Annotated in this window: 64 protein-coding genes (1 of these 64 running past the window's edge); 8 read left to right on the top strand and 56 right to left on the bottom strand. The window is 63.1% G+C overall.

Annotated features, from left to right (window positions below):
• Window positions 1-251: the start of an HlyD family type I secretion periplasmic adaptor subunit gene (locus WFP78_RS14745; RefSeq protein WP_336963783.1), read on the bottom strand. It extends 1,180 nt beyond the left edge of the window; the window shows 251 of its 1,431 coding nt (coding positions 1-251); the start codon lies at window positions 249-251; its stop codon lies off the left edge, out of view.
• Window positions 248-1,261 carry a type I secretion system permease/ATPase gene (locus WFP78_RS14740; RefSeq protein WP_336963780.1) on the bottom strand — a complete coding sequence of 338 codons (1,014 nt, stop codon included), beginning with the start codon at window positions 1,259-1,261 and terminating at the stop codon, window positions 248-250. Before WFP78_RS14740 ends, WFP78_RS14745 begins: the two co-directional genes overlap by 4 nt.
• A 167-nt stretch (window positions 1,262-1,428) precedes the next feature.
• Here WFP78_RS14740 and WFP78_RS14735 point away from each other — a divergent pair, with 167 nt between their 5' ends.
• On the top strand, window positions 1,429-2,643 hold the full coding sequence (locus WFP78_RS14735; protein WP_336963777.1) for an IS256 family transposase: 1,215 nt from the start codon (window positions 1,429-1,431) through the stop codon (window positions 2,641-2,643).
• 28 nt (window positions 2,644-2,671) lie between these two features.
• Here WFP78_RS14735 and WFP78_RS14730 read toward each other — a convergent pair whose 3' ends face one another.
• The 16 genes from WFP78_RS14730 to WFP78_RS14655 all read right to left on the bottom strand — a co-directional run bounded on the left by WFP78_RS14730 (window position 2,672) and on the right by WFP78_RS14655 (window position 20,218).
• Window positions 2,672-3,511, bottom strand: coding sequence for an ABC transporter transmembrane domain-containing protein (locus WFP78_RS14730; RefSeq protein WP_336963775.1), 840 nt, complete (start codon window positions 3,509-3,511; stop codon window positions 2,672-2,674).
• An 81-nt stretch (window positions 3,512-3,592) separates the two neighbouring features.
• Complete coding sequence (locus WFP78_RS14725; protein ID WP_336963771.1) at window positions 3,593-4,213, bottom strand: heme acquisition protein HasA; 621 nt, start codon at window positions 4,211-4,213, stop codon at window positions 3,593-3,595.
• Between the two features lie 124 nt (window positions 4,214-4,337).
• A complete protein-coding gene (locus tag WFP78_RS14720) occupies window positions 4,338-7,322 on the bottom strand; it encodes a TonB-dependent receptor (protein ID WP_336963768.1) in 2,985 nt (994 codons plus the stop codon).
• A gap of 173 nt (window positions 7,323-7,495) precedes the next feature.
• On the bottom strand, window positions 7,496-8,488 hold the full coding sequence (locus tag WFP78_RS14715; RefSeq protein WP_336963766.1) for a FecR family protein: 993 nt from the start codon (window positions 8,486-8,488) through the stop codon (window positions 7,496-7,498).
• Window positions 8,489-8,591: 103 nt separating this feature from the next.
• Window positions 8,592-9,107, bottom strand: coding sequence for an RNA polymerase sigma factor (locus tag WFP78_RS14710; protein ID WP_336963763.1), 516 nt, complete (start codon window positions 9,105-9,107; stop codon window positions 8,592-8,594).
• 99 nt (window positions 9,108-9,206) lie between these two features.
• On the bottom strand, window positions 9,207-10,220 hold the full coding sequence (locus tag WFP78_RS14705; RefSeq protein ID WP_336963761.1) for a hypothetical protein: 1,014 nt from the start codon (window positions 10,218-10,220) through the stop codon (window positions 9,207-9,209).
• 111 nt (window positions 10,221-10,331) lie between these two features.
• Window positions 10,332-11,483: a hypothetical protein gene (locus WFP78_RS14700; protein WP_336963758.1), complete on the bottom strand. Its 1,152-nt coding sequence runs from the start codon at window positions 11,481-11,483 to the stop codon at window positions 10,332-10,334.
• The gene (locus tag WFP78_RS14695) at window positions 11,480-11,737 is read right to left on the bottom strand and encodes a DUF6429 family protein (protein WP_336963756.1); all 258 of its coding nucleotides are present in this window, start codon (window positions 11,735-11,737) and stop codon (window positions 11,480-11,482) included. Before WFP78_RS14695 ends, WFP78_RS14700 begins: the two co-directional genes overlap by 4 nt.
• A gap of 35 nt (window positions 11,738-11,772) precedes the next feature.
• Window positions 11,773-12,003, bottom strand: coding sequence for a DUF6771 family protein (locus WFP78_RS14690; RefSeq protein ID WP_336963753.1), 231 nt, complete (start codon window positions 12,001-12,003; stop codon window positions 11,773-11,775).
• 31 nt (window positions 12,004-12,034) lie between these two features.
• A complete protein-coding gene (locus WFP78_RS14685; RefSeq protein WP_336963751.1) occupies window positions 12,035-12,601 on the bottom strand; it encodes a hypothetical protein in 567 nt (188 codons plus the stop codon).
• A 313-nt stretch (window positions 12,602-12,914) separates the two neighbouring features.
• Window positions 12,915-13,298, bottom strand: coding sequence for a hypothetical protein (locus WFP78_RS14680; protein WP_336963748.1), 384 nt, complete (start codon window positions 13,296-13,298; stop codon window positions 12,915-12,917).
• 158 nt (window positions 13,299-13,456) lie between these two features.
• Window positions 13,457-14,020 carry a lytic transglycosylase domain-containing protein gene (locus tag WFP78_RS14675; protein ID WP_336963746.1) on the bottom strand — a complete coding sequence of 188 codons (564 nt, stop codon included), beginning with the start codon at window positions 14,018-14,020 and terminating at the stop codon, window positions 13,457-13,459.
• Window positions 14,017-14,613 carry a restriction endonuclease gene (locus tag WFP78_RS14670; protein ID WP_336963743.1) on the bottom strand — a complete coding sequence of 199 codons (597 nt, stop codon included), beginning with the start codon at window positions 14,611-14,613 and terminating at the stop codon, window positions 14,017-14,019. Before WFP78_RS14670 ends, WFP78_RS14675 begins: the two co-directional genes overlap by 4 nt.
• Window positions 14,614-14,623: 10 nt before the next feature.
• Entirely contained in the window at window positions 14,624-17,602 is a 2,979-nt protein-coding gene (mobF, locus tag WFP78_RS14665; protein WP_336963741.1) for a MobF family relaxase, read from the bottom strand.
• The gene (locus WFP78_RS14660) at window positions 17,599-19,746 is read right to left on the bottom strand and encodes a type IV secretion system DNA-binding domain-containing protein (RefSeq protein WP_336963738.1); all 2,148 of its coding nucleotides are present in this window, start codon (window positions 19,744-19,746) and stop codon (window positions 17,599-17,601) included. The genes mobF and WFP78_RS14660 overlap by 4 nt, the downstream gene beginning before the upstream one ends.
• Before the next feature lie 172 nt (window positions 19,747-19,918).
• Entirely contained in the window at window positions 19,919-20,218 is a 300-nt protein-coding gene (locus WFP78_RS14655) for a CopG family transcriptional regulator (RefSeq protein ID WP_336963736.1), read from the bottom strand.
• A 467-nt stretch (window positions 20,219-20,685) separates the two neighbouring features.
• Here WFP78_RS14655 and WFP78_RS14650 point away from each other — a divergent pair, with 467 nt between their 5' ends.
• Window positions 20,686-21,009: a hypothetical protein gene (locus tag WFP78_RS14650; RefSeq protein WP_336963733.1), complete on the top strand. Its 324-nt coding sequence runs from the start codon at window positions 20,686-20,688 to the stop codon at window positions 21,007-21,009.
• A 166-nt stretch (window positions 21,010-21,175) separates the two neighbouring features.
• On the opposite strand, the gene WFP78_RS14645 is transcribed toward WFP78_RS14650, so the two are convergent.
• The 4 genes from WFP78_RS14645 to WFP78_RS14630 form a co-directional block, all read right to left on the bottom strand.
• Window positions 21,176-22,213, bottom strand: a complete 1,038-nt coding sequence (locus WFP78_RS14645; RefSeq protein ID WP_336963730.1) for an SLOG family protein — start codon at window positions 22,211-22,213, stop codon at window positions 21,176-21,178.
• Between the two features lie 83 nt (window positions 22,214-22,296).
• Entirely contained in the window at window positions 22,297-22,764 is a 468-nt protein-coding gene (locus WFP78_RS14640; protein ID WP_336963727.1) for a DUF736 domain-containing protein, read from the bottom strand.
• 576 nt (window positions 22,765-23,340) lie between these two features.
• Complete coding sequence (locus tag WFP78_RS14635; RefSeq protein WP_336963726.1) at window positions 23,341-23,538, bottom strand: DUF5818 domain-containing protein; 198 nt, start codon at window positions 23,536-23,538, stop codon at window positions 23,341-23,343.
• Window positions 23,539-23,540: 2 nt separating this feature from the next.
• Window positions 23,541-24,044, bottom strand: a complete 504-nt coding sequence (locus WFP78_RS14630) for a hypothetical protein (protein ID WP_336963725.1) — start codon at window positions 24,042-24,044, stop codon at window positions 23,541-23,543.
• A gap of 81 nt (window positions 24,045-24,125) precedes the next feature.
• On the opposite strand from WFP78_RS14630, the gene WFP78_RS14625 reads away from it, so the two are divergent.
• Window positions 24,126-24,521 (top strand): hypothetical protein, encoded by a 396-nt coding sequence (locus WFP78_RS14625; RefSeq protein WP_336963723.1) that lies wholly within the window; start codon window positions 24,126-24,128, stop codon window positions 24,519-24,521.
• A gap of 287 nt (window positions 24,522-24,808) precedes the next feature.
• Complete coding sequence (locus tag WFP78_RS14620; RefSeq protein WP_336963721.1) at window positions 24,809-24,958, top strand: hypothetical protein; 150 nt, start codon at window positions 24,809-24,811, stop codon at window positions 24,956-24,958.
• A 73-nt stretch (window positions 24,959-25,031) separates the two neighbouring features.
• On the opposite strand, the gene WFP78_RS14615 is transcribed toward WFP78_RS14620, so the two are convergent.
• Window positions 25,032-25,454: a putative toxin-antitoxin system toxin component, PIN family gene (locus tag WFP78_RS14615; protein ID WP_336964036.1), complete on the bottom strand. Its 423-nt coding sequence runs from the start codon at window positions 25,452-25,454 to the stop codon at window positions 25,032-25,034.
• Window positions 25,444-25,695, bottom strand: coding sequence for a type II toxin-antitoxin system prevent-host-death family antitoxin (locus tag WFP78_RS14610; protein ID WP_336963718.1), 252 nt, complete (start codon window positions 25,693-25,695; stop codon window positions 25,444-25,446). Before WFP78_RS14610 ends, WFP78_RS14615 begins: the two co-directional genes overlap by 11 nt.
• 336 nt (window positions 25,696-26,031) lie before the next feature.
• Here WFP78_RS14610 and WFP78_RS14605 point away from each other — a divergent pair, with 336 nt between their 5' ends.
• Entirely contained in the window at window positions 26,032-26,334 is a 303-nt protein-coding gene (locus WFP78_RS14605; RefSeq protein WP_336963716.1) for a hypothetical protein, read from the top strand.
• Window positions 26,335-26,447: 113 nt separating this feature from the next.
• Here WFP78_RS14605 and WFP78_RS14600 read toward each other — a convergent pair whose 3' ends face one another.
• From WFP78_RS14600 to WFP78_RS14530, 15 genes are all read right to left on the bottom strand, one after another.
• Window positions 26,448-27,428 (bottom strand): hypothetical protein, encoded by a 981-nt coding sequence (locus WFP78_RS14600; protein ID WP_336963715.1) that lies wholly within the window; start codon window positions 27,426-27,428, stop codon window positions 26,448-26,450.
• A complete protein-coding gene (locus WFP78_RS14595; RefSeq protein ID WP_336963712.1) occupies window positions 27,425-28,006 on the bottom strand; it encodes a hypothetical protein in 582 nt (193 codons plus the stop codon). Before WFP78_RS14595 ends, WFP78_RS14600 begins: the two co-directional genes overlap by 4 nt.
• Before the next feature lie 49 nt (window positions 28,007-28,055).
• Complete coding sequence (locus WFP78_RS14590) at window positions 28,056-28,244, bottom strand: hypothetical protein (RefSeq protein ID WP_336963709.1); 189 nt, start codon at window positions 28,242-28,244, stop codon at window positions 28,056-28,058.
• Between the two features lie 111 nt (window positions 28,245-28,355).
• The gene (locus WFP78_RS14585) at window positions 28,356-28,721 is read right to left on the bottom strand and encodes a DUF6283 family protein (RefSeq protein WP_336963706.1); all 366 of its coding nucleotides are present in this window, start codon (window positions 28,719-28,721) and stop codon (window positions 28,356-28,358) included.
• 120 nt (window positions 28,722-28,841) lie between these two features.
• Window positions 28,842-29,906 carry a DUF1419 domain-containing protein gene (locus WFP78_RS14580; RefSeq protein ID WP_336963703.1) on the bottom strand — a complete coding sequence of 355 codons (1,065 nt, stop codon included), beginning with the start codon at window positions 29,904-29,906 and terminating at the stop codon, window positions 28,842-28,844.
• A gap of 74 nt (window positions 29,907-29,980) precedes the next feature.
• Entirely contained in the window at window positions 29,981-31,738 is a 1,758-nt protein-coding gene (locus WFP78_RS14575) for an ATP-binding protein (RefSeq protein WP_336963699.1), read from the bottom strand.
• A 115-nt stretch (window positions 31,739-31,853) separates the two neighbouring features.
• Entirely contained in the window at window positions 31,854-32,315 is a 462-nt protein-coding gene (locus WFP78_RS14570) for a hypothetical protein (protein WP_336963697.1), read from the bottom strand.
• Between the two features lie 78 nt (window positions 32,316-32,393).
• Window positions 32,394-33,086: a DUF5983 family protein gene (locus tag WFP78_RS14565; RefSeq protein ID WP_336963695.1), complete on the bottom strand. Its 693-nt coding sequence runs from the start codon at window positions 33,084-33,086 to the stop codon at window positions 32,394-32,396.
• An 18-nt stretch (window positions 33,087-33,104) separates the two neighbouring features.
• Window positions 33,105-33,302 carry a hypothetical protein gene (locus WFP78_RS14560; protein ID WP_336963692.1) on the bottom strand — a complete coding sequence of 66 codons (198 nt, stop codon included), beginning with the start codon at window positions 33,300-33,302 and terminating at the stop codon, window positions 33,105-33,107.
• Window positions 33,299-33,622 carry a hypothetical protein gene (locus WFP78_RS14555; RefSeq protein WP_336963690.1) on the bottom strand — a complete coding sequence of 108 codons (324 nt, stop codon included), beginning with the start codon at window positions 33,620-33,622 and terminating at the stop codon, window positions 33,299-33,301. Before WFP78_RS14555 ends, WFP78_RS14560 begins: the two co-directional genes overlap by 4 nt.
• Window positions 33,619-34,080, bottom strand: coding sequence for a hypothetical protein (locus WFP78_RS14550; protein ID WP_336963688.1), 462 nt, complete (start codon window positions 34,078-34,080; stop codon window positions 33,619-33,621). Before WFP78_RS14550 ends, WFP78_RS14555 begins: the two co-directional genes overlap by 4 nt.
• A gap of 76 nt (window positions 34,081-34,156) precedes the next feature.
• Window positions 34,157-34,351, bottom strand: a complete 195-nt coding sequence (locus WFP78_RS14545; RefSeq protein ID WP_336963683.1) for a hypothetical protein — start codon at window positions 34,349-34,351, stop codon at window positions 34,157-34,159.
• A gap of 103 nt (window positions 34,352-34,454) precedes the next feature.
• The gene (locus tag WFP78_RS14540) at window positions 34,455-35,162 is read right to left on the bottom strand and encodes a hypothetical protein (RefSeq protein ID WP_336963680.1); all 708 of its coding nucleotides are present in this window, start codon (window positions 35,160-35,162) and stop codon (window positions 34,455-34,457) included.
• An 80-nt stretch (window positions 35,163-35,242) separates the two neighbouring features.
• A complete protein-coding gene (locus WFP78_RS14535) occupies window positions 35,243-35,806 on the bottom strand; it encodes a hypothetical protein (protein ID WP_336963677.1) in 564 nt (187 codons plus the stop codon).
• 62 nt (window positions 35,807-35,868) lie between these two features.
• On the bottom strand, window positions 35,869-36,087 hold the full coding sequence (locus WFP78_RS14530; RefSeq protein ID WP_336963674.1) for a hypothetical protein: 219 nt from the start codon (window positions 36,085-36,087) through the stop codon (window positions 35,869-35,871).
• Between the two features lie 312 nt (window positions 36,088-36,399).
• On the opposite strand from WFP78_RS14530, the gene WFP78_RS14525 reads away from it, so the two are divergent.
• A complete protein-coding gene (locus WFP78_RS14525; RefSeq protein ID WP_336963671.1) occupies window positions 36,400-36,897 on the top strand; it encodes a Ros/MucR family transcriptional regulator in 498 nt (165 codons plus the stop codon).
• A 159-nt stretch (window positions 36,898-37,056) separates the two neighbouring features.
• Here the strand turns inward: WFP78_RS14525 and WFP78_RS14520 are convergent, their stop codons facing one another.
• The 15 genes from WFP78_RS14520 to WFP78_RS14450 form a co-directional block, all read right to left on the bottom strand.
• Window positions 37,057-37,263, bottom strand: coding sequence for a hypothetical protein (locus tag WFP78_RS14520; protein WP_336963668.1), 207 nt, complete (start codon window positions 37,261-37,263; stop codon window positions 37,057-37,059).
• Between the two features lie 102 nt (window positions 37,264-37,365).
• A complete protein-coding gene (locus WFP78_RS14515; protein WP_336963665.1) occupies window positions 37,366-37,599 on the bottom strand; it encodes a hypothetical protein in 234 nt (77 codons plus the stop codon).
• A 213-nt stretch (window positions 37,600-37,812) separates the two neighbouring features.
• Window positions 37,813-42,990, bottom strand: coding sequence for a helicase-related protein (locus WFP78_RS14510; protein WP_336963661.1), 5,178 nt, complete (start codon window positions 42,988-42,990; stop codon window positions 37,813-37,815).
• Between the two features lie 131 nt (window positions 42,991-43,121).
• Window positions 43,122-44,222 carry a hypothetical protein gene (locus WFP78_RS14505; protein WP_336963658.1) on the bottom strand — a complete coding sequence of 367 codons (1,101 nt, stop codon included), beginning with the start codon at window positions 44,220-44,222 and terminating at the stop codon, window positions 43,122-43,124.
• 156 nt (window positions 44,223-44,378) lie between these two features.
• Window positions 44,379-44,858 (bottom strand): hypothetical protein, encoded by a 480-nt coding sequence (locus WFP78_RS14500; protein ID WP_336963655.1) that lies wholly within the window; start codon window positions 44,856-44,858, stop codon window positions 44,379-44,381.
• 107 nt (window positions 44,859-44,965) lie between these two features.
• Entirely contained in the window at window positions 44,966-45,367 is a 402-nt protein-coding gene (locus tag WFP78_RS14495; protein WP_336963652.1) for a hypothetical protein, read from the bottom strand.
• 28 nt (window positions 45,368-45,395) lie between these two features.
• Window positions 45,396-46,154, bottom strand: a complete 759-nt coding sequence (locus WFP78_RS14490) for a PRTRC system ThiF family protein (RefSeq protein ID WP_336963650.1) — start codon at window positions 46,152-46,154, stop codon at window positions 45,396-45,398.
• Complete coding sequence (locus tag WFP78_RS14485) at window positions 46,144-46,803, bottom strand: PRTRC system protein A (protein WP_336963648.1); 660 nt, start codon at window positions 46,801-46,803, stop codon at window positions 46,144-46,146. The genes WFP78_RS14490 and WFP78_RS14485 overlap by 11 nt, the downstream gene beginning before the upstream one ends.
• A complete protein-coding gene (locus tag WFP78_RS14480) occupies window positions 46,800-47,630 on the bottom strand; it encodes a PRTRC system protein B (protein WP_336963645.1) in 831 nt (276 codons plus the stop codon). The genes WFP78_RS14485 and WFP78_RS14480 overlap by 4 nt, the downstream gene beginning before the upstream one ends.
• A 7-nt stretch (window positions 47,631-47,637) precedes the next feature.
• On the bottom strand, window positions 47,638-48,072 hold the full coding sequence (locus tag WFP78_RS14475; RefSeq protein WP_336963643.1) for a hypothetical protein: 435 nt from the start codon (window positions 48,070-48,072) through the stop codon (window positions 47,638-47,640).
• Between the two features lie 207 nt (window positions 48,073-48,279).
• Window positions 48,280-48,672, bottom strand: a complete 393-nt coding sequence (locus tag WFP78_RS14470; protein ID WP_336963641.1) for a hypothetical protein — start codon at window positions 48,670-48,672, stop codon at window positions 48,280-48,282.
• Window positions 48,673-48,804: 132 nt separating this feature from the next.
• A complete protein-coding gene (locus tag WFP78_RS14465) occupies window positions 48,805-49,011 on the bottom strand; it encodes a PRTRC system protein C (protein ID WP_336963639.1) in 207 nt (68 codons plus the stop codon).
• A gap of 47 nt (window positions 49,012-49,058) precedes the next feature.
• Window positions 49,059-49,493: a PRTRC system protein E gene (locus WFP78_RS14460; RefSeq protein ID WP_336963637.1), complete on the bottom strand. Its 435-nt coding sequence runs from the start codon at window positions 49,491-49,493 to the stop codon at window positions 49,059-49,061.
• Between the two features lie 36 nt (window positions 49,494-49,529).
• On the bottom strand, window positions 49,530-51,179 hold the full coding sequence (locus WFP78_RS14455) for a PRTRC system ParB family protein (protein WP_336963634.1): 1,650 nt from the start codon (window positions 51,177-51,179) through the stop codon (window positions 49,530-49,532).
• An 11-nt stretch (window positions 51,180-51,190) separates the two neighbouring features.
• On the bottom strand, window positions 51,191-52,165 hold the full coding sequence (locus WFP78_RS14450; protein ID WP_336963633.1) for a DUF7146 domain-containing protein: 975 nt from the start codon (window positions 52,163-52,165) through the stop codon (window positions 51,191-51,193).
• Window positions 52,166-52,523: 358 nt separating this feature from the next.
• Here WFP78_RS14450 and WFP78_RS14445 point away from each other — a divergent pair, with 358 nt between their 5' ends.
• Together WFP78_RS14445 and WFP78_RS14440 are read left to right on the top strand one after the other, a co-directional pair.
• Complete coding sequence (locus tag WFP78_RS14445; protein ID WP_336963631.1) at window positions 52,524-52,862, top strand: hypothetical protein; 339 nt, start codon at window positions 52,524-52,526, stop codon at window positions 52,860-52,862.
• A gap of 30 nt (window positions 52,863-52,892) precedes the next feature.
• Window positions 52,893-53,183 carry a DNA -binding domain-containing protein gene (locus tag WFP78_RS14440; protein ID WP_336963629.1) on the top strand — a complete coding sequence of 97 codons (291 nt, stop codon included), beginning with the start codon at window positions 52,893-52,895 and terminating at the stop codon, window positions 53,181-53,183.
• A 63-nt stretch (window positions 53,184-53,246) separates the two neighbouring features.
• On the opposite strand, the gene WFP78_RS14435 is transcribed toward WFP78_RS14440, so the two are convergent.
• Window positions 53,247-53,678 (bottom strand): hypothetical protein, encoded by a 432-nt coding sequence (locus WFP78_RS14435; RefSeq protein WP_336963626.1) that lies wholly within the window; start codon window positions 53,676-53,678, stop codon window positions 53,247-53,249.
• A gap of 106 nt (window positions 53,679-53,784) precedes the next feature.
• Window positions 53,785-54,264: a MarR family winged helix-turn-helix transcriptional regulator gene (locus tag WFP78_RS14430; protein WP_336963624.1), complete on the bottom strand. Its 480-nt coding sequence runs from the start codon at window positions 54,262-54,264 to the stop codon at window positions 53,785-53,787.
• Window positions 54,265-54,680 lie beyond the last annotated feature (416 nt).

Genomic DNA, 54,680 nt, shown 5'->3' with positions numbered 1-54,680 from the left:
GGCACGCCATTGTCGAGCGGCGCGAACGTCGCCCAGAGCAGGAAACCGCCAAGTCCGAGGGCCAGCAGCCACCATCCAAAGCGCGCGGGCGGGGATTTCGCCTGTTCTTCCGCCTTTTCCTCGCGGGCCAGATCGTCTTGCGTGGGTTCCGCCTCGTCCGGCAGATCCTTGCCGACGTCGCGAAGGAACTGCCGCCATTGCATCCAGGCATGGCCTTTGGTTTCGGTCTGATCGGTATCCATCATGGTCATGCCTCTGCCGGCTTGCCGTCGAAGCTGGATGCCGGCGCCGACCCGTTGGGCTTGATCGTCACGCCGCCGAACGTCCCCGGCATCGGCACGACCAGCCCCCCGGAAGAAGGCGATGCGGGCCTCGCCGGGACGGTTGCGCCGCGCATTCGTCCGAGTATCTCCGCTGTCGGGCCGAATGTCTGCATGCGGCCGTCTTTCAGGACGAGCAGATTCGTGGTCTCTTCCAGCACCTTGGGTCGGTGCGTGATGAGAATGGTGGTGACGCCGCGCTCCCTTAGGCGGCCCAATGCCACCACCAGCGCGAGCTCGCCGGCGTCATCAAGACTGGCATTGGGTTCATCGAGGACCACGAGCCGGGGATCGCCATAGAGCGCCCGCGCGAGTCCGATGCGCTGGCGCTGACCACCCGAAAGACCCTGGCCTCCCGACCCAAGCTTCGTGTCATAGCCCTGCGGCAGTTGGAGGATCATTTCCTGCGCGCCCGCAAGCGCGCCCGCGTCCGTCACCCGAGCCGGATCGGCGTCACCTTCGGCGAAACGCGAGATGTTTTCGGCAACGGTGCCCGCGAACAGTTCCACGTCCTGCGGTAGATAGCCGATATAGGGGCCAAGCCGTTCACGGTCCCAATGGGTGATGTCGGCGCCGTCGAGGCGCACCGTTCCCGCGCGCGCAACCCAAACACCGGCCAGCAGGCGGCCGAGGGTCGATTTGCCCGAGCCTGACGGGCCGATCACGCCGAGCATGTCGCCTGCTTCCAATGTAAAATCGACACCGGACAGCGTCGGCGGTACGCCCTGCCTGCCAGGCGGCAGCGCAGTAACGGCTTCAAGGCGCACCGCGCCCTGCGGCGCCGGCAGTGGCTGCCGCTCCGATCGCGCAGGATGTGCGGAGAGCAGACGCCCGAGACGCTGCCAGGACAAGCGGACATTTGCCCATTGCCGCCAGACCGAGATCAATTGATCGATCGGCGTCAATACGCGGCCCATGAGGATGGAACCGGCGATCATCATGCCAGCGCTGTTAGCGTCCGCGCTCGTGGTGTAATTTCCGGTGTAGATTGAGGCGATCGCATGGGTGGGGCATGCCCCACCCATGCGAATTCGATCTCGGTGGCCACCGGGCTCATCGGTAAGGTGGAGTTACCACACTTCACACGCCCACCGAGGAGTTGATCCCGATGACCGACGATAGATTACCGCTTGCCGAGCTGATGGCGAAGACCGGAGATGGAGATTTCCTGCGCACGATCGCCGAGAACGTATTACAGATCATCATGGAGGCCGACGTCGATGGCCTGGTCGGCGCCGGCCGGCACGAGCGCTCCGGCGATCGCACGACCTGGCGCAATGGCTACCGCGACCGCAGTCTCGACACCCGGCTCGGCACGCTCAATCTCAAGATCCCCAAACTGCGGACCGGCGCCTACTTTCCCGGCTTTCTGGAGCCAAGGAAGACCGTCGAGAAGGCGCTGGTCGCGGTGATCCAGGAAGCATGGATCGCCGGCGTCAGCACCCGGCGCGTCGATGAACTGGTGCAGGCGATGGGCATGACTGGCATCTCCAAGTCCTCGGTATCCAAGCTGTGCAAAGACATCGACGAGCGGGTCCACGCCTTCCTCAAGCGGCCGCTCGCCGGCGACTGGCCCTACCTCTGGCTCGATGCTACCTATCTCAAGGTGCGCGAGGGCGGGCGGATCGTCAGTGTCGCCGCGATAATCGCTGTGGCCGTCAACACCGAGGGCAAGCGCGAGATCGTCGGCCTGCACATCGGTCCTTCCGAAGCCGAGCCGTTCTGGTCGAGCTTCCTCAAGGACCTCGCCCGGCGCGGCCTGACCGGCGTGAAGCTGGTCATCTCCGATGCCCACGAGGGGCTCAAGGCGGCGATTACCCGCGTCATGGGCGCGACCTGGCAGCGCTGCCGCGTCCACTTCATGCGCAACGCCCTGGCCTATGTGCCCAAGGGCCAGAATACCGTCGTTGCCGCTGCCATCCGTCAGGTCTTCCTTCAACCCGACCATGCCGCTGCGACGCAGGTCTGGCGTCAGGTCGCTGATCAGTTGCGCGCCCGCTGGCCAAAGCTCGGCGCTTGCATGGACGATGCCGAGCACGACGTGCTCGCCTACATGACCTTCCCCGAGCAGCAGCACCGGGTCAAGCTCCACAGCACCAATCCGCTGGAACGCCTGAACAAGGAAGTGAAGCGCCGCGCCGATGTGGTCGGCATCTTCCCGAACGAGGACAGCATCATCCGCCTCGTCGGCGCCGTCCTGCTCGAGCAGAATGACGAATACCAGCTCCAGCACCGCTACATGCAGATCGAGGGCATGGCCGCCCTTGCCACACCAATGATCGAGGAGGCACAGCCGCTACAGATTACACCCAAGGCCGCCTGAAAATGCAGCCCTGTGGCCACACCCGATTTTACACCACATTGACGGACGCGACCCCAGCGCTCATGCGGCCGTCGATGACAAGCCATGCCCCAAGCCCCAGCACAAGCGATTGAAGCGCGAGGCGGACCGTACGCGAGATCGCGCCGATAAGCGCCGTGCGCTCGCTCGCCAGTGCCTGTCGGCGAACATAGCCCCGGTGCGGAATGCGCCAGAGACGATAGAGCCGGCCCAGCATACCCATCGCCTCGATGGAATCGCTGTTGCGAAGCTGAATTTCGACGCTTTGATTAGCTTGTACCGACAGTGACCCTGCCTGGGCCAGCGGCGCGCGGGACAAGCGCTCGTTCGCCCATGCGAGCGTGGAAAGGATAAGAATCCCCGCAAGCGCCAACACGCCGAGCCACGGGTGAAACAGGAACAGCACCAGAAGGAAGATCGGTGCCCATGGCGCATCGCAGAAGGCGAAGACGGCGTTGCCAGTGAGGAACTGGCGCAAGGCATCGAGGTCGCGCGTCGCCTGCCCCGCATTCGCCTGACCACCTGCAAGGCCACGTTCGAACGCGGCCTGATGCACGCGGCGCGCGAGGAGTTCATCCAGTCTGGAGCCGGCGTGGATGACGACGCGGCTTCGGGCATATTCGAGCGCGCCCATGAGCGAGAGCAAGCCGACGACCATCACGGTCAGCATCGCAAGCGTGAACAGGTTGCCCGAGGCTAGCGCGCGATCATAGACCTGAAGCATATAGAGTGAGGGCGCGAGCATGAGCAGGTTGGCGGCCGCACTGAACGCCGCAATGCTGCGTCCGCTGCCGCGTAACATCATGAGCGCGGCACGGATTTCGTCTTCCGGTTTGTCGGGCTGCTGCATTGCTATGGTCCGCTTTAGGAAAATGCAGGTCGGGGCGGCGGCCGAAGCCGCCACCCCTTCCCGGTCGCGCCTGATGGGGGATCAGGCGGCGAGCAGCAGTTCGCTCTCGCTGAACGCCGAGAGGCCCACAACGTCGGCGACGCTGTCGAAAGGAACATCGACGTCAAGGCCGTTTTCTTCGAGGGCATTGATCAGGCCGCCCTGCGAAACGGTGCCAATGCTGTCGCTCGCACCTGTCACCGACCCATTCATCAGCCCCCAGATGACGTCATGGACGTCATTGGCGCGACCTTCGGCCAACGTGCCGACGATCGGCGTGTCGAAGGTGTAAGTGATCGCCGGCGAGGTGATGTTGCCGCCGGAGTCACTTCCGGCACCGATCGTGATGCTGTCGATCGACCCGTAGAGGATGTGAGTTTCGGCGGCAGGGGCTCCGGCAGCGCCGAAGTGATAGGTGAGGTTGCCCGTCACCTGCACCGAGCTGTTCTGCCCGCTGATGGAGTAGACAAAGGTGTCTCCGCTCAGGCCGGAAGGGCTCCCATTGGTGTAGAAGAGGCCGGTCGTGGTCGGGTGACTGCCAGACAGACCGTTGTCCTGCCAGGCGTAGAGGATTTCACGGTTGGTGTTGTCAACCGTGGTCTGGACGAACGTGTCGTCCAGCGGGAAGTTGTCTTCGTCATAGAAAGAGATAGTAACAGTCATGTTTCTTCTCCTGCTTTCGCATCAAACGCCGGATCTACAATGTCCGGCCATGGAACGTTGGATCTGGTCCAACGTACATACGGGATCGCCCCGCACGTCTCGTGAGATGGCACATCCATTGCCATCAGAACTTCATCTGGATGCCCCCTGTAATGGTTCGTCCTGGCGCCCAGACCTGCGCGATGGAGTCACCACGCCCGTCGATGTAACGGCGGTCCGTCAGGTTCTCGATTGAAGCGAAGAAGCGGAAGCGGTCGTTCAGCGTATAGCTGCCGTACCAGTCAAAAGTAGTGTAACTGAACCATATCCTGCGATCCGCAAGGCCAGGATAGTCACAGCCAATACTACAGTTGAAAAAGTCATCTGATAGAAGTGACCCGTTACCACTATAGGTTAGCCGAATCCCGGTATCAATTTTGCGATCAAGCGGCCGGACGCCGATATTTGCCGTAACCTTATCAATGATATCTCCGTTGACGCTGTTCATGATGACATCGGTCTCAGCGAGCACTCGGCTCTCGGCATATTCTCGCCAGGTTGAAAAGCCGGCATCTAGCGCCTGCTGAAGCTCCGGCCAGATCGAACCGTCTTCCATGGGCTGTTCATAACGCGTGGTGCCCGCGCCGACCGGGTAGAGATCACGCGAGAAGCGGTTCCTCTTGCCGGTATAAAGCGTTGCCGCCGCGCCTGCGTAGAGGAAGCCCGCATCATAGCGCGCCTCGATCTCGAAACCCTGGAAGCGCATCGGCGTGCGGTTGTTGACGAACATCACATTGCCAAGGCCGGCGCCAGGGCCACCCGGCAGCCCCGCATTCATCGTCGTGTACAGATAATCGCGTGCGCGGGTGTTGAAATATCCGACCTTCGCGAACAGAACGTCATCGCCCTTGAAGATGCCGTTGAAGTTGAGATTGGCTCCCAGTTCCCATGTCGTCGTTTTCTCCGGGTCGGCATAAGGATTGGCGAACATATTGGCGAGCGGGTCGCCCGGATGGCCGCCGGTCATCAGGGTCTCGTTGATCGCGGGCGGGCGCCAGGACTTGGCCCAGCTTCCGTAAAGTTCCAGCCAGTTGGTTGGCCTGATCGCGGCTTCTACTGAAGGCAGGAAGCGGCCCTGGGAGCGATCGACCGTATAGTCATAGAAGTCGGTTCGGTCGACCCATCCAGGCCGTTGGACAGGCGCGTTGCCAGTGAACCATGAAGGAAGGGCAGCGCGCGCCCAAGCTTCGCCTCCAGTTCGTGCGCCCTCGCAGTTTCGGATCGCGGCGGCCGTATTCAGCGAGCACATATAATCTACGAAGCGCCGGAAACGATCATGATACTCGGTGATCGTGCCGAGGACCTGGGTTTCACCCTTCAGCCAATAGCGATCGTACCGTAAGCCCGCCGAAATAGTGTAAAGCGTACTTTCGAGCGTGGCCTTGGCGAACAGACCGCCCATGGACCGGCGCCCGCGCGGATTGAGCGGATCGCCCTGGCCATATTGATTATACTGGATCTCCCGCTCTTCGCGCCGCGTCACGACCGATGAACTGGAGCGGTCCTGATAAAATTCCGCTCCATAGTTGATGTTGAGCTTGAGATCGCGGCCAAGATCGAACCGCGACGTGTTATCCAACTGGACGCCATAGGTGCGCGTGGTGATGGTCTGGTCAGTGCTGTAACCATAGCGGCAAGCAGTCTGCCAACTTGCTGGAATTGGCGTCTGCTCGCAAAAGCCGAGCCGCCAGGCGTTATCTGTCAGGCTGTTACCCGCCGGATTGTCCCGCGCTTCAGTGAAGTTGCGGTTGTGTGTTCTGACCGTGTAAAGCTTGAGCTTCAGATCGATCCAATTGCTGTCCGGCTTCCAGCTATAGTCGAACGCGAAATTCTCGGACGATATGCTGGATTCACCAAGGCGCCGCCACGGATCATCGGTCGGCCCCGACTGCATATCCTGGACATTCTCGTAATCGAGCCAGGTCCCGATATAGCTGAGCTGGAAATCATGATCTTCGGCCAGCGTCAACCTGGCCTTAGCGAGCGCCGAATTCTGCAACTGGTTGGCGTAGCGGATGCGGTTGGCGAATTGCAGGCCGTTCTCTTCGTAATAGTCCTCCCACAATGGGCTGACGCCGACGCCTTTGGTTCCGATGTCATAGGCGCCGATGTCACGCCGCGAATAGGCGGCCAGCACTTCGAGGTTGGGTGTCAGCCGTCCCGCAACGGCCCCGCTGCCCAGGAAATTGACGCCGTTACCCTCCCCGCCAAGGCCGGTATTGCCGCGAAGGCGCGCACCGATGCGGTCATCCTCGCCATCCAGCAAATCCTCGAAAGAAAGGGTCGTGAAGTTCACGCTGCCTGCGATCGCGCCCATGCCATGCACATTGCTGCGCGGTCCGCGCTCGATGACGACCCCCGAGATCAGTTCGGGATCGACATACATCTGGCCGTTGCGCTGCTGGTGCCCATTCTGGACGAAATTCTGGCGCATGCCGTCGATCATCATGTTGACGCGACCGAAGTCCTGCATGCCCCGGATGTTGACCGCCAATGCGGGGTTCATCCGGTTGACCGGGCTGGTGACGCCGGGAACCTCGGCAATGATGTCGGCGGCATGGCGCGCCGGCGTGCGATCCATCTCCTCACGCGTGATGATGCTGACCGCGCGCGGGGCCGCAAATATCTCGTCGGAGCCGCCCGCCGCGCCGCCGGTGCCGGGGCGGCCATCGCGGCCGATGCCACCACTGCCGCGAGCCTGGTCGCCCTCCACGCGAAGCGGGCCGAGGTCGATCTGGCCTTGCGAGCTGCGCACCGCCTGAGCGGCTTGGAGGGCGCGTGCGAGGGTGAAGACACGTGGGCCAGTCTGCCGGAATGTGACCCCTGAGCCCGCCAGCAGCCGTGATACTGCCTCTGCGGGCGTGAAGTTCCCCTGGAGTCCGGGGCTGGTAGCGTCCTGCGTCAGTGGCGCGTCGTAGATCAGTTCGACTCGCGCCTGGCGAGCGAACTCGTTGAGGGCCGTCGAAAGAGGCCCTGCCGGAATATTGTAGCTGGCGACCTCTTGGGCCTGCGCGGTTCCGCCAAAGGCCAGCGCGCCCACCGAAAGCGTCGTCGTCGCCAACCATGCCATGAGCCGGCTGCATTTTCTGCGACGTGCCGAATCCGAAATCACCTACCTGTCCCCCTTCGTCGTCAAAAGCGGGAGGCTCGTTATCGCTAATGCGAATGCCTCTCACCTTTATGACGACCGCCGTCTCGGGAACGGGACTTGAGATTAGGAAGTTTTTTCTCGGAAACAAAAAATTACATGTAGAGGAAGATCAGCCGGTCGATGATCCGCGTCGAGCGCAAGCCCAGCGATTGCTGCAACTTACGCAGTGAACTGACGGGATCATCGATGCTGAACACGCCGCTGACCCGGCGCTTTTGGGTGTCGGCACCGATGACACGGAAATAGCCGGGATGATAACGTTCCAGTTCCGCCACGACCTCCGACAGCGGGCGATCCTCGAACACAAGCGAACCCTGGGTCCAGGCGAGAGCATCGGCGACACGGACCTGTGCCGGCGCGGTAAGGCCATGCGCAGGCCCATAGGAAACGCTCTGACCCTCCTCGACCTTGATCCCTTTGCCCTCGTTCCGCGGGTAGATCACGCGAACGCTATGCTCGGTCACGGTGACACGGGTATCGTCTGTCTGTTCACGCACAAGAAATCGCGTCCCGAGCGCTGTCGTGCTGCCACCGTCGGCCTCGACGGTGAACGGACGCCTGGCATCGGGCGCCACGACGAACAGCGCTTCACCCCTGATGAGACGCACTAGGCGCCGGTTGTCGGCAAAATCCAGCGCTACGGCGCTATGGGTGTTGAGTTGCACGAGCGTGCCGTCGGGCAGAGCGACCGTGCGACGCTCACCCGTCGCGGTCATCACGTCTGCCCGCAGGCGCGTTGGCCAGTCCTGCATGCCGCCTATCGCCAGGATGGCAAGCCCGGCGGCTACGGCACCGGGAATCCAGAGACGCGGCTTCGCGGGTGTGAGTTGCCACCTGCGCGAAGGTCTTTGCCGGCGAGGCGGCTGTGCGAGCGACGCCCTCACATCGCAAGACGCCCGCACATCCCCAAGTTCCCACCAGACCGCTTCCATCTGCGCAAAGGCCCGTGCGTGCCGCGGATCGCTCGCCAGCCATGCTCGCAGCGCCTTTTCATCCTTCATCAGGCCGCTATCGCGGTCAGCGAACCATCGCGCCGCTGCGTCGGCGATGTCCTTGGGAATGGGCTGATCGGCGGTCACGGTCATGGGGCCCTTTTCGCTCCCTGCAAATTGCAGAAGCGTTATCTCTCTTATCTCTAGGACGCTTCAGATAGACGGATCGGGACTTTCCTGCGCGAATTATTGTCTGTTACGCACCGAAATCCTCATTCATCCGCTCGTGGCAATGCCGTAAGGCGATCCGCACATGCTTGGCGACGGCATTGAGGGTAATGCCGAGCCGCCTGGCGACTTCGTCGGGAGGAAGCCCGTCGATCCGGCGCAGCGTGAACACCTGGCGGCAGCGCAGCGGCAATTCCGCGAGCGCCGCCTCAAGTTGCCGCAACCGCTCCTGATCGACCATCCGGGTTTCGGCAAAGGGTTGATCGTCAGCGACATCGTCCGGCAGATCGCCCATCTCGAACAGTGCTTCACGGCGCCGCTCGGCGCGCGCCTCGTCCGTGGCGAGATTTGCGGTCAGGCGAAACAGATAGGCTCGCTTGTTGACGATCGGCGGATCGTCTTCGATCCGCTGGACGCGTAGCCAAAGCTTCTGCGTCACATCTTCCGCCGCGGTCGCGTTTCCCAGAATGCGCTGCGCAAGCCGCATCAGGAGCGGCCGTTCGCGCAGAAGCAGGCGCGTGAGAGCGACAGAATTGGTCGACATGGCGCGCCCTTCTAGCCCGACATGAGAACCATTCGCAATAACTCAATTTACCTAGTTCGCTGTATGCCTTGCTGTAGTTCCAGGGAAGATTTGCGAACGCTAAAGTTTGAAATGAGCCGATGAGACGACAGCGTGGGAGAGGCGACCCCACATGGACACGAAGTCCGCCTTCATATCCCGCCATGTGTCAGAAGGAATGACGTCTTCCACATTTCGGTTTCCAACACGGTGGACCTGCGTGATGGCGGCTTGCGCTATTGACTGATGCACCGCGAGCCACGCTTCCATCTCCTGCACGATCTCCCTCTGATCGGCGCTTAGTTGGCTTGCATTCACGTAAGTCTTCACGATGAAGTTCGTGGCACTGTTATAGGGAACAGTGAGTTGCTGCATGCGGTATCGGTCGAATGTGACGACGCGTCCGGAATGTTCCGCCATCGGCCTGGCCTGGAAGCGGCCGAGCAGAAGACCACCGGAGAACGGGATCGCGATTTCCGTTCCGGCCACTGCCACGTCACGCTCATATTGAGCCAGCATCGGCAGGATGTAGGTGCTTGCCAGTCGTCGCCCGATCGACCGCACGGCAGCATCATGTTCCTCTCCACCGCGGATCAGATAGCGACGGGCGGCATGTTCCCAGAAACAGATCGGCGTCTCGCGCAAGCTGATCGTCACTCCGCCCTGATCCAGCATGGCTGCAAAAACGCAGAGCCGCATGGTGCGATCCTGCGGTCGAGCGTTGGAAACAAGTGGTTGCGGCGCCGGCTCGATGAGATAGTGGACAATGTCGTGTCGGATGGAGTTTGGCCGTGCCTTGCTCGCTAATTCTTGCGTGATGCTCGAACTGACAGAGTTCAGGGCGCTGCCGGCCTTCTTGTCGATCTCGGAGACGAGAAGCCTCAGGCTCGACGCCGATAAACGCCGACGCCCCCTGAAGCGCTGCGAGATCATTGTGTAAAACTCATCGGGGATGTGGCGAATGTGGGCATGGGCAGCATGAATTTGCCGTGTTTCCTGACGGACGAAGCCACGCGCCAGGGGTGCGTCAATCCGCGATCGCCACGACCGGTCTTCGCTACCAGCCTCCTGCCCGGCTCGATGCACGTGATCCATGGCGAGTATCCATAACATTTCTTCTGTTGCGAACAAATCTCAGCACGACAAAATTCTAGCGCGGTAAACGGACTGAGGATTCTTACCTGCCCGACGGATGCAAATACGATATCATCGAGCCTTCCAGCCACTTACCTCGGCATGCCGCACTCTGAATTTGCCGTCCTGGCCGCGAATCCAAATCTGCTCGACATCTGCGGTTTCGGAACCTGTCGCGGCGCCCCGGTCAGTGTCGATCGACCGAGAAAGCATGCCGGTGAGCGTCACTTCTCCTTTTTCAACGCCCGTGATGCTTTTGACGTTGAGGTTTGTCCATCCCCGTGGGCCACCGGCGTGCCTTGCCCAGAATGAGGCGGCATTTTCATTGGCGGAAGATCGTCCATTCCACAATATATTGGCATCGCTCGTGAACATGTCAGCCAGCTTTACTGCATCCGCCCCGTCTTTGATCATCCTGAATTTGCTCCCACGGTTCATGACCGAGGCGGCTTCCAGTTGGTTCCCGTTGAGCAATCGGCAGGCCGAAAGCCTGGATGGCGCATGGCGATACTGCGCCGGGTCAAGCGCCGCGCAGGCGGGGAACTGCTCCAATGCCACAGCCGCCGCATCCAGCGCAAAACGCGGCACCATCTGGTCGTCACATGCATGGACGATGCGTTTGCGGGCATGCACTGAATTGTCGCTTCTTGCTCGATCCGCGCTTTCCAGATCGAACATCCATCCATGCAGGCAGATCGAAGGCGGTTCGCTTGCCTTGCGTTCGGAAGTTTCGGGATTGGCAAAAAGCGGCTCGGCACGTTGCCGCAGATCGGACCATGCAGCGGCGGGAAATGGTGCGTTCAGCGCCTCGTTGAGAGCGCCCGCGCCATCGCGTGGATATGCGATCGACGTCCTGTCCGTACCGTTCCCATCTCGGACAAAAGTGATGGCGACGAGATCCCTCCCGTAACCGTCGATATAGAAGATGCGGATGATCGTCTGATTGTCTCCCATGGCAAGAGCGAGCGAAGGAAGGGAATAACGTTCGAACATGCGCTGCCGCTGATCGGCATCGCAGCGGTTCACTCCGCTGTCATCTGCGCAATGAGCTATCCCCTGGGCATCGATCGCAGGAGCCGTCACAGCGAACAGGGGCACAGCCCCCAAAATGCAGGTCAGCACCGTGAATATTGTAAACCGCGTCGACGTCATTGCCAAGCTCGCCGCAATTCCACGCCTGCTGCTGGAGCGGCCGGCACCATAAGCGCTGTCCTGAATCATCATACGCGTTTCGCGAACAGCCGGTAGAAGAGTTCCTCGCTGCGACGGCAGCCTTCAGGTGTCAGCACGACGGACTTTGCCTTGCCCACCGGATCGAGGATCATATTCTGCGCATGAAGCCGGTCGAGCGCGTCCCAATCGAACGACTTCCATGCCCGCACTGTGCCCAGCAGCCGATCCTCATTGTGCCGCGTCAGGAACATGAGCGCCAACACCGCTTCGTCGATCTTGTCGGTATCGATATCCGCATGATGCATGCCTTACGCTCCGGCCGTGAAGCCACCCCTCCCCATCATAGCGCAGAAATGCCTGTCACCCCAGCTTTGTCAGCGTCGCGTGATCTGGGTCCCGCTGTCGCTCCGGGTTCCGCGACCGCCAGCTTCAGCGCATTGCCGATCATGGCGGCCAACGCTTCCTCTGCCCTGGCGCGGGCGCGCCGATCCTTAACCTCCAGATCGTGCCTGATCCATTGCGGCGCGCGCTCGATCACACCCAGAATGATAGCCTGCATATCCTCATCCATGCACCCCTCCTATGATCGCGGACAGCCAACGTCATTCAAAAATCGCGGACCAGTCGGCATCGCCCCGATAGCGCTCCAACTGGGGTTCCGACAGCCACACGCGGGGATACTCGATGGCCGCGCCATCCTCCGCCGCAGCGCCATGATTCTTTCCCCCGCTTTGCGGTGGCACTACCCATCCAAAGTGTCGACGACGCAGCGCCCGCAATTTTGGCCTGATCACGTTCAAAATCGAAGGTGGCAACAATGGCGCGCCGAAGTCGTCATCTATCCATTCCAATACCAGCAGGGCACCTTCGCGGGTACGCAGATCAGTGATGCCGGCGATCAGCATGGCCTCGGCTACATCGTCCAGCAGCAAACCCAGGCGAAGCGCGGGGTGGCGCTTGATCAACTTCTGCAACAGGTCATACCGTGCCTTGCCCTGTCCCAGCGCCGCGAACTGCGCCCAAAGCTTTTCCTCTCCCTTGGTCAGGCCCGCGAGCGCATAAAGATCATAGGTGTCTTCGCTGATCGCGAAATCCTGGCGCACGGCATTGCGATGAACGCACGCAGCGTCATTGCGCAGGACCATCGGAAAGGCGGGGTCAATCAACATATGCTCTTAATATCATGTCGACGCTGTCGGGTGACCAACGATGTTATGCCAAACCACCATTTGCGCTAGCTGGGAAAATACTGGCGGCAACCACAACGGCCTACCAAACTCGTCGATTTCGTTGTGCTTGCCGCGCAATAACCAGCGAACATCACTTCGGCGGACGGATCAAGCTGGCGATACCCTCTCCACCCTCGGCGACATAAAAAGAATGGCTGGCACTGCGAGATACGACGATATCGATTTTCTCCGAGATATGGCCGAGCGGTGGAGGGCCGGACCGGGCTGAACTGGTAGCCGTTCGATCGAAAGGTCAAGTCCGATCCATCGCGCGATCAAGCTTTTCGGCCGTAACCTTGTCAAGGACCCATTCAGCCCGCTTCATGGGTGTGTAGGGCGCGTTCTTTACCGAGATCTGACTTCGACCAACCGCCGTACCATGCCAGAGGCCGTCCATGTTTCGAGCGGCAATTATGCTATACTCTTGCGTGGAGAGATGACCGCCTTTGCCGTGCAGCATCACCATCATGGAAGCGTCCGGCATTGGCTCACCCAACACGCGGCGGAGCGCACGATGTTCCTCGATATCAGATGTCGTGGGCTTCAGCTGATCGGAGGCCACAGGCACGCAAAGCGGTGGGCCTTCTGCGACTCTTTCGATGACAGGGGCGGCGGCAAGGAGCAGCAGGGAGATCATGCTCGTATCATGCCTCCACAAATCGGCTCCGGCAAGATTATCGGGCCTTTGCTAGTGCAGCGTTGGCGTTCCAGCCGACCCTCGGTTGATTATGCAATCACGTGATCATCCAGGGGGCAACTGCGAGTCGCATAATCTGGCTAGCATAGAGCAAAGGCCTACTTCCCTCCATCCGCGCTACCTGCCGCAAAAGCGGCCCCACCGTATCTGTTGCGTAGATGGCTCGCCACTTTCTCGGCATAGGCGCGTTGCCGCCAGAGGGTAGGACTATGATAGACTCCGACCGCCTTCCAGTAGTCGCCGGTTGTCTTGAGTCCGGACAGAAATATCCAGCGCGCGGTTTCAGCGTTGAAGCACGCGTCGTAACGAAGCCAGTGCCGCACCTGACGTTCAGGTTTGCCGACCAATCTCGCGATCCGCGGGACCCACGAACTGTTAATTTGTAGCGGGCCGAGGTCATGGGTGCCGTTCTCGTTCGCAATCTCGGCCCCTAACCAACCCGCTTCCTGTATGCGAAGACCCCAAAGAGTCTTTTCTAGCCAGCCATAACCACGTCCTGCGATACCAATACAACGCGCGATCTCGGCTGCCTCTCCCAATGTGGTCCGTTGCGCCAGTGCCGGACCGGGCGTCAGCAAGGCGGACAAAATCGCTATGTCGGCCAGCAGCCCTCGTACGATCAAGGAGAAGGACAAAGCCGGCGCTGGACGATGCCCCATCATTGCGCTGTCCGATTACGAAAGCTGGACCGATCGCGGCCGCAATAATTGCGAGGGGGTAAACTTCCCGGCTCGAATGGAGCGCCGGTCAGCAGCGCCAGCAATCGCTGCCCAGACACAATCTCGATTCCCGTGGCGCGATCAATGACAGCGCGGCTCATCCCGCCCGTTCGGCCGGTATGAATGAAGAGGCCGCGCTGCCGGCGGGTCGCGCAAAGCTGGGCGAACTCCGACACATGCTCCGGCCGGATGGCGTCGCGATAGCGTTTCGCCTGGATCAGCCAGCGCTCGCCGTCGATAATAACCTCGCCATCGACGCCGCCGTCCCCGGTGTAGCGGTGATTGCGAATGACCCGGTGCCCGCGCCGCTCAAAAGCCTCCAGCAGCAGTTCCTCGAACGCGAGCGGGTCCATGGCGCGGAGCCGCGCATAATGGATTCCGGCAGGCTGATTGCGATCGCGCCCGCGCAGCTGCTCGCACATCTCGCGCGCCTGCCGCCGTCGCCAGCGATGGCGAATAGGGATGCGATAGTGATGAATGAGAAACGCCAACAGCGCGGCGCATAGGATCAGAACGAGCGCAAGATTCAGATTCATGAGGGCTCTCCTATCGATCATGCCCGCCGCCATGACCGCCATGGTCATGCTGCGGCTGGGGATCGGGCTGGTGAACAGGCTCGGGGGTATCGGCGCGGCCGGGAGCGCGCGCCGCTTGGGCACGATCACGCTCGATCGTGCCGCGCAGGAAGTGGTCGACGAGCGAAGCGGCCTCCTGCGCGCGACCCGCAAGGGTTTCGGCAAAGCCGCGTGGGCGCTTGCCGTGCTCGCGTCGATCGCGTTCGCGCTGCTCGCGCTCTGCTTTGCGGGCGTCGCGCTCACGCGCGTTGTCTTCGCGGGAGCGGTCGTGCCTATCCTTGTGACGGAGCCCTCGCAGCTTGTGGCTGTCGGCCTTGATCCGGCCGAGACCTTCAAGAGAGGATGTTTTCTCGCCCGAGCGTGAGGCAAGCTTTTCGGCGAGGCGCGCTGCATCCTCGGTCCAGAGTTTCACGCCATAGGCGGCGCGGGTAATGGCGGTGTAGTAATTCTGGCCGTTGACCAGGCCCGATTCCACCGGGGCCAGCGCATAGACACGGGCGTAGGTTTTCGACTGCGCCGAATATACGGTCTCGGCATAGCCATGGTCCCATGTCCGGTGAACCGACAGGTCAACCTGCTGGACTCGTTCGCCCCGATCCCATTTGATGGTCGCGATATGGCCTTCGAGCGCCAGCACGGTGCCGCGCTCGGCATTCTTGACATCGATCTCCTTGTTGAGAAGCCGCCACTGAATGCGGTCACCCTGAGCGATCTCACGGTTCTCGGTCAGGAACACGTTGACATGGGCTGCCTTGCCGAGCCCCGGACGCCATTCGATAATGCGACCATTCTCGTCGGCGATCCGCACGACTTGGCGGCCATGGTTGTTCCGGCCAATCCCCACGACGCGATAGTCGGCATCGCGCACGATCCCCAGCCCCGGATTGTCGCGGGAGAACTTCACCACCTGCCCGGCGGTGTAGAAGCGCGCCATCTGTTTTTCCTGGTCGGTCATGCCCGACGGAGTCAGCACCTCGAGCCGATGCTCCTCCGCCGCCACCGTACCCTCACGCTTCAGCACTTCGCGGATATGGCTGTTGACGATCAGGCGGGTGGCGTTGTCGAGAACAAGGATGTTGGTGTCGTCCCGCATCTCGGGTTTGAGGCGCGTCCAATCGGCGACCATGCCTTTGGCGAGGTCCTCCGCGCTGGCGCCCGTCGTCACGTGATCGAGCGAAGCGAGCGAAGCGGCATAGTCGCCTTTGCGCGCGAGATCCGCAGCCTCCTGCGTGGAGCCGGTTTTCTGGCGCATCGCTTGCCTAAGTTGGCTGGTCGGCAGGCCCAGTTGCTGGAGCAGCCAATAGGCCTTGCCCTGCTCGATCGCGCCGGTCTGCTTGTTGTCGCCAAGGAATATGAGGCGCGCGCCGGTTGCGCGGCTGATCTCCAAGACACGCAACGCCTGCCGGTTGCCAAGCTGGCCCGCCTCGTCCACCACGAGAATATGCCGGTCGGTGAGGCCGTGGCCGCCGCTGGCGAGGAGCGAAGCAAGCGTGCGGGACTCGATGCCCGCCTTGCGCCCCAGTTCCGCTGCCGCCGAAGAGGTTGGCGCAAGCGCAACGGTGATATGATCGTCGCGGGTCGCCTCGACCAGCGCGCGGACCAGGGTCGATTTGCCGACGCCGCCGGCGCCATGGACGCCGACCGCCCGGTCATTGCCGCTGCCAATTGCGATCAGTGCCGCCGTTTGCTCGGCGTTAAGCCCCTGTGCAGCGGCGACTTCGGCAAGGCGCTCCCGGCTGGCGGCGGGAGAGGCATCGCGCATCGCGAGGGAAATATGTTCGGACAGTGCCAGTTCGAGTTTGGCGGTCCGGCGCGAAGTGCGTCCGCGCGGGAGCGGCTGATCGCCCGTCTGCCGGACGGTGGCGAACAGCTTGCCTTTGGCCTCGTGCGTCTCGAACAACGGCCGCACGTCGCCGAACCGCACCTCGCCGACATGCGATGCCAGCGCGGTGCGATAGATCCGCTCGATATTGTTGACCGCCTCGCGTGTCTCGCTCTGCCGGATGCCGAACAGGGCGGCCCGGCGCGCAACGCGAGGATCGATCTCGATCGTCCGCTCACCGCGCTCGCGGGCGGCAACCTGGAGCTTGTCGAGATACTCACGGTAGGGTTCGGCGCGTTTGTTCCATTGGGCCTGTAGCTCTTCGAGCCCGACTTTCTCCTTGGCCTTGCGCGTCGCGAAGAAGGAGACGCGGCGCATCGCCTGCCCCTCATAGCCATGCTCGGCGGCATGCGCGTTGATCTGCTCGGCGCGCTGCGAATAATCGCGAATGAGCTGGCCGGGCACGCCCTCGACCTCGAACAGTCCCTTGCGCGGATCGAACACGACCTCATGACCGATCTCGCGCACATCATGGGCAAGCTCGTTGCGATAGATCTGGCCCATGACCATCTGCACGGCATACATCGAGCGCGTCTCTAGGCTCGACATGCGGTCGCCGTTGAGATGATTGGTCATGTTGAGGATGACGACATGGGTGTGAAGCTGGGGGTCGAGCTCGCGGCTCGCATATTCGGTGAAGCGCGCGAACAGCAGGCGCCCCGTGGTCTCGTGGACGATTTCGCCCTCGACCCGGCGGCGCAGTTCGGCATGTTCCTCGGCATAGGCGAGCGCGACGCCGACCGCCCGTTCATGCGCGGCGAGAATCCGCTCGTCGCCCGTCACCAGCGCCAGGATCGAGATCGACTTGGGGGCGCTGATGGTGAAGTCCCAGCCGGGCTGGTGCTGGATACCGTCCTTGCGGCGGCGACCGAGCTGCTGGTCGCCGACCTTTCCGGCAAGCAGTTCCTCGAACTGTTTGGGGTCGACCTTGCCCGACAGGCCGAGGCTTTCAGCGAGCCTGCCACCCCATTCAGACGGCTCATTGCCGCCTTTGGTATAATAGTCGCCAATCGCATAATATTTGGCGATGTTGGCGGGCGTTCCCTTGAGGCGGCGGGGATGGATCATGCCGGCTTCGCCTTCTCGCGCGGACCTTCGGCGCGGCCGTGAGCGGCAAGCGAGACGCGGATGGTGCCACGCGTCGCACCCAGCAGGGTGACGGGCGTTGCGACCACATTCTCTTCTTCGCCGGGATCGGCGACCGGCGAAACATCATCCGCCATGTCGGGCTCGATATGCTCCGGCCGCCCGAACACCTCTTCCTGCGGCGCCGCATCTTCGGGAACGGGCACGCCGATCGACTCATCGACAGTCGGGGGTTTCTTCGGATGGGAGAAAAGATCGCCCTGCGTCTTTTCGGGGGACGGCGTCGCGCCCGGCGCGGCTGGTGGAACGGGAGTCTGCCCTTGCCGTGCCGCGGCCTGCTGCGCCTGGATCGCACGGCGCTGTGCCCGTGCCTGGGAGATGATGGCCTTGCCGAGCGGCAGGCGCTTGGGGGGATCGGTCCGCTCGACGAAAGCGGGAGCGATGCTGGGCAGCGGATTGAAGCGATCGTTGAAACGCACGACGGGGAGATTACGGCCGAACCGGAGGAAGCCGGACAGGTTGGGCAAATGGTTGACCTCGGTATCCATCACCAGTGGGCGGGTCACCTGCATGCGGCTGAGGTTCACCCCGTCGCGCATGTCGTTCACGCCATAGGACATGCCCTCATTGGCCTCGACCTGTTCGACCCGGCCGAGATTCTTGGAGACCAGTTCCGCCGTATCGGTATCGTTCGCCCTCAGCGCCACCCAGGTCGAGCAGTAGCCGGTGATGGCAGCCGCATCCTCCTTGCCGTAGGTCGCGTTGAGCTGGGGGTAGGACTGGAAGCCCAAAATCCCGCACCCGCCATACTTCCGCGCGCGGGCCAGGAAGTCGGAGAGGCTCGGCAGCTTCTGGAGCGTGGGCAGTTCGTCGATCACAACGTAAAGCCGCCGGTCGCGATCGGGGGTCAGGCTCATGATCGCGCTGATCGCGATGTCTAGCCAGACCGTGATCAGGGGGCGCAGGGAGGGAAGCTGGTCGGCCTTGACGGTCACGAACAGCCAGCTGTCATCCTTCTCGTCCTCGACCCAGCGACGGATGGAGAAGCCGTCCTCGGTGTCGTCGAGATAGGCGAAGCTGCGCATGACCGATGCAAGCTCGGCCTGGACGCCGGCCGAAGTGCGTTCTCCCTCGGCGGAGATGAAGGCGGCTGCGTCGGTGCCCTTCACATAGGCGGCGAGGTCGGCGAGCGGGGAGCGCAGCACCCGGTCGAGCAGCACCGAGATCAGGGTGTGCTTCTGCCTCGCGAGCTTGCGCAGGACCGCGACCAGCGTGCCGCGCGCCGCCTTGGACCAGAAGGGATCGCCATGCTTGTCGGGGATCGTCGATTCCGCGATCTGGTCGTAGTGATATTCCTGCGGGACATCGACCCACGGGCTCCATATGTCTGTGCGCTTGTCGAGCGGATTGAGCAGGATGTCCCTTCCGGGGCGGTAGAATTTCTCGACGAAGCTCCCGGCGGTGTCATAGACGATGGCGCGCTTTCCCGCCTTGCGGACCCCTTCGAGCATGGTGGTGATGAGGTTGGTCTTCCCCGTTCCGGGCGCGCCGACCAGCAGGATATGCTCCGGCTCGAAGGCTTCGGGGACCGCGACGCCGCCGATCGACAGGGCGCCCTTCTTCTGCCCCCGGACCGCACGGCGAACTTCCGAGACCGATCCGAACCGGGCGCCGCGAATATACTCGTTCGACCCGAGACCCCGGCCCGTTCGGGTGAAATAGAACCAGGCGCTCACCAGCCCGAAGAGGGCGACGACCCCGGCGATCGCCGCGCCATGAATCAGGTCGGTCTCGAGTTTGTGGAGCGCATTCTTGACCACTGGCGCCTCGGCCAGGGTATCGGCCAACGTCCAATATTGGCGACCCTGGGGCGTGCGGAACAGCACCGGGTCGTTGGTTCCCGGCGCGGCATCCGTCTTGAAGGTCGCCTCGACCAGCTTGACCAGAACGAAGCGCTGATATTCGTTTGATCTTTCGAACGCGTACCAGCAGGTGCCCATCACCCAGAGCACCAACCCGGCGAGAATGGTCTGGTAGAAGACCTGGGTGGTCATCCGGACGTTGTGGACGATGGCCTGACCCCCGCGCGTCCACGAGCCAAGGGTATCGTTGCGGAAGATGCTCATGGCCGCGTGCTCCCCCGAGCGGGGTGCTTGCCGGTTCGCCGTGCCCCCGGATCGGGATGGCACCGGAACGGCAGAGGGAGGCGAAGGCCGATAGTGGCGCCAGATTGAAAGTTCGCGGCCGGGAACCGGGATGCTTCACGCAGGCCGGCGATACGGGGATCCGCGCGCCGGTTCATGGCTGTTGCTCCGGTCCGAGCAGGCCCTTCGCTTCGAGCAGTGCCTTGGCGTCGGCCATGCCCTGCTCGAGCGTTTCGGGCGACGCGCGGCGCGCCAACGCAGCGACGATGGAAAGCGTCTGAAGAACGCAGGAAAGAATCTCGTCCTGCGAGGTGAAGACATATCCGGCCCGGCTGTCCGCGGCGTGCTCGAGCGCGGGCCGGGCAAGTTCGGAAACGGTGACGCCAACGCGCCGGGCGCGCAGGATAAGGCGCTCGGCCAGATGGTCGTCGATGCGAATGGTAATGCGCGCCAAGGCGTCTGCTCCATCAGGAGCTTCGCCAGGCAGGTCACAACGCGCAGACAATATAGCGCGAATGGTGGGCAATCACAACAAAATCGCATCGTCTGACGCGTCAGACAGCCCAAGGCCGCAGTAATCCTGGGGTTTTTGGCGGTCGAAACTGAGGCGTCACCGGTGTCAGACAAGAGAAGTGAATTTTGTCTGACGTGTCAGACACGATAACCCATTGGTTTTATGTCCGTTTCAGGCCTCAGCACCCGTGCGTACGGTGCAATACAACCGCGCAGCGAGTGCGTCGCTTGCCCGCAGCAACGGAGTTGCTGCGTCAACACTACCGCTGCCGGGCGCACCCTTGCGGTGTGGGTCGATATGGGGAGTTTGGCCGCGCTATTCGCGGCAGGGTCGCTTGTGGCGTGGGTGCGCCTATGCGACAAGGATCGCGTGACGAGCGGGCCAGCCTTAAGAGAAGGAAACTGGTCATGCCGAAAATGTCTGAACGCGACAGGCTCACCGATCTGGTCGAGCGTCAGGATAGGATTGCAGGCGAAATCGCCGCGACACGCGAGAAGCTGCGCGATCGCTATGCGGGCATAGTGCGGGCACTGCCGGTCGAGCAACTGACGGAACGCGAGTTCCGCGACGTGCTGGGCGAAGTGCTGCGGCTCGGCGGCGCTGCCGCGCTCGCCGCGCTCAAGGGGGCGTCGGCTGCGCCTCATGCCTCCCGTTCGGGGAAGTCGCCAGCCGCGCCCGCGCCGACAAAGGGGAATAGCGGCGCGACTGACAGTCTCGATGCCGGGGCGTGAAGCGGTCGGCCCTCCCCCCTGTTCGGGTTCTCCCGCCGCCGCGCCGTCAGGCGCGGCGGCGGCCTGGGGCACGAAAAAAGGCCAGCGCGCAAAAGCGCGCCAGCCTTGGCGGCTGGATTGCGATATGTGGGCACGGCGCTAGGAACAAGCGCCGTGCCCGATGGTATCAGGCGGTGTGACGTGCCCGCCGGAATGTGTCTTTTGGCTCTACCGGGTCGGCTCCCTGCTTGCCGCGCGGATTGGACGCGTCCTTGGGCTTCTGGAAGGCATGAATGGGAACGCCCTCCTTGCGCAGGCTCTGGTAGAGATTGGCCTGTATGCCCGATCCCTCGCATAGCACGGCTTCGACGGGGCGAAGCTCGATCAGCTTGCGGTTGCGGGTGAAGGCGGGCTTCTTGCCGCCCCCGTAAAGGCCGAACGCGACGACGGGAACGCCCTCTCTTGCCGCCCATGCCGCCGCGATGGCGTCCGCCCCCTTGCGCTGCCCGGTGGTGACAAGCGTCATGTGCGGAACGCGCGCCTTGATCTGGTCCAGCTTCGCCCATAGCGGTTCCCATTCCTCCCATAGGGCAGGACCGGAAAAGACGACGACAGGACCTTGCGGCTGGACCCGTTCACGCTCGGCAAGGGCGCGTTCGCGCAGGAAGTCGAGCGCATTCACATAGCTTGCGGTCGTGACGGATGACGCCTTGCTGCCCTTGGTCGGTGCCCATGCCCGACGCCAGCAGGCGCGATACATGGCGGCGGCATAATCCCGCATCGCCTCGAACGCGGCGCGCTGTTCGGCCAGTGACTGGCATTCAAGCTGGGCGTCTTCCAGTTCCTTGTTGAACACCTCGCCCGGTTCCATGCGCCGGCTCATCTCTCGTATCTTGTCGGCCAAGCGATCCTCGCGCCGCTCCAGCGTTCCCGCCACGAAATGGAAGCTGTTCACGATGCCCCATGCCGCATCCGGGGCAAGCGGGCTGAGGCGGGTATCGTCCAGTAGCAGGAAAAGCGACGTGATAAGCTCGCCGCAAACCTTCTGCGCGGCGAAGGGTTCGGGCATGGTGTGCTCGCCGGGTTCATCGCCCTTCTCGATGATAGACAGGGGAAGCGGATCGCCGAACGACGCTGCAAAGGCGTCGGTCGCGGTTTCCTCTGCATAAAGTTCCTGTAGGTCCGCAAAGCTGCTAACGGACGCCTTAGCTGACTTCTTGCTCATGGGTCTGACTCCTGATGGCTTGATGATCGGTCAGGGTCCGGGGAAGCGTTCCACCGCTCCCCCGGCCCGTCTTGGTTCAGCGACTAGAACGCGACTTCATCGTCCAGATCGGCGGTGCTGTCGGTGGTCAAACCGCCATGGTCATCGGCGGTGCTGCCCCCGAAGCCATAGTCATCGCCACGGCCGGACGGAGCGCCATCGCGCGGCGTGCGAACGGCGGACCCGAAATCGTCGCGACGTTCGGGCCTGCGCCATGCGACGCGATAGCCTTCCTCGACCGAACCGAACAGCGCGATAGGCAGCGGCTCGGCCATGCTCGGATCGTCGATATTTCCCTGAAGGAAAATCTCGCCCGTCTTCTTGGCGACGGCTTCCCAGAGCGCGCCGACCTGAACCCAGCGGGTGCCGTTGAAGGCGACGACTTCGTAATTGGGCGCAAGTTCGTTGTCGCTCTCCACGGCACGAAGACCAAGTCTCGGCATGTCGAGATTGCGAGTCGCGATCCAGCCGACAATGCGGCCCTTCTTCAAACCAAACTCACCGATGTTCATTGCCGTTACTCCTTAATGTGCTTCCGGGGTCCATTCCCCATCCGCACAAACACTTTACCCCCTTCCCTTTATTTGAGATACAGCATTTTTTTCTTGACAGATTTTCATCGTATCTGGTGAGCCTGAGCCAAGAAAAAAGCCGCGGTAGCGGCTCCAATCAAGGAAAAGCATGGCGAAGCCATTCCTTCCTGATCAGCGGAGGGCGAGCCGGTCCCCTGTCCATCATCGCATCCGGAGCCGCCTTCGCCGGGGCTCAAGGGCCGGGAGTGGTCCGGGGATGCAAGGGACGTCGCGCTGCGCCCTAGTGGAGGTTGAAGAAAATGGGCCTGCCGACACCTTTGGATCGGACAATCCTGTCGGCAGGCCCATTTTCTTCTACCGAAGCTTGGGCGGAGGCAGCCCTTGCATCCCCGGACCACTCCCGGCACGCCGAGACACTGCGAAAGGTGGCTCTGGATGCGATGATGGACCTCGCCCGACGCTGATTGCGGGGTGAGGCGTCCTCGCCGAACCCCGCAGCGACGGGGCCGCAAGCGGGACGTTCGGGGGACAAGCGGAGCGTGCCGCTTGGGGCCGCTACGCCGGCCCGATCCAGAGGACGTCGAGTTGGCTGCCGCCGGCCTTGCGTCCCTCGACGATGACCTGCGTGGCGGCGAGAGGCGCGAAGTCCTCCACCCCGGTGAGCCGCCAGATATGGCCATCGTCCGTTTCGAGGAGGAACCCGCGCTCGTTCCGGCGCAGGCGGCCATGAAGGCGGAGGGGCGCAACCGCCATGGTCACGTCGAGGGATACAGGGCGGCGTGGGCGGCCCTTGCGGCTTCGGTCTCCTCCAGATGCGCAACGGCCTGGATCAACCGATCATTCTCGGCGCGCAGTTGTTGATTGTCTTCATCGAGCATCACGATCGTCTCCGCCGGAGATGTGCCGAGAATCCCGGCGCCGTCCCGAGCGATCATCGCGGCTTCCGACATGGCGGACAATTTGTCACGTTCGCGCAGGAGCGCGAGCAGGACGGTGGCGGCATGGTCAAGTCCGGGGGCAGCCTTGCTGTCGGGGCCGAACAGCTTTCGGAACTGGTTCGCCTTGGCGATCAGGCCGTTGGCGACAGCAGTTGCGTCTCGCGCTCGAACGGCAGCAGGGCCCTGCGAGATTTGGGTCTGTTGGATCATATCGGATTCTCCCGATGGTAGAACGGGTTCGCACATCGGCCGATCGCCGAGCCGCTCACCTCCTCCTCCACTCCCAGACCATTTGCGTCCCTGCGGAATAAGAAAAATCATGGTGCCGCTCCTATCCGCGCTTCATGGCGCTTGCAAATATGTTCATTCTATGTTCTGGTACGGCGGAAGGGAGCATCCCCCATGATTGCGGAATATCTCGCCGGCTTCGATTTCAATCTGGCCCTTATCGACGCGGTCAATGACCCCGAGATTGCGGACGTGCGCAGCGAACTTGCGGCGCGTGCGCTGGGGGAAGGTCTCGACGGCGGATACTACGAATCGCAGGAGCTGGCCGAGGCTTTCCTCGAGGCGGCCCGCGAAGCCAATGCCGAGATCACCGATCCCCATAGTCCCGGGCGCGAGCGGCTGGCGGATATCCTCGATCGCAACTCTCCCTACCAGCGTGCGCTGTTCGATGTGGTGGCCACATTGCCTCTGGCCGATGCGGCGAGCCATCTCGTCTGGCTTACGGGCGTGATGCGGGACCGCACCGACATGTATCGCCCGGTAGAAAAAGCGCGCCTCTCCCTGCGCTAGGGCGCATCTGACACCTCATTTTTGCTGCATCGCCGTAACCAATTGGCACCCCCCGGCGGATCGGGCTAGTGAGGGGCGTTCGCCGGTGGCGGGCCGGAGCGTCGAAACTCCGAAAGATTGGGTCGGCTGCATGCCTTTGCGGCCGGATGGCCTGACTCATGTCCAGGCTCCGGCTAAAATTCAGGCACGCGTGCAATCTTTCGCGTTTTCGACACGTCCGGCTCAGGGGCCGGCATCCTCCTCAGGGAGGGTGTCCGCCGACTGGGCGCGGTTTGGTGGAGACGATCATGACCGAAGAGATACCGGGCCTGAAAAAGGCCATCGAACTGATGGAGGCGGCCCTTGCCTGCCTCGTCAATCCCAAGGATCAGGTAGTGGCGATGCGGCTCTCCCATGCGCTCGACCTCGCCCGCGAGCGACTGCTCGGAGGGGCCTGAAAAGCAGAAGCCTGCACTTGCAGCGATCGGCTCCACGAACCGTATCGACTGATTTTCCACCGGTGCCCTGAGCCTATGCGGAAATCCGCTTCAGCATATCTGCTGGCGACAGGATCGTGATTCCTTCGATGGGCGGAAGTTCCAGTAAGTCGCGGTCCCCGCTGACCAGCCAGCGGGCCGATCCGGCGAGCGCGGCGCGGATGAACATGTCGTCATCGGGATCGCGGCTGTTCACCGGAATCGCAATGTTATCGATTTCGACCCACTCGGCGATCGCGCTGAAGTCATGCAATATCTGGTTGCGGCGTTCGATCGTGAGATATTTGTCGAATTTCGGGCGCCAGAGCCGGGAGCGGAATTCGTCGAAGGTCGGTTCGGCGAAGATCAACCGTGCATTGGCGATCACCCAGAGCGTCACTCTCGCGGGGGCCGATTTCGCGACAAGCGCGGCGCTGATCAGGACATTCGTATCGATAACGAAACCGTCATTCCTCATCGGCAAGCAGTCGATCCAGTTCGCCTTCCGTGAGACCCTTTCGCGCGGCCTCATCAGCCGTCTCGCGCAAAGTGCGGGCAAGCCTGTCGGCGTAGAAGTCCCGCATGGCGGCATAGTCCTCCGCTGACACCATGACGCCGACGACGCGGTTGCGACGGGTGACGCGCACAGGTTCGCGTTGGACACGGTCGATCAGCTCGCCGAAGCGGGTTTTCGCCTCATTGGCGGTAATGGTTTGCATCGGGCCTCCATTCGATCAAAACGATCGAATCGTTCGATTGGTAATCTGGGATGGATTGGTCCCGCATTCAAGGGACTTATGGCGCCTAACGGCCCCCGGTGCCCGGTAGCAGGCTCGTCCGCGATCCCGGGCGTGCAAAGAAGAAGAGCATTTGTCGCCGCCGCCAATCTCATGCTGCACCTCGTGCAGGGTTTGCCGGTCCATTCTGGCAGCACCGTCCGACCCGGCCAATGTTCGCCATGAGCCGGGAACCGCCTGTTCTCGTGCTTGCCTGCGTGCATGGGTGGGCAGTCTGTAGTACTATAGGCTTTCGCGGACCAGTAACGGATAGCTCGCATGGAGATCTCGCCCGAAAAGATCGATGAAGGCCTGGCATATGCCGGGGAAACGATCGCCAATATGGAGGGTGTCGATTTCGACGAACTGGCGGACAGCGGCTCGTTCCAGAAGCAATATGGCGAAGCAGCGCTCGTGGTGGTCAAGATGCTGAGCATTCTCGACCAGGCGCCGCTCGCGATCGAACAACGGATCGCGCTCTCCCTGCTTGTCGAACGATATAATCGCTGTGCCATCAGGGTGACGCAGGACATGCTTGAGCACTGCTCGGAAGAGATCCGATTGCCGGGAAGGTTGAACTAGGGGCGGATTGACCCATGTGAGGGTCTATCCGGAAGGAAGGCTGCGACGGCCGGTGGCGATGAACCCGTAGCCGTTGGCGCGGATAGCGAGGCGATCGGCACGACGCATCATTATCAGGCGGCGAGGCTTTTCGCTTCGGCATCAATGCCGAGCACATCGGCCTGGTCCTGGAAGCGCTCGATCCAGTCATGCATGGTGGGCCGGGCATCGATCGGGAACTGCGCAACCGACTGGATGAAGTCGGCAAGGTCGGCCGTCGCGACCTCTTCGATCCAGTCGATCTCGGCACGATCGAGCAGGCCCTCCGATCGAATGAACGCGGTCATCGAGCCGGGACGGGCCTCGCCTCCCCTGATGCCCCTGGTCGTGGATCGCCAGAGCCCTTCGCAGGTTCGCAGCCGCGGCCTCGCGCGGGCTTCCATGAGTACGATCAAGCGAAGATTGGCGGGCGGGAGCAAACGAATATCCCTGGGACGGGCTCCAATACAGAAATAGCAGGAACTCGCATCCACCTCGAAGCCGGCACGATGGAGGCGGTCGACGCAGGCGTCTCTGTCCCAGCCCCAATCTCGCAAAGGGAATCTCGTATCGAACAGATCGCTCGGACGGGCCCCGGCGTGCGCATAGCGTTTGCTGTCGCGCGGACCGTTGTTGAAGCCGATCAGGCGTATGACCTTCTGACCGCGCGCCCATGCCTGTTGTGCCGGGGGCCAAGTTTTGGCCCATTTCTCCTGTGGGCTGGATTTCCAACGAAGGGAACATGTTTTTCCGCCCAGACTGATGCTCGGCAGCGCGGCATTGAGAAGCGACGCCTCCAGGAGGTCGAAATAGGGCGGCGCCTGCTTGAAGTGGCGCGGGACGGTAGTGACCGTTTCATGTGCGATTCCGTGGGCGTCCATCCACGCCTCGAAGATCGGAATGAATGCCAGGGTGCGCGGATTTTCGGGCATTCGGGCTCGCAACACGATATCGATCCGTTCGCCGCGGTCCACCATGCCCATTATCATGGCGGAGGAGTCGACACCCGCGCCCCATGCGACCATGACGGGAGGCGGTGCCGCGTCCATGATCCGGTCACGCGGACGGGATGTCATGGCCGGCCCGCTTCAGGATCGATAACGGGGTTGCCAGCCGCATGCGCTATTATCGCGGCGAACTGCGGTTCCTCGTTGCAGTGTTCGCAGAAAAGGTCGTCGTGCAGTTCGGCAAGCACCCAGCGCCCGGTGGCTCGATCCCAACGCGCGCAGGCATCGCGCACGATCTCTTCGCTCTCGCAGCGCGGACAGACCGGCGTCACTTCAGGAGCATTGTCGTCGAGCGATGGTGCGGCGAGCATGTAATGGCGCTCGGAGGCCGACATCACGGTCCAGCCCTCCGCAAGACGCATGGCGAGGATGCCGGTCAGATATTCGGCGGCGAACACTTCATAATCATGGGTCGCTTCGGTCAGCGTCAGGGTTGTGAAGGTCGGTTGACGGATTTCGAGAACCGCGAGCGTGACCTGCCGGTCCTCACTGGTCTTGTAGAAGCTGTACTGATGGATCTGCCGGAGCACGGGCTCGGGGACGGTCTGGTTGTCGGCGGTTTTGAAAGTCATGCTCTGCACCTTTCGAAGGACGCGCACGTCGAGGCTCGCCTCCGAGGCAGCCGCGGAGGCGAGATGCGCGATCATGGTTGAAGAAGGGCGCCGGAAATTCGACGCAACGGCGTTGTAGTGACGGTCAGGCGACGCGCAGGACCACGTCCTCCCTATTTGCCGGGCGGGTTTCGGTTACGCGGAACGGCTGGATTGGATCGCCGGTCCGTATGACGAACTGGTCACGGCCGGTAGTGGTCCGGCGCTGAATAGCGATCGCGTAGCTCCGGTCGAACCCGGCCAAAACAGATCTAAGCGGCGACAATTGGGCCATGATATCCTCCATGGGCGTTGAGGTGAGGAAGCTATGCGGCGCACCGGGTCCGCCCCGCTTGATCCGGGACCGCTGCGGCCGCTCGGAGAGGGAAAGAACTATTGGGAGGCCTCAGGGCCGGTCCACCATCCTGGCCCGGACGCGCTCGATCCATCCCGCCGGGTCACTATGGTGATCGAGAAATTCCCGCGACCACGCGAACACCGTGTCGGTGTCGGGTTCGACAGTTTCGAGAGCATCGCCATAGTCGGGATGGTGCGCGGCTTTGCAGCTATTGCGCATGAAAATGAGCGCGCCGGCGCACATCGCGCGCGCATCGGTGCCGTCACCGGGAATGGTCTTGTGACAAGGCAGCGGCGGCCCGTCGAACTGAATCTGCTGTGTGAAATCCTCCGGCCGATAGCCGCCGAGCCAACCGGCCGGATGATCGCGGCGCCAGGGACATTCGCCGCACGGCCGCTTGAGCAGCGGCTTCATGACGCCCCCACATGCAAGGTCCGGAGCGTCTCCTCCATGTGCCATCGGGCCGAGTTGCCAAGTATCCCGGTCTCGGTGACGACGTAATAGCCGCCGCCGTAGGAGGCGTAACCATCGTCCTCACGGCAGCCTTCGGCCCAGTGGAAACCGTACGGGAGCGCCGATTTGCAGATCTTCTGGATCAGCGATGCGAGCGCCGAAACGTCGGCGTCGTCCCCGGATATGGACGCGAAACATCGCCCGCCGTCCGGGCTGTGGGTGATACTGAGCGTGGCGCCGAACCCGAAAAACCCGGGGTCGGACCAGAGATCGAAGAAGCCGGCGAAGGGATCTTCTTCTTCCGGCTTTTGCGGAAAGATGCTTCTGAACGCCTCGCTGCGGGATGCGTAGTAGCTTTTGACCGCCTGCATGTCGTCGGAGGGAAGCTCGGCGAGGTCGCAGGAGAGACAGACGTCCACGGCGAAGCATTCCTGAAGCAGCGCCGCTTCCTGTGGCGTCACGGAAATCGCGAACGCGGTCTGAAGATAGTAATTTTCCATCGCTCGGCTCCTTGATAGAAATAACGCGAAGAAGTCGGTGAGGACGAAAGCCGGCTGCCGAAATCGTCGGCCCCTTCGGCAGGCGGTCGGCGATCTCCTGGTCGGTGAGGTTTTCAAGCAGCTTCAGGACCGTTCCGGCACCCGGCTCGAACACGGTTATCGTGCGCTTGCCGATATGCTCCGCGGGCCAGGCGTCCGGATTCGCATCACCGGCAACGCCCCGGAAATCGGAGTGCGTACGCGACCAAATCAGGTCGAGCTTCTGTGCGCGGGTCAAGCCGGCGAGAGCGGCTTTCTCATGGGCGATGATCGCGGCGCGCATTGCATCGGAACTTCGACGGTCGCCAAGATCGCAGTAGCCATGAAACCAGCGATTGAGCCCGTCGATCTCGAAGAAGACCGAGGTGACGGAACCGACCTTGAATTCGGACATGGCGAACATGCCGGCTCGCATGAAGAGAGGCGGCAGCAGCTCGAGCATGTATTCGTAGGATTGCTCGTCTATTGCGAACCACTGGTTTGCGTAGGCCCTTCCCGAGATGCGATCCTCGACCGGGGCGTCCGGAACGCGGTTGAACAATTGGAACATCTGCTCGCGCGTCGCGACGCCGTCGAAGATTTTCCTGAATGGCGAATCCTGAATCATGGGGTGTCTCCTGGAAGACATGACCCGACGCGGCGCACGGGACGGCGTGCCGGGCATGGTGGGGAGGAAAGAGGTTATTCGGCCGCGGCAGGAGCGGATGCGTCGTCCTTGTCTGCGAAGGCGGCATCGACCACATGGTTGACAACGTGCATCCTGATGGCCCGGTCGTTCGGGATCAGCCAGGAGACATGCTCGCGCAGCGCCTCGCGCACCCGCTCGATGATCGCGGCATCCTCGCCGAGCAGCAACATGTTGGCGGTAAAGCGCGCACGCATCTCGAACCCTGCCTGCTGGGTATGGTAGCTGTCGGAGTCGCAGTCCTCATCGGCATAGAAGCACACGTCTTCGAGCAGATCCGCGAGTTCGGCGGGCGTGATCTTGCAGCCGGTGGCGAGCAGGATGATGACGTCCCGCAGGTCCGTCGAGCACTCGCCGGAAATGATCAGCGCATCCGCGGGCAGCGAGAGGACTTCGACCGGAACGTCGAGATCGCATGTTGTGCGCGCGGCAAACTCGACCGCGATTGCATCGACCGGTTCGCTCACAACACCGGGCGGAACCTGTCCGTCCGCGCTATGGTCGAAGACATCGCCTTTGGCCCGCTCGATCCGGATCGAACAGCCCAGCACGCATGGGATGGCATCGTACCAGCTGTAGCCGGCGAATTCGGGGACAGGAAGAACGGGCGTCGCTTTGAGCAGTGGACCGGAGCCGATGGCCCGGCCGGCGCAATGCTCGATGTGCGGCGGATTGGCCGGCATCAGGATCATCGGCTCACCCGCCACCCGGTCGCCGAGGTGGACGCTGTCGATTTCCGCCGTGCGCGGGGTCCAGGCGTGGAGCCAAGGCGCGGTCTCCGGCAACGATACGCCCCAATCCTTCGCCCGCAGCCAATCGGCATGGGCGAACCGATGGTGACCTTCGCAGGCGATTGTGCGGAAGATCGCCGCCTCGCAGGCTTCACGCAGCGCGTCGAGCGCCGCGCCCTGCACAACCTCCTTGCGGGAAGGTAAAACCAGCTTCAGGTTCTCCGCCGCGACGATGTCGACCTTCGCATACCAGCCGCGGCCTCCATCGGCGTCATGGATATGCGGCAAGTCGCAGGGCACGGTGAGGCCGTGAAAGTTGATCCGGGGCAGGTCGCGAGGAACATGGCAAGTGTCGGCAAAGATGCCGATGCGGCAGCCGTTCCATTTCTCGACCCGTGTCGCTTTGCTGAGAAAGTTTTCATAGGCCAGTCTCTTGTCCCCAAACCAGATCGCCACCGGACAGAAGCGCGCGGCGTCCTTCACCGCCTGTTCGAGCTGCTGCGCCCAGGCTTCGGGCAGGTCGATCTCGATTACGGTGCCCTTGTGGAGGGAAGAAGGCATGACTTCGAGCGGCTCGCCGCTTTCCCATGCGTCCGGCGTTATGGTCACCTGCCACGCCGCGCCGAGGTCGGATGCATGGGATCGAACGAGGACATGACGGCCGGCGAGGCTGAACACGCCCATGCCCGCGGAGTCTTCCGAACGGGCGATGCGCTCGTCCCAGCCCGAATCTCCCAGCGTCAGGAACTTCGCGGGATCGGCAATGCCGCATCCATCGTCGCGGATGCGCAAAACCGGCCCCCGGTCCCCCTCGATCCGGGTGATATCAATATGGGTTGCGCCAGCCCTGCGGCTGTTCTGAATAATTTCGACGATCGCATCCAAGCAACTTCCATTACTCAGGCGTCCAATTTTCGTGAGCAGGGACTGGCTGACCGAGGTATGGATCATGGTGGGAAAGGTCATGTGAGCCTCCGGGTTTGCCGCGACCTCATCGTCGCCCCCACATCCCGCTTCCTCCACTCCATGCCCATCCGGGTCGTTCCCGCCATGATCTGCCGGTTCGACCACGCGATAGCGGGGATCGCACCGGCCGGCATGGCTGAGAATCCAGGCGGTCTCATAGTCAGGGGCGAGATCAAGCGGCGTGCCGCGCGCAATCCTGGCGAAGGCCAAGATCGCACGCGGTCAGGCTGTTGCGGTGGGGTTCGAGACGGTCGAAGGCGCCGGTCAGATCGTCGATGTCGGTACGGACGCAGGCATCGCCGGGATCGTGATCGAGTGTTATGACCAGGCGCCGGCGTTCAGCGGCCATTTCCGGGAAGACCGCCCGCACCATCAGCGTTTCGATCCGCCTAGCCAGCGCACCGATGCGCGATCCGAGAATCTCGCGTGACGCCGGTTTTAGCGCGAAGTAGCGGTACGGGGCGATAACCGGCGCGATCCGCAGGCAGGGAACGCATCCGGCAATCCTGGGCGCCTTGATGACGCAGGTCCGCCTGCGGCGTTCCTCATCGACGGCGTCGGCGCAAACGAGTGAGCGATACTCATGGTGGGGCAGCGTCTCCGCGATGCGGGAACGGGTGACGATGATGTCCATGACAGGTCTCCTTCGGACGATCAGCCGCGCCGGCGAGCGTCCGATGTTGGAAAAGTCGGCTCGCAGTGCCGGCGGCTATCAGTCGAAGCAAGGCAGCCGGTCGCTCGCGGGGGCGTCGCGATCCAGGATCAGATAGTTGCAGCCGTGATTGCGCGCGACTGTCAGCGCGTTGAAGAGATCGTCGGGAATCTCCGACTGGTCCCCGAATGAGGCCGGAACGGTGCGCAGGAGCCAGCCATGATGGGTATCGGCGACGCTGACGGGACGGTCGGATGGGTCGAGCATCAGCCACTCGTCGATCCTCACCGTCGTCGGCCACGAGACATGGCTTGAGGAGAGCGCGAGATAGTTGCCGATCTCCAGACGGTCGGTATCATAGCCGAGATCGGGATCGATCAACTCGATACGCGTGATCAGCTGGTCTTCGGGATGCCGGTTGAAATAGTCGCCCACCACAGTGGCATCGTCGAGATCGCCAGGATCGCGGTCGTCATTGATCTCGCCCCATTGCGCCCGGCAGAACGTCGCGACCTGTTCCAGCAGTCCCTTGTGGGACAGCGCGGTGGCAACAGTGGTGCCATGACCGTGGCTGATATTGGCGAGATGGACAGGAATGGACCAGGGAACGGGCGTCCGGTCGATACGGGCGGCCGCCGCGTCGAGATCGGTGATGATGTCGGCAATGTCGCCGGATGTTTCGGCATAAGACGCAAGCGCGATCCTGGCACGCACCAGCAAAGCAAGATGCGCGGATCGGGTTTGATCTGTCATGGGAATATCCTTCGTCCGCTAACCCGCCCGCCCGGCGGCTTCGACCTGTTCGTTTTCGAGCGTCCAGAGCGACCCCCAGCGTACATCCGCGAACGAAGGCACATCGCCCTCGCTCTGGATGTCGATGGCGGTCTGACAGTCCGGCGCATCAACGCTGACGACGATCGCACGCTCGACGCGGAAGACCTGAACGATCCGGATCTCGTGAGACGTCATGAGCGAACTCCTTCAGGCTCGTGGTCGGGGCCGTAGGCGCGGGATCGAGCGAAATCGCCATCATCGGCCTCATCGACAAGATAGCCTGTGACCTCCTCTGCATATTCGACGTCGAGCACGGCCTGCGCGGTCGGCATCAGGCGAAGGGCCAGCCCATTTCCGAACAGCAGCTCGTCGGCCGCCGCCATCGCCGAACGATGGTCCTGGGCGTTAACGGCGACCTTGATGCGGATGACGGCGTACACATGGACGTGGTGACGGCGACTTTCGCCGTCCGCCACCTCGTCTGATGCTGGCCTGTCGAAGACCTGTGCTGTCATGCTGCTCTCGTGTCCGGCAGCACGACAGGATCAGGGTCGACCACGATCTCGGCGCGCATGTCGGAATAATGATGTTCCGTCATCCAGCGTTTGGCGGCGGCCATGTCAGGGGCGAGAAAGCGCAGTTCCTCACGGCCATCATGGCCGGTCAGCACGCGAACCATCCCAGGTTCGGGCGTTCCGAGGATTTCGAAGGGCTTCTTACTCTCGGCGCTGAACAGGCGGCGGACCACCATCACGATGATACCCTCGCTCCCGAAATCGCCCATATGTAGGGTGAATGTCGCGGGATGACTGCCGGAGTCCGGCCGGCGTTCGACCAAGCGGCCGGTGCCGTTTTCGGCCTCCCACGCTCGGACTTTTCGGGTGAAGCGTTCGGGCGGGCGTGGCTCTCCGCTGACATATTTGATGAGCGCCCCCAGGGGGGCGTGATCGTAGACATATTGTGCCGAGTGCATGGAATATCTCCAAAATGCACGAAGCCCGGCGCGATGGCCGGGCTTCGTGAGAGTGACGGAAAATGTGGAAGTCGGATCAGTCGCGCAGGCCCCCGGCGGCTACCTCCTCGACCCACGAGGCGGCCTCGTCGAGATCCGCGTCGTCGTCCTCGACCAGCGCGGCAAGTGCGACCGCTCCCTCGCGACCAAGCTGGCCGAGGCGCTGAAGCGCGGCATACAGCACCGGCGCGAGCTGCTCCGGTGTTGTGGTGTCGATATCGGAAATGGTCATGCAATCGCTCCTTGTGTGCGGTGGATATCTGCCGGGAAGGCCCGGGATGCGGGCGATGCGGTCCGACGCGCCCGGCCAGTCGCGTCGGAAACTCCGGCACCCTTCAGGCCACCATTGCGGGTTGCAATTCGTAGACAAGACAGGCGCCCGGGTGGTCCTCGGTCCCGATCGCGATGCGCACGAGCTTGCCGTCGCAGGCGAATTGCGCGGCGCGGGGGAAGTCGAGATAGATCGGCCCCTCGAAGACGATGTCCTTCGAGCGGACCGCCTTGACCGTTCGGATCGCCCCGATCGTGCGATAGGAGTCCGGCGCGCCGATCAGCTTCAACTGGTCGCCCGGCTTGATCCGCTTCTTGAAGGCGGCGAGCGGGATCAGGGCCTCGACGGTGCTTCCCGAACCGCGCCGCGTCGCCAGCGCAGCCCAGTAAGGCCGCCCGATACGAACCTCGCAGAAGAAGGCGCAGCTATGGGAGTCCTGGAGGAGCTGCGACCGTGTGAATCCAAACCGTTCAATCTCGTCTTTCACCTTCATAGTGAAGGCGTCTTGCTCTTCCCTGCCGGTGAGATCTTCGGGCGTATCGAGCAGTTCGGCGATGATCTTTCGGCCGCCGGAGAATTTCTGCGTGAGGACGGAAAATCGTGCTTCCGGGAATCGGCTGCGCAAATGCCGCTCGACACGTCCGGCGACCGTCGCCAGATTCTCGCCCGGATTGTGGAGATCGCCCCGGTAGTGGAAGTTCCCGCGCTCGTCGCACGCGGTATGGCTGTAGAGAAGCGGTGTAGCGACAGGCGCGCTATCATCGGAGTGCATGGCGGTATGCTCCTTGAAACGCGAAAGCCCGGCACGACGGCCGGGCTTTGCATGGGTGATGAGATGGATCGGGCGGCCGGTCAGTCGGTGCCTGCGGCCTGGTCGAGCAGCAGGACGGCGATCGATGGCTTTTCCGAGATGGGGGATTTCCGGCTGTCGTATGGCTGCCGGCCTTCCTCTGCGATCACGAGCATGTCGAAGACCGGCGTGGGGACGCCGCCGCCATCGGGCACGGTGAGGCCGTCATGACATTGGATGTCGACGCAGCGCGGGGGACCGCCCGTCCGGTAAGGTCTGAAGTAGAAGGTGACGCGCCGTCCCTCGCTCGTCTTGGCGCTGATGGTGAATCCGCCGTCCGGTATGTCGATTGGGAGCGTCGGCACATGATTGAAGATCGCGAAGCCAATGCTCGCGGCATCGGCGTTGGTCATGACGGGGAGTTGGCGGATGCTCGCCGATGGGAGGCTGGTCGGCGGCTCCGGCTTGCGGTCATCTGTAACGGTGCCGGTCTTCACGATGTCTTCGGCCGATGCGAGATCCTCGATCAGATGCCGGATCGCCTCTGCGTCGAGGTCAGCCGGGGTTTCGAGCGCCCCACGGGCGCGGCTAAGCAGTTGCGCGTGATCGCGCCTGGTCATGGTCACGGGATCGATCCTTTCGGGAGATGAGCGCCCGGCGCGCAGGGCTGTGCCCACGTTGCGTGCATTCACACGTCCGTCGCATGCGCCACGGCGGCGCGGCTGAGGCCAGGAATGGCGTCGCGATAGTAGGTGCTGTTTTCGGAGAAGGCGATCGCTGCCTGCTCGGCGCGATACCAGTTCACCGCGTCGATCCTGTAGCTTTCGCTGGCATAGCATTCGCCGCCGCTCGAGAACGCAACGGTTACGACGAACGTGCCTAACGACACAAAGGTGTCTGTACTCATGGGACTGTTCCTTTCTGCTGGATGCGATGGGCGGCCGCGCGAAAGCGCGCCGGAGGGCGAAAATGCGATGCTCGTGTTGGATCGCCGGGGACGGTGCGAGCCCGGCAGGCTGATTTCCGTTCAGGCGTCCGGGCAGCACCCGAGCCATCGACCGACCGCACTCAATTCTCATCCCCCTCCTCCTTTCGGATCAGGGAGCGGATTGGCAGGCGGGAGCAACACCGTATAAGCTGTCCGGCAACGCGTGCCTCGGCACTGCTCGCGCGGGCATCGACCCGCACTTTCCCCATTGGACCGAAAAGAGGGCCGCACATGACTGAAACCGCCGAACAGGGCAGCACGCTGATTACCCTGACCGCTGAAATCGTCTCGGCGCATGTCAGCAACAACTCCGTCGCCGTTGCCGACCTGCCGCTGCTGATCCAGAATATTCACGGCGCGCTGAACGGTCTGCAGAACCCCGCGGCGGCCCCGGAGATCAAGCCGGAGCCGGCGGTCCCAGTCCGCGCTTCAATCAAGCCCGACTACATTGTCTGTCTTGAGGACGGCAAGAAGCTCAAGATGCTCAAGCGCCATCTGATGACGGCCTATCAGCTGACGCCCGAACAATACCGCGCGAAGTGGAATTTGCCGGCCGATTACCCGATGGTTGCGCCCAACTATGCCGAGCAGCGCCGTTCACTTGCGAAGAAAATCGGCCTTGGCCGCAAGCCCAGGGCGGCCGAACCTGCTCCCGCCCCCGAGGCGAAGAAAGCGCCGGTGGCCCGGAGGCCGCGCAAGAAGCCCGCTGAGGCCGAGCAGCCTGCATAAGCGCCTGCATCTGGCGAAGCCGGTGTGCCATGCATCCGCATGTGCCATGTCTCGGGAACCCGATCCCGTCCCGCCGAGCGCCTGGCGGTGTGCGCGCTTGTCATGGACGATCCGGATTCGATGAGCGCAGAAGGTCTGGTGGGTCAATCTGCACACGCATCAGAGGTCTTCGGCCTTGAAGCCGTGGTGTTCGACAAGCGAGCGCACCACGGCGTCCCACACAAGCTCCTTGAATGCGGCGCGATTGTCGAGGTCTGCGTCGAAGGTGTAGGTGTCGGCCAGCTTCCTGGCGCTCTCTCCGAGGTCGTGGAAGAAGCGGCTGCGCATCGTGTAGGTTTCTGCGAAGGTCCTGGGGTAGTTCGACATAGCTGGCTCCATGATCGATCTGGGCTGCGGAGGGCGGGCGACGATTCCCTGCGAGCGCGAGCGCCGCTTGCGGGTTTGGTCAGGGGAAAGCCTTGTACCGGGTCACCACGGTATGGAGTCGCGGTCGTAGTCCTCCAGCATGACGCCAAGCGCGGCTGCTTCCTCGTAGTCGAGATTGCGATGGTCGTCGGCGTTCGCGTTGCTTGCCATCTCGACAATGGGGTGAATGGATATGATCTGTCCGCCGGGAAGCCGGATCAGGTTTCTTGATCCGGGGAGAAAGGCGGAACCGTCCGGCACCGAGAAGCTCCCGAATATGCTGTAGTCGATCCGCATCGTGTTTCTCCATGAATGATGGCGCCGGTGTGCACGGTTCCTGGCGGGATGGGTTTGCAGTTCGGTCCTGGACAATGAACGGCGCGGGTCGGCGCCGAGGGCTCGGGACTTCATCATCCGATCCACGGCTCCAGGTCGGCAAGCGGAGGCTTATCCTCGCGGTCGGTGCTGTCGTGGGTCGGGGCCTGTGCGCGCGGGGGCGCGCTGATCCCGCTATGCGTCCAACCGGGTCATCGGTTCGGTTGCGCAGGCCCGTGGCGGCAACGGCGTGTCATCGTGTGCCTCGAGGTCGAGCAATGTCACCTCGGGCTCACCGCCCGGTTCGAACTCGCCCCTGGTGGTGGCGAGGTCTGCCTCGAGTTCGGCCAGTTCCTGAAGCTTGTCGTCGAGCAACGCGGCGTCGGGGAAGAGCTGGCCCACGCGCGCCTCGAACGCAGGGAGCCGTCGTTCGTGGGCCTGGAGCGTCGCCCTGATGCTGTCGAGATCAGTATCGAGATTGTGAATGGAAGAGTCGATCCGGCCGGCTACCGTGCCCGGCCGTGTCTTCTCGGTGACTTCGAATTTGCCGTTCTCACCGTGATGCTGCATCGCGACCACGGTGCAGAGGTAGCGTTTGCCATCGGTGTTCAAGGCCTCATAGCCCGACAACTCCAGGTCGATGCCGTTGATGGTCCCCAGCGTCCAGCGGGCCTCCGTGCCGTCCTTTCGCATCCGGCTGGCATATCCGAGGATGCGTTCGCCGACGGCAGTGCGATCGGTGATCATCGTGCCGTCGCAATTGAACGCAAGCGCGTCCCCGCCCGGAAGAACGCGCCGGGCGATATCGGCTTCGAGCAGCGCGATCTGCTTGTGGCAGTCCTCGATCTCCCGGGTCGTTCGGGTGATGGTCCTGCGGATATTATGCTGATCGTCGATATGCGCATCGCGCAGACGCTGCAGACGCGCGACCTCGGAATCGAGGCCGGCCTTGCGCATCAGCCGGTCGTCGCCGGACGCCAGCGCCTTGGCCAGCGCGAACTGGTTGACGTTGGAGCTGACGTCCTCGATCCGCCGAATGGAGCGGTCGCCCGACATGGCCATGTTGATGAAGCGGGCCTTGCGCTCGAGCATCTGCCAGTTTGTCGCGTCCATCGAGCCGCTGGTGGCGTAGCCGTAAAGCTCGATCTCATCGTTCTGGTTGCCCTGGCGCTCGATCCGCCCTTCCCGCTGCTCGATATCCGAAGGGAGCCACGGAACATCGAGATGATGCAGGGCCTTCAAACGCTGCTGCGCATTGACGCCGGTGCCCATGGTCGCCGTCGACCCGAGGACGAACCGCTTGCGGCCCTGGTTGAGGTCGTTGAACAGCCGCTGCTTCGCGCTGTTCTTCTTGTAGTGCTGCATGAAGGCAATCTGCTCGGCCGGCACGCCCATCGCGATGAGCCGGTCGCGGATCCAGACATAGGCGGAGAAACCGCGTGTCTCGAGCGCGGCCTCGGTGCCAAGATCGGAGAAGATCATCTGGACGGCGCCCGGAAGCGGATAGGGCTTGCCGGTCTCGGGATCGGTGTAGCGATGATCGGCCGTTTCCTGCCAGATACGGAAGGCATTCTCGATCAGGAGATTGAGCTTGTTGCCCTCATCGTTGCCGACGCCGGTATCGACGAAGCGGAGATCGATCGCGGAATGGCGTCCGTCGGTAATGACCGACAACAGGATGTCTTCGCCCTTCTGCGGCCGCCCGTTGCGGCTTTCGATCGCCTTGATGCGCTGGGCGAGCACGCGCTGATAGGCTTTGAAGGGCGCGCCGGACTTCGCGACGATGATCTGCCGCTTCCCGCCCCTGACGGTGGGCAGCTTGACGTGCTGGCGCAGGTCATCCTTCAGGACAACGTCGGCGACGCTGCGGTACATCGCCATCAGGTCCGCGACGTTCACGAACTCGCAGAAGCGGGTGACCGGCTTGTAGCTGCCGCTGGGCTGCAATTCGAGTTCGGTGCGCGTGTCCCCGAAGGCCGCCGCCCAGGCGTCGAACTCATGCAGGCCCTTGGCGTGAAGCTCGTCGGGCTGCATGAAGCGCTGCAGCGTATACATCTCGCCGAGCGTGTTGGTGATGGGCGTGCCGGAGGAAAGGATCAGTTCGCGCCCCGGATTGATGCCGGCGATGTATCGACTCTTCACGAACAGGTCCCAGGCGCGCTGCGAGCCGACCGGATCGACACCCTTCAGGTCGCCGAGGTTCGTCGCGAAGGTGAGCTTGCGGAACTGCTGTGCCTCGTCGACCAGGATCTGATCGATGCCGATCTCGCCGATATGGACGAGGTCGTCCTTGCGGGCCTTCAGATTGTCGAGCTTGCTTTTCAGGCCCTCTTTCAGACGCTCGACACGCTTGCGCGACACGCGGTCCTGGCTGTCGATGCCCGTGATCAGGATCTCGTAGCTGTCGAGCTGATCTTCGATGAGCTGCTTCTCGAACGCGCTCGGCGTCGGAATGAACTTGAAGGCATCATGCGTGATGATGATCGCGTCCCAGTTGCCGGTCGTCGCACGGGCAAGGAACCGTTGCCGTTTCTCCTTCACGAAGTTCGTATCGTCGGCGACAAGGATGCGCGCCGTCGGATAAAGCATCAGGAACTCGCGGGCGATCTGCGCCAGACAGTGGTTCGGCACCGTGATCATCGGTTTGCTGGCGAGGCCCAACCGCCGCTGCTCCATCACCGCGGCGCACAGGCTGAAGGTTTTTCCGGCGCCGACACTATGGGCAACGTAAGTGCTGCCGGACGAAATGATGCGCCAGACCACACGCTTCTGGTGGTCGCGCATCCTGATCGTGGTCGAAGCGCCCGGCAGCGTCAGATGCTGGCCATTGAAGCAGCGGGGTACGAGGTTGTTATAGGCATCGTTGTAGATGCGCACGAGCCGGTCGGCGCGTTCGCTGTCCTGCCAGACCCAGGTTTCGAAGGTCGACTTGATGCCCGCGAGCTTTTCCTTCGCGGCCTCGGTGTCGGTGACGTTGAGTTCACGGCGCTCCGACCCGTTCTCGTCGCCCCAGGTGTCGTAGATCTTGGGGATATGGGAATTGAGCGCGTCTTCGATCAGGTCGCCGGCACCACGCCGCGCCGTGCCCCAGGTCGAGGACGAACTGGCCTGTCCCTGGAACGGCGCCTTGTCGACCGTCCAGCTGGCAAGCTGGACGGTATGACGGATCATCGTGTCGACCTCCATGATCTCGGCGATGAAGGTCTCGATGACGTCGACGGGAATCCAGGGCGCGCCGAGACGGGCCGTGATCTCGCTCGGCTTGAGATCGACCGGCTGGACCGCCTCGAGCGCGCTCGCGGTTGCCTGGAAGCGCGGATCGGTCCCGGCCTTCTCGCGGGCCATGGCGAGCTTGGTTCGCACCGGGCCCGAAAGTGCTTCGTCGGCGGTGACCCAGTGGTCGAAATGGGGCGTGCTGCGAACCGGGTCGAGATAGACATCGTCCGTGAGATCAGCGAGTGCCTCGGCCTCGGTGACGCCTAGCATGTCGGCAATCAGAGCTATATCGACGCGGCCGCGCTCGTGAAGCGTCAGCGCCAGCGCGTCCTGCGCCGAGTGGATATCCTGGATGACCGGCGGCTTGACGACGCGTTCGGTGAAGATCGGACCCGGCACGCCGACGTCGCCGACCTCGTCATAGGTTTCGATCGAGGCGACCAGCCACACGTCCGGATCATCGAGGAAGGGCTGCAAATTGGGTCGGCGCTGATACTCCTTCTCGGCGCCGGTGTCCGGATCGGTGCGGATGCTGGTGATCGTCCGGTTGATCGGCCCGTATTTTTTGGTGAACTGCCGGTAATGGGCGAGCAGCTTCTCCTGCGAGGCGGCATAGGGCTGGTCACGGAGCTGGGCGCGCAGGATCGCGCAGACCGTATCGCGGATCGGGATCAGGGCCTTGATGATAGCGGCGTGCTTCGCGAACAGCCCGGTGCCGCCGCGGCCGGATTTCACGCCGACGAGGGTGGCGATGCCATTGACGATCTGGTGGAGCACCCCGCCCGAGAGGAGATAGCTGCCCTCCTTGAACTCGGCTTCGTCGGCGGCGGTGCCGACTTCCACGCTCGTCGTGACATTGAGCGTGTCCCGCAGCGAAGTCGCGCGGTCGATAGGCTTGCACGCGCCTTCATGCTTCGATGCGATCGCCGACAAGGTGGCCGCGAGCATCGCACCTATGTCGGCGCCGGGCTCGGCTGCGCAATTATAGTCCATGCCGAACTGGCCGTTTCGCCATTCGTGGCGGCCCAGCACATGGCCGGGATTGTCGAGGAAATAGCGGTTGATCCGCAGCGGCCCGTCGCCCTCGTCGCTGTCCGGAACCGCGTCCAGCTCGCGCCATTCCTGTGGCCGCCACGCGAGATCGGGCGCGTGCTTCTGGAAGAGGAGGATATCGACGACCACGTCGGTGCCCGCCTCATCCCGCATGGCCCTGGCCGGAAGGCGCACGGCGCCGAGCAGGTCCGCGATGCCGGCGATATGATCGCGCGCCCTGGAGTCGCTTTTGTCGAGCGAATATCGCGACGTCACGAACAGGGCGATGCCGCCTGGCCGAAGCTGTTCCAGCGATCGCGCGATGAAGAAGTCGTGGAGTGACAGACCAAGTCGCCCAAGCTCGGTCCTGTCGCGGATGGAGAGGTTCGAGAAAGGCGGGTTGCCGATGGCGAGGTCGAAGTCGCCCGGCAGCGAAGCCTTGTCGAAATCGATGCAGCGGATGACCTGATTGGGATAGAGCGCCTTTGCGACCCGGGCGGTGACGGGATCATTCTCGATGCCGACGAACACCGTATCTTTCGATAGCGTTTCGGGCCGAAGCCCCATGAAGAGGCCGCTGCCGCATCCCGGTTCGAGCACCTGGCCGCCGGTGAAGCCGAGCGTCCGGGCGGCGTCCCACATGGCCCGGATGATGTATTCGGGGGTGTAGTGGGCATATTGCGTGGCGCGTTTGAGCGAATTCAGTTCGGCATCGGTCGTTTCCTCGACCAGCCTTCGTCCCGAATCTTCCCAGCCCTCGCGATATTCGTCTCCGCGCCGGGCGAAGATGTTGTTGGCAAGCTCGGAGGCCCCGAAACCGATAAACCGGGCGATGGCGTCCTGCTCGTCCGCTGTCGCCGGCCGGTGCTCCCGGTCGAGCATGTTCAAGAGCCTGATCGCTTCGATATTGTCATGGGCGCGGCCCTTCCATGAGGGTGCCAGGGTCCGCCCCCCTGCGAAGGAGAAGTCGATCGGGGCCGGGTGCGATGGTCGGGCGGTGTCGGCGACGGTCACCGAAAAGAGCGTCGGCTGCTCGATCGGAGGCACGACCGTTCTGGCGGGCGCGATCGGCTGGTCGAAGTCGAGGCACAGCTGGAGAGCCAACGCGGATGCACTGTTTCGCATGGATGCTTCCTTTTTCGGGGTTTCGCGGGCACGGCGGGGCGGCCCGGAGGGATGTCAGGCTGATCGGGTGTCAGGATGCGGCGAGGAGCCGGGCGTGGGGCGTCGGATCGGGCGCAGATTCGGGCGCTTTTTCAGCCCAGGCGAAGCGACGCGGCATATTGGCGCAGCAGGTCGGCCATCGCGGTTCGGGCATGGGCCTTGTTGCCGATCACAATCTCGGGATGGAGTGGCCGGCCAAGCGGGGTGCGGTAGCCGAACGCCAATTCGCCACTGACGTCCGTCACCTCGATGCGGTGGCCGCGAGGCTGCACTCGCCCGGCATAGCGCGCGGTAAAATCCCCAAGGCGCCCCGAAAGTCCGGCAGCCATTTTGCTCCAGCATATGTGGCCGGCGGCGAACTGGTCGCCGGGCGCGCGGCCGCGGGCCAGCCAGAGGCGGAACTGCGCGCGTTGCTGGAGCACCGAATTGCGGCACCGTTCCATCGTGCGCGCGAGCGGCAGGATATCGGCGTCAGCATCCAACTGGCCGAGTTCGGCATCGTTGGCCACCACTAGGATATCGGTGAAATCACTCGCGCGCAGCTGCTCACGCAGCACGGTGCGATCGTGATACGTCACGCCCGCCGGCTCCAGCGGGCATAAGCCGGTCTCGGGGCTGATCACATATTGCGGCATAGCCTCGTGTCCGGGCCGTTCGCGCAGCATCGCGAGGATCCCGATCGCCTCTGTCGCCAGCTCGGAAGCGCCGATTATGAGCAGGCGTCGATGCCACGATGCGGGCGACGGCGCGTCGGTCGGACTCGGCCACGAACCGGGAAGCGGTCGTGCGGAGCGTGGGCTGTTCGGGCGCGTGATCTCGGACGGCGCGGCTGCGAAGGATCGCCGGGCGACGTCGAAGATATCATCGGGCTGTCCACCATTATCGAGAAAGCCTTGGGTGTAGGCATGTCCGCGAGTATTCGGCTCCCCCGCGCGAAGCGGCGACGGTGGTCGTGCTGGCCATCCTGCCCGGGCCGCGTAGCTGCCGTCCGCCCAGGCAACCGCAGCGTCCCAATCATAGCCACGAACATCCCTAGCATGAAGGATGGCGGGCTTTCGGCTGTCGGTGCTGCCCTCGGCAATCTGGCGTTCGATGCAGGCGAAGTTCGTGGACTGGCGCTGGCGTTCGGTCTCCAGTCCGATCGCCTCGTTGAGCGGGCGAAGCGCCTGAACGCGTTCGCGCGAGCGCGCCATGCGGGCGTCAAGCGGCGCACCGTTCGGCAGGTCGGGAAAGCGGCGCCAGGCATCGGCCAGCGCGTGCGCATGGTGTGCCGGACGGCCGCGCGCGATCCAGCATCCCGCATCGGCGGGATCGAATATATCGGTCATGACGATCTCCCGTGCGGAGGGTCAGCGGCTGGCGAGAAGGACCTTGAGGGCGCGCGCGAACACATCGTCGTCGGCGTCGTTGACGATGATCGCGTCGGGATTGGTGGCGCGCACGGCACGGGCGACGATCGCGAGCGGCCGCTTGCGCAGCGGATATTGCAGGATCCGATCCTTCTCGATCGTGATCAGCCGTGTCTTTAAAAGACGCCGCAGCGGCCGCCCCTCGATGGCGCGGGAAAGAAGGTCGCTCACCTCGATCTCGAGATCATGATCGCAAGCGAGGTCCTCGCCAAGAAAGCGCGGCGGCCGGTTAGCCTTGAGCCAGGCATCGACTTGCGCTTCGGTCCAGCGGCCAACCTGACGATAGAAGTCAGCCCCGCCCGTTCCCTCGTTGCGCGCATGGAAGGCCAGTTCGCCGTCGATCCAGACTTGAGCCGAGAAAGCCGCGGTTTCCTGTGAGAGCGTGGCACTATAGGAGATGCGCCGTAGTTCGATTTTCATGGGAGTCTCCAGACTGCTCCATCAAGCGGAGCGCCCTCCCCCAATCCTCCTCCCCTTCATCCCGAAGGCCGTTCAGCCGAGCGCCATGCTGCCCGTCCGACGATCAATCAGTTGCCCCGGCCTTTCAGCAGCGCATGGATCAGGCGCTCTTCCTTCCTGCTGATCCTGGAACGCCGGCGATCACGCTCGATCTGCTGTTGCACGGCATCGGCGCAGTAACGCGGAGGAGATTCCGGCAACTCCGACCAGCCGCCGGCGGCGCTGATCCACACCATGCCGACCGCGCCGGGACGCACCTCAAATCCGTCAACTGCATCGGCAGCGGGCTTGCGGACGATCACGCTGCCAGGGTCCTTGACGCGAAGCGGCGCTCGTCCGCCGAGCACGATCAGGTTGTCCTGGCCGCCGGGCATTTGAACCAGATCGCCTGTCTTGACCTTGGCGGCGAGGACGCTGCCAATGGTGTAGTGCAGGGTCCAGCCCCGCTCAGAATCTGGCGTCATGAGCACTATCCTTCCAGAATGTGTTGGTGTCGTTTCAGTCGCTGCGTGGCAGTGGGATCGGAACAGCCTGACCGCTCGCGAGATTGATGAAGGCACCGGCATGGCCGATGGAGCCGCGTCCGAGCAGATCGAACAGCAGCGCAAGCGCATGGCTCGCCATCACGCGGTTGACGAACAGCGACTGGCGTTCCAGCGCCTCGGCGACCGAGCAGGAAGGGGCGTCGTCGTCAGGCAGGCTGTCATCGGCGAGTTCGGGAAAATATTCGAGCACGGTCGGAAGACGTGGGCGAACCTTGCCGATATCGCTGCCGGGGCAGCCGATCAGATACTGGCCGTCGGTCGCGCGGTTGCCGAGGTCCATCCAGTATGTCGGCATGGCCCTGTTGCTGGCGATCGCGGCGCCGATCGCGCGGCGTGCCAAGGCGGTGTCGACGCAGGTTATGAGGATATCGGTTCCTTCGAGGCCGACCGCGCCGGGTGCCCGGCCGTGGACCGCTGTCCAGGCAAGGCCGTGCGCGAGGTTGATCCGTTCGGTCAGCGTGCGCGCTTTCGAGTTGCCGACATCGCAGCGATAGAAGGGCTGACGGCCGAGATTGGCCTCGGTGACGGTATCATCGTCGACCACGGTGACGTCGAGCGACCGCGAGGATATCGCGCGCAGCGCCGTGTCGAGCGAGGCGAGCCCCATCAGCATTTGCGCGCCGTTGCCGCCGCAGCCTGCCAGCAGAACCTTGAGCGCCCGATCGTCGAAGGCGGCGGGAAGATAGTGACGGTTGACGGTGTCAGGTTGCATGATGATCTCCTGCGAACGGGCTGCGCGGCAGGGGAAGGAACATGCCGCCGGCGCAGAGGCGAGACGCCCTCGTCGGACCGTCGGGTTGATCCAGCCGGCCGAAGACAAGCGAGATCTTGGTCGCGTGTCTGTCGTCGGCATCGTCGGTGGCGCTGAAGAAAGCCGGCCCGGTTCCGTGGCTGTGAATGTCACAGACCATGTGCCAGTCGGGCGGCAGGACCGGCGTGCGGTAGACGAGGCGCGAGGGCGTGGCCTCGTCGATGACGGGAAACTCCACGGAGAACTCCCGTGTCACCTCGTTCCAGAGAATAAATGCGGCAGCCTCATTCGGCAGGGCGGCCCGCAGAAAGTCGAGGATCGCCTCGATATGCAATCCGGGGACGAGCCCACAGCGCAGCTCGGCTTTGGGACTGCCGACCTCGCCATAGGGCAGATGCACGGCGATCGGCGAAGTAACGGGCATGTCGAGCGCGAGCCATGGCCGGCGCAGGATAAGCATCACCCCGTCCGTCCCCACGGCAAGGCCGTGTCCGGCGCGCGCGGCGCGGAGTGCATCGAGCGCGGGCGACCGCCCACAGGACGGCACCGGATAGCAGGGCACCTCGGCGAGCAGCGCGGCCGCCGTCGGATCGTCGGCGAGCATGGTCATCGCGGCGCACCTCCAGATAGCGCAATGAGCCGTCCGACAGTGATCGGTTCGGCCGACGTTCGTCGATCCTGCCGCCGCGTGCCACCCGCAAAGGGCTTGAGGCGGCGGACCGGAAACCGCTTCGCCCGGCGCGCGGCCAGATCGTCCCAGAGCCTGACCAGACCGCCCTTGCAGGTGACGGTAAATTCCTGTCCCGGATTGGGGTGGGTCGACCAGCTCTCGAACACCGCACGCTCGAACTCCGGCATGGATGCGACGGAGAGAGATTTTGGCCTTGCGATGTTGCCCCAGCAAAGCTGCCCGCTGGTGAAGACATTGAGAACCGGCGAGTACAGCGCCGGTGTATCGGCGGCAGGCCGCCGGTTTTCCGGGAGCGCGTAGACACCGAGACCGGATCGGGTAGCGATGAACAGATGCGCGGGATAGGGGACCGGCACGACCGTCCGCATGGACAGGGCGCGAAGGCCCGCGGGAGGCGCCGACAGGTTGAAATATCCGGGCCGCACCTGCTCCGGCGTCCACCAGGCGAGCATGTCGGGATGGGCGACCAGTACATTGTCCGGGAGCAGTTCGGGCGCGGCGGTCCGCCCGAGCGCCTCGGTCCATTGCCGCAGATGCGCGCGCGACAGCGGGGCGCCCGCCGCGATCGTCGGCTGGCCCTGGCCATCATGCTCGACGGCATGAATGCTGGCGAATGCCGGCCCGCCCTGTCGCGGAGCGCCATAGGGGTTGGCGTTGCGGGGCGGCTGGTTGCGATAGAGCAGGATGGCGTTGGTCAACACCATGCCGCCGCCGGTGGCTTCGAAGAGGGTCGAGTGATCGGACATGGATACCTCACGGGTTTTCTGGATCGAAGCGGATCAGGTCCTGCGCGGCGGCGAGAAATTGCGCGCCGAGCTTCAGGGACGCGAACCAGTCGTCGATGTGCCCGGCGTCGGGCAGCGGACAGAGGCCGGCGACGTCCATGAAGCCCATCTCCATGCCGTTGCGGCCCACATCGTCGAGTTCACGCGCGAACTGCTCGAAGGGCACGAGCGTCAGCGGCGGCAAGGACGAGCATTCCTCGATGCCGAGGATGTATTCGCTGGCGACCTCGAAATCGAAGTGCCAGGCGCTGCGTTCGGGTGGCAGGCGCTTGAGGGCCTTGTGCGTTTCGCGCAGCCTGTGAAGTTTCCGGCGCAGGCCGATCGGGAGCCGTGCCGATGGCGCCGCGTTCGCCGCGATCATCCAGTCGGGCCGGCGCGCATCCATGGCGGACGGCAGCGCCATCTCGTCGAGATCGTCGGGGTCCGCGCCGTGATAATCTATCAGGTTCTGGCGAGCGGCTTCGTCCTCGGTTTCGCCGTCCCAATAATAGAGCGAGATCTCATAGAAGAGGTCCTGATAGCCGAAGATCGGCAGCGCGAGGCCGAGGGTCTCTTCCAGCGCGCTATAGGCTGCCGCACGCCACGGAATGGGGGCATCGCCGGTTTCGATCTAGCCGAGGTCGAGCTGGCCCATGCTCTCGCAGAAGATGGCGATCGCCGGCGGGCTGTCCCCCTCACTGTGAAGGGCAGCGACCCTGAAATCTGCGATGTCGAGGGGCTCAAGGATTTCGAGCACCGCGCTGTCGAAAACCCGCTCGATACGCCGACGGGCCTGCGCGCGCGTGTACGTCCTCGTCGATTTGTCGCAGGACGCGGCCCAACGGCCGATCAGCCTGTGATGCGGCGCCAGCGGGGCGTCGAAGATCGTGGGGATATCGGGCGACAGCGCGACGGATCGCCCCGCGAGATCAGCCCATCGGCGGGAGGCGCAGGCCGGACGGGGATGCACGCGGCTCGGGAGCTCTGTGTTTCCCATCATCGGAGTCGAGGACAATCCGCGCATGGAAGGCCTGGGCCTGATCGCCGCAGGCAGGCAGGGCGAAGCTGGTCGTGTCGCCATCGTTGAACTCCACCCAGTCGAGGAGGGTTTTGCGGGGTGCGGGCGGGATGGCCGCGCCTGTCCGGCGCGCCACGGTCAGCCCTTGGTGCCGACGGCGCGGCGATATTCGGTGACATGCGCGCCACCGTTCACGCCGGCGTCGACCATCTCGGCGTTGAGGATCGCCGGGTAGAGCGTGGCATGATAGGCGCGTAAGGCTTCGCGGTCGTCGGCGAGATGCGGCGGCACCGGAAGGTCGATGCCGTCATAGCGATAGGCGCGCGTGAGATGATTGATCTGCATGGGAAGGCTCCAGGAATATGATGATGGAGGGGTTCGAGCGGCATCCCTCAGAACAGGGTCGCGGGCTCATCCGGCCTGGCGTCGGCCGGCGGGCTGGTCGGCGTCTGGATCTTCGGGGGACTGGTGGGCGCAGGCGGCTTCGTCGCTGCCGTCTTCGCGGCTTTTGCCTTCGCGGCTTCCGCGGCGGCCGCCCTGGCGTCCTCGCCCGCCTGCCGTTGCTCGGCGATCTGGTCGGCGAGCGTCTTGCGCGTGGCGATGAGCTGGCCGAGCGCGCCGTCCGCGCCACGGGCCAGTTCGGCGTCGATTTCCGCCGCGCTCGCCGTGATCGAGATCGGCCGGGTTTCGCTGGCATCGAGCGGGGGAGACTTGTTGTCGGCCTTGCGCGGAATGATGGTCAGCGTGACGGTCTCATCAGGGCCGGCAACGAGGTCGAAGCCGAGCGAATAGCGGGCGAGCAGCGGGAGCAGGCTTGTAATCAACATGATGTCGATCCTTCTCAGTGTAGGTGGGACTTGGGGTCAGGCGGCGAGATCCGGGACCGGAACCTCGGCTTGCGGAGCAACGCGATCCGGCGGCGGGCCATAGGCGCCATCGAGGGTCATCGCGCTCGGCAGGCGACCGGCCCAACCGAAGCCAATGCGATTGAGCATGCCGGCGATGAGATCGGTCTTCTTCGAGCCAAGCAGCTTGGCGAACCGCTTCTCGCCGACATGAGCAATCAGGCCGCATTCCTGTGCGATGAACTTGAGCTCGTCCTTGGTGTAGCGCTCGAGGAACGCCTGATCGACCTGCCAGCTGTCGCGCAGGTCAACCTGGAAAACCCTGGCGAGATCGGCGACATGGCCGAAGCTCAGCACATCCTTGGCGTAGGCCGCGCCGATGACGGACAATATATTTGCGGCTTGCGGCTCGGGCAGCGCGCGGATCGCCGCAATTTTGGCGCCATAATCGAGGTCGGGGAACGAGGCGCCGACGAGCAGACCGGCACGCGACGTCAGCGTATCGGCCTTGATCTGCGAGAGCGTGCCGGACATCGCCGCGACAAGGATCGTCGTGCGCGCATGTTCGGCATTGCTCGCGAGCGCCCGGGCCAGCGCGGTCCGCCAGGCCACTTCGCGAACGTCGGCGGTCCGGGCCGCGATCGATTTCGCGGTGACGGCCGGCTTGTGCGTCGCACTGGCGCTGTTCGCGGAGTTGACTGAAGCCGCGGGCGGCGCGGCGCGCGTCTCGACACTGTCCGGGGACATGTCATCGTCTTCCGGCCGTGCCTGAGGGTCAGCCGATGGCGTGGGTTCGTCGAGAAGGTGATCCTGTTCATCACCATCGGCATCACCGTCGCCATCATCGACGGCGGCCGGCAGCGCAGCCCTTGCCATCTTCGCCGCGCGTTCCTCCTTCTCGAACCGGATCACTTCGGCCGCTTCGGTCTTGAGCTGGAAGCATCCCGGATTGGTGCAATGGCCATCCTCGACATGGGTCTCGAACAGGACACGCTGCGTGCCCGAGTTGAACGGGCAGGTCGTGCATTCGGACTTGTCGAAACAGGCGGCAGCGAGGTCTTGCGTGACGCGCATGAGGATTTCACGCGTCTTGTTGACGTCGAGACCCGCATTCAGGATCGTCTCGAGCGCCTTATCCTGCTTGTCCGGCGGAACGGCGGCGAGCAGTTCGGCATGACCAACCTTGATCCTCCGTTCGTCGAGCGCGCATTTGACGGTGTCGGAAAGCTCGGCGAGCGCGAGGCGGCGTTCGAACTTGGCCCGGGACCAGCCGAGCCGCCTTATGGCCTCGGCGCGGTCGCCCTGGCACGCCGCGAGATAGCGGACGGCGGCATCCGCCTGCTCGGTCTCCGAAGGGTCGTCCCGGTCGTCATTCTCGGCGATCGCCGCTTCGAGCGCTTCCTGGTCGGTCATCTTGCGGATGAGGACGGGCACTTCGCCCTCAGGACCATAGACTTCGAGTCCCGCCCGATAACGGCGTTCGCCGGCGACGATGGCGAAGGCGTCGCCCCTGGGACGCAGCAATATGGGCTGGATGATGCCGCGCAGCCTGATCGAGGCCACCATTTCGTCGTGCTTTTTCTGGTCGAAATAGCGGCGGGGATTATCGCCCTTCACCATTCTGGAGAGGGCCAGTCTGGAGGGATAGCTCGGTTGTGGCGGGGTCAAGGCCGGTCTCCTCATGTCGAATATGGCAGGCTCGCCTTCAGGGCCGCCTCGGCGCTTATTGCGCTGCGCGGGCCTGAATGTGCGGGGCGCACCTGGCCATCAGGCCGCTTGCCGCATCCGCCTTCCTCCCTCTCTCCTTCTGCTCGATACTGGTCGTTCCAGTCGTTGAAGCCGCCGCCGGGGAAGCGCGTCTCGATTTCAAGGCCGGGCCGCGCGTGGGCTTCTTCCGCCCGTTTGGCACCACGACGGCCGGGTGGGTCATTGTCCGGGAGCAGGATCAGATGCTCGACCCGCTCCGGCACCGTGACCAGCGGCAGGCGATCCGCACCGAGCGCCGCCCAGACCGGAATGCCCAGCAGGAGATGCGCCGACCATGCGGTTTCCCAACCTTCCGCAAGCCCGAGCACGTGGGTCGCGGCCCCGAAACGGACCGCAGCGCCGAGCGGGCGGCCGAGCAAGCGTTTGGGCGGATCGAGATCGTCGACCGGCAGCCACGTGCGGGGATCGAGGAACAGCCGCTCGATCGCAATGACGCCGGGATCTGCTTCGAGGGCGGCAAGCAGTCCGGGGCGGAAGCGGACATCGGCACTCCGGCCCAGCGGAATATGCTCATGGTAGCGCAGCGCCGGATGCGGTACGGCAAAACCGCGCATTGCGAGATAGTGCTCGGCGATCGTGTCCGTGAGCGGGCGTGCTTCCTTCCAGAGCGAGCGGATCCGGCCGCTGAGCTGCCGCTCGCGGCCATCGGCATTCGCCCATTCGGTCCGGGCATCGGCGGTTGGGATCGGCCGTCGATCCGATCGAAGCGCGCGAATGACATCGATCGTCGCGCAGCCTGCGAAGCATTTGAACAGGATGCTGTGCTCGCCGACCCTGACCGACAGGCTCGGGCGAAGGTCTTTGTGCGCGGGACAGAGGCACATCGCGCCCGACGCCTTCCATTCGCTGCCCAGGGATTTGACGATGCTGGCGGCGGCGGCGTGCAAGCGGGGATCGGCACTGGTCCGGGAAAGAACCATGAGAAATGCTCCAGCTGAAGACTATCCTCCAGCCCACATCCCTCTTCTCTTCCACGGTGACGCGTCGTGACCTTGCAAGGCATACGATAGTCTTTGGGGCGCCGGCTCTCGGCCGGTGGCCGGGTAGTTGGCGAGACTTCGCGGCGCGAGCACACACTCTTTCGGCTTTCCCCTTCGTCGTATGGACAAGCCGAAGACGACCGTCGGCTTGGCAATAATTGCGAGGCAAAGGTTCTCGGGAAGGTCGCCGAAGCTAAACCTTGTCCGCCTGGGGCCGGCATGCAAATATGCCGATAAGTCCTGAAGAAACGAGCCGGAGTAATCTATGTCCGATCAGGCAATGAAGCTGACGCCGGAAATGCAGCAGACGATCGATGTGGCGAATCCAACGGTTTTGGCCATAGAAAAGTTGATCCGCGCCGCGAAAGGCGACGAGCGGGTGATCGAGAAGATCGTGCGGGGATATATACGCAATGCCATCTACGTCTTTCAGTACCATATGGTGGCGGGCACTCTTCGTGATCTCGACCTCAAGAAGGCTGATTTGAGTGAGGAACTGTTAGAGCAGATCGCCGCGGACGCTGGCGCATATATGGGGAAGTTTGGAGACTGGTTTCTCCTTGAGCTGAACCGCGCCAATGTATGGCCAAAGTCAACAAACTAGCGGACCGTCCGCCGACAAGGGATGTACGAGGTGGAAAAGCCAAAGATCGAACTGGACCCCGATGTTGCCAACGAAGTGCCGTGGTCGGACAACATTACGCCCTATGACGATCAGCATACCATCACTTATCTTCGGCTATTAGACGCCGACGCCGAGGACGCGGATTGGCAAGAGGTCGCTCGGATCGTGCTGCACCGTGATCCAATCGCCGAGCCGGAGCGAACTCGGCATTGCTGGAAGGACCATCTGCGCCGCGCGAAGTGGATGACGGAGGTCGGCTATCGCTCAATTCTCGAGCAGCAACGGGACACGCTGCAATAAACTACTGAGTTGGTCTCGAGATGTTGGTATGCTCCCAACATCGAGGTGCCGAGAATCGTCGCCTTAATGGCGTGTCGGCTTCTTGTGGGGCGGCATTCCGCGAAAATCGTCAAAGGCGGAATCATCGCCCAACGCGTAACGACGTAGCGGATCGTCTTCCACCATACGACCGGCCTGTACCTCGCGCTCGGTCACATAACGCAGCCGGGGCCGGTCCAGCACGCCGTCGACAAGGCATTCGGCGCGCAGGAACATCCATATCTGGCCCTGCCGGTGTTGGGCGAAGGCTTCGAGATCGCCACCTGTCTCTTCGAGATGCGCTGCCACTAGATCGCATATGAGATTGAATATCCGCATGAGGCCGAGCCGACTTTCCTCGTCGGAGATCGCTTCATGCAGCTTCAATACCTCGTTACGGAATGCGGGAAGCGGCATCGCGTCCCCCTCCCCATGGGACATGAGCCGATCCCAAAGATCGATGACGCGCTGATCCATCGGTTGTCCTTCGGTGAAATAGTACCGCAATGACGCTCAGTTAAACTGCCACGTCCGAGAACCGTTTTCGTCTACGAGGAACAGATATGGCCGAGATGTCGCCCGATCAGTGGGCAAAATGGCACATGTCGTTCCAACAGATTGCGCAGTCGTGCGACCTCAACGTTGCATTGGGACTGCGAGCGCAATCCCGATAGGTTTCAACGTAGCCGAGTAAAAGGGCACTGAAACAGGCATCCATCTTCTTGCGGCCCTCGGTCGTGAATCGCACATTGATCCGACGCCGATCGGAAGGGTCGGCCGCCCGCTCGACGATACCCTGTTCTTCCATCACGGTCAGGCATCTACGGCCCGTCATCTCTGATGCCTTTGACGCAAGCCACAGACTCGTTAGGCATGTCGTCACCCCCTGGCTTTCGCGCGAGTAGAGCTCGAGAAGCATCTCGCTGCCCGGATCGCCGCAAAGTGAGCCGAAGACCCGTGTGGAGGTTTTCCGGGCGCTGATGATCGCTTTGCAAAGAGGTGCGAAAACAACTGGCCCGCCATGCCCATCGAGCATGGGTTCAATATGAGCATCGTGTTTCATGGGCATTGATCTCCATTCCACTCGGGCATCATCGGCAAAGCGTGTCAGTGCCCAGTATTTGCTCGCTCCCCGCAAGTCGGAACGGAATGTTCCAAGAGCATCATGCCTGAATTATTGCGTGCCGCAATTCGCCGTTATGAGGGGATATCCATCAATGAAATGATGAACATCAGAGCTTCGGGATCACCATCGAGGCGTCGTCAAGCGACTTGATGGGAGTTGGCCCACGGCACGAACACAATGCGACCGCTTCCTCGTCAAGATCAGCGAGGAAGAGATTAAGCGTTTGGATACACCCGGATCGTCGCCGATCCCGCTCATGCATTTCCGCGTGTCCCATGGAGGAGCATTTCCTCGTTGACGAGAAAGACAATGTCTCGACCGTTTTCGCGATCGGCGGCTACGGCTTTAGCGGC

It is taken from the genome of Sphingobium aquiterrae, from assembly GCF_037154135.1.
Lineage (GTDB): Bacteria > Pseudomonadota > Alphaproteobacteria > Sphingomonadales > Sphingomonadaceae > Sphingobium > Sphingobium aquiterrae.
The sequence above is the reverse complement of the archived record's forward strand: the minus strand, read 5'-3'. Positions and strand labels throughout refer to the sequence as shown.

Coding starts and splice junctions, on each gene's coding strand:
- WFP78_RS14720 (WP_336963768.1), bottom strand. CDS start 7,322: ATGGCATGGTTGGCGACGACGACGCTTTCGGTGGGCGCGCTGGCCTTT.
- WFP78_RS14490 (WP_336963650.1), bottom strand. CDS start 46,154: ATGCAACCTGACACCGTCAACCGTCACTATCTTCCCGCCGCCTTCGAC.
- WFP78_RS14675 (WP_336963746.1), bottom strand. CDS start 14,020: ATGATGGGGCATCGTCCAGCGCCGGCTTTGTCCTTCTCCTTGATCGTA.
- WFP78_RS14740 (WP_336963780.1), bottom strand. CDS start 1,261: ATGATGATCGCCGGTTCCATCCTCATGGGCCGCGTATTGACGCCGATC.
- WFP78_RS14595 (WP_336963712.1), bottom strand. CDS start 28,006: ATGATCGCGCATCTCGCCTCCGCGGCTGCCTCGGAGGCGAGCCTCGAC.
- WFP78_RS14525 (WP_336963671.1), top strand. CDS start 36,400: ATGACTGAAACCGCCGAACAGGGCAGCACGCTGATTACCCTGACCGCT.
- WFP78_RS14565 (WP_336963695.1), bottom strand. CDS start 33,086: ATGACAGATCAAACCCGATCCGCGCATCTTGCTTTGCTGGTGCGTGCC.
- WFP78_RS14430 (WP_336963624.1), bottom strand. CDS start 54,264: ATGAAACACGATGCTCATATTGAACCCATGCTCGATGGGCATGGCGGG.
- WFP78_RS14580 (WP_336963703.1), bottom strand. CDS start 29,906: ATGATTCAGGATTCGCCATTCAGGAAAATCTTCGACGGCGTCGCGACG.
- WFP78_RS14620 (WP_336963721.1), top strand. CDS start 24,809: ATGACCGAAGAGATACCGGGCCTGAAAAAGGCCATCGAACTGATGGAG.
- WFP78_RS14465 (WP_336963639.1), bottom strand. CDS start 49,011: ATGCAGATCAATCATCTCACGCGCGCCTATCGCTATGACGGCATCGAC.
- WFP78_RS14630 (WP_336963725.1), bottom strand. CDS start 24,044: ATGATTTTTCTTATTCCGCAGGGACGCAAATGGTCTGGGAGTGGAGGA.
- WFP78_RS14610 (WP_336963718.1), bottom strand. CDS start 25,695: ATGCAAACCATTACCGCCAATGAGGCGAAAACCCGCTTCGGCGAGCTG.
- WFP78_RS14660 (WP_336963738.1), bottom strand. CDS start 19,746: ATGAGCATCTTCCGCAACGATACCCTTGGCTCGTGGACGCGCGGGGGT.
- WFP78_RS14555 (WP_336963690.1), bottom strand. CDS start 33,622: ATGACAGCACAGGTCTTCGACAGGCCAGCATCAGACGAGGTGGCGGAC.
- WFP78_RS14560 (WP_336963692.1), bottom strand. CDS start 33,302: ATGACGTCTCACGAGATCCGGATCGTTCAGGTCTTCCGCGTCGAGCGT.
- WFP78_RS14635 (WP_336963726.1), bottom strand. CDS start 23,538: ATGGCGGTTGCGCCCCTCCGCCTTCATGGCCGCCTGCGCCGGAACGAG.
- WFP78_RS14625 (WP_336963723.1), top strand. CDS start 24,126: ATGATTGCGGAATATCTCGCCGGCTTCGATTTCAATCTGGCCCTTATC.
- WFP78_RS14570 (WP_336963697.1), bottom strand. CDS start 32,315: ATGGACATCATCGTCACCCGTTCCCGCATCGCGGAGACGCTGCCCCAC.
- WFP78_RS14700 (WP_336963758.1), bottom strand. CDS start 11,483: ATGATGATTCAGGACAGCGCTTATGGTGCCGGCCGCTCCAGCAGCAGG.
- WFP78_RS14540 (WP_336963680.1), bottom strand. CDS start 35,162: ATGCACTCCGATGATAGCGCGCCTGTCGCTACACCGCTTCTCTACAGC.
- WFP78_RS14685 (WP_336963751.1), bottom strand. CDS start 12,601: ATGTTGATTGACCCCGCCTTTCCGATGGTCCTGCGCAATGACGCTGCG.
- WFP78_RS14585 (WP_336963706.1), bottom strand. CDS start 28,721: ATGAAGCCGCTGCTCAAGCGGCCGTGCGGCGAATGTCCCTGGCGCCGC.
- WFP78_RS14445 (WP_336963631.1), top strand. CDS start 52,524: ATGTCCGATCAGGCAATGAAGCTGACGCCGGAAATGCAGCAGACGATC.
- WFP78_RS14485 (WP_336963648.1), bottom strand. CDS start 46,803: ATGACCATGCTCGCCGACGATCCGACGGCGGCCGCGCTGCTCGCCGAG.
- WFP78_RS14545 (WP_336963683.1), bottom strand. CDS start 34,351: ATGACCATTTCCGATATCGACACCACAACACCGGAGCAGCTCGCGCCG.
- WFP78_RS14615 (WP_336964036.1), bottom strand. CDS start 25,454: ATGAGGAATGACGGTTTCGTTATCGATACGAATGTCCTGATCAGCGCC.
- WFP78_RS14735 (WP_336963777.1), top strand. CDS start 1,429: ATGACCGACGATAGATTACCGCTTGCCGAGCTGATGGCGAAGACCGGA.
- WFP78_RS14510 (WP_336963661.1), bottom strand. CDS start 42,990: ATGCGAAACAGTGCATCCGCGTTGGCTCTCCAGCTGTGCCTCGACTTC.
- WFP78_RS14680 (WP_336963748.1), bottom strand. CDS start 13,298: ATGATCTCCCTGCTGCTCCTTGCCGCCGCCCCTGTCATCGAAAGAGTC.
- WFP78_RS14460 (WP_336963637.1), bottom strand. CDS start 49,493: ATGTTGATTACAAGCCTGCTCCCGCTGCTCGCCCGCTATTCGCTCGGC.
- WFP78_RS14710 (WP_336963763.1), bottom strand. CDS start 9,107: ATGTCGACCAATTCTGTCGCTCTCACGCGCCTGCTTCTGCGCGAACGG.
- WFP78_RS14520 (WP_336963668.1), bottom strand. CDS start 37,263: ATGTCGAACTACCCCAGGACCTTCGCAGAAACCTACACGATGCGCAGC.
- WFP78_RS14730 (WP_336963775.1), bottom strand. CDS start 3,511: ATGCAGCAGCCCGACAAACCGGAAGACGAAATCCGTGCCGCGCTCATG.
- WFP78_RS14500 (WP_336963655.1), bottom strand. CDS start 44,858: ATGAAAATCGAACTACGGCGCATCTCCTATAGTGCCACGCTCTCACAG.
- WFP78_RS14475 (WP_336963643.1), bottom strand. CDS start 48,072: ATGGCGCTGCCGTCCGCCATGGATGCGCGCCGGCCCGACTGGATGATC.
- WFP78_RS14670 (WP_336963743.1), bottom strand. CDS start 14,613: ATGAATCTGAATCTTGCGCTCGTTCTGATCCTATGCGCCGCGCTGTTG.
- WFP78_RS14705 (WP_336963761.1), bottom strand. CDS start 10,220: ATGGATCACGTGCATCGAGCCGGGCAGGAGGCTGGTAGCGAAGACCGG.
- WFP78_RS14725 (WP_336963771.1), bottom strand. CDS start 4,213: ATGACTGTTACTATCTCTTTCTATGACGAAGACAACTTCCCGCTGGAC.
- WFP78_RS14715 (WP_336963766.1), bottom strand. CDS start 8,488: ATGACCGTGACCGCCGATCAGCCCATTCCCAAGGACATCGCCGACGCA.
- WFP78_RS14695 (WP_336963756.1), bottom strand. CDS start 11,737: ATGCATCATGCGGATATCGATACCGACAAGATCGACGAAGCGGTGTTG.
- mobF (WP_336963741.1), bottom strand. CDS start 17,602: ATGATCCATCCCCGCCGCCTCAAGGGAACGCCCGCCAACATCGCCAAA.
- WFP78_RS14590 (WP_336963709.1), bottom strand. CDS start 28,244: ATGGCCCAATTGTCGCCGCTTAGATCTGTTTTGGCCGGGTTCGACCGG.
- WFP78_RS14435 (WP_336963626.1), bottom strand. CDS start 53,678: ATGGATCAGCGCGTCATCGATCTTTGGGATCGGCTCATGTCCCATGGG.
- WFP78_RS14600 (WP_336963715.1), bottom strand. CDS start 27,428: ATGACATCCCGTCCGCGTGACCGGATCATGGACGCGGCACCGCCTCCC.
- WFP78_RS14645 (WP_336963730.1), bottom strand. CDS start 22,213: ATGAGCAAGAAGTCAGCTAAGGCGTCCGTTAGCAGCTTTGCGGACCTA.
- WFP78_RS14470 (WP_336963641.1), bottom strand. CDS start 48,672: ATGCGCGGATTGTCCTCGACTCCGATGATGGGAAACACAGAGCTCCCG.
- WFP78_RS14605 (WP_336963716.1), top strand. CDS start 26,032: ATGGAGATCTCGCCCGAAAAGATCGATGAAGGCCTGGCATATGCCGGG.
- WFP78_RS14650 (WP_336963733.1), top strand. CDS start 20,686: ATGCCGAAAATGTCTGAACGCGACAGGCTCACCGATCTGGTCGAGCGT.
- WFP78_RS14550 (WP_336963688.1), bottom strand. CDS start 34,080: ATGCACTCGGCACAATATGTCTACGATCACGCCCCCCTGGGGGCGCTC.
- WFP78_RS14515 (WP_336963665.1), bottom strand. CDS start 37,599: ATGCGGATCGACTACAGCATATTCGGGAGCTTCTCGGTGCCGGACGGT.
- WFP78_RS14505 (WP_336963658.1), bottom strand. CDS start 44,222: ATGGCGCGCTCGCGCGAACGCGTTCAGGCGCTTCGCCCGCTCAACGAG.
- WFP78_RS14530 (WP_336963674.1), bottom strand. CDS start 36,087: ATGAGTACAGACACCTTTGTGTCGTTAGGCACGTTCGTCGTAACCGTT.
- WFP78_RS14690 (WP_336963753.1), bottom strand. CDS start 12,003: ATGGATGAGGATATGCAGGCTATCATTCTGGGTGTGATCGAGCGCGCG.
- WFP78_RS14480 (WP_336963645.1), bottom strand. CDS start 47,630: ATGTCCGATCACTCGACCCTCTTCGAAGCCACCGGCGGCGGCATGGTG.
- WFP78_RS14640 (WP_336963727.1), bottom strand. CDS start 22,764: ATGAACATCGGTGAGTTTGGTTTGAAGAAGGGCCGCATTGTCGGCTGG.